The organism is Pseudoalteromonas sp. GW168-MNA-CIBAN-0100, from assembly GCF_040309225.1.
Lineage (GTDB): Bacteria > Pseudomonadota > Gammaproteobacteria > Enterobacterales > Alteromonadaceae > Pseudoalteromonas > Pseudoalteromonas arctica.
This window is the reverse complement of sequence record NZ_JBEOOL010000013.1, coordinates 1-57,671: the sequence shown is the minus strand read 5'-3', so window position 1 is coordinate 57,671 and position 57,671 is coordinate 1. Positions and strand designations below refer to the sequence as shown.

Below are 57,671 nucleotides of genomic sequence, written 5' to 3'. Positions count from 1 at the left end.
CTTGATCGCGTTCGTTATCCATGTAACGCAGTGTGCTACTTACAGAAAAATCATCACTAAAGTAATGACTTATCTCGGCTTGAAGTACCAAAGCTTCCATATTTTGATAATCAAACGACTCATTGGCGTTATAACTTGGGTCAACTAAAAAGTTACCGTTGTCATCTACCGGTACGCCACGTAGGCGGTTACCGCCTAGGTCTTGTTTTATGTAGTCAACACTTGTGGTTAGGGTTGTTGAATCACTTAAATCAAATAACAATCCACCCGTCAGCTCGATGTTTTTTGAGTCAGCATTGTTTCGAAAGCTATCTTGCTCCTCATAGTAACCACCCAATCTATAAGCCATTGTATCGCTTAAACCACCGGTCATATCGAGTGATGCACCTCGGGTATTGTAGTTACCCAGAGTAAGCTTTAGTTCGCGTTTTTGTGTGTAGCTTGGCTTTTTGGTTACGTAATTAATCATCCCACCAGGTTCGCCACCGCCATACAAAGCAGAGGCTGGCCCTTTTAATACTTCAACACGTTCAACATTAAATAACTGCGGTACACCAAAGCCCGAATATGGGTCGCCACGCACACCATCGTAAAATACATTTGCGTCATCTCTAAAACCACGAAAAGTTACGCCTGAGTAGCTATATTCACTCACTCCCGCAATAGATCGGTACAAATCGGTAATGTCACGCGCTGCTTGGTCAATAATAAGTTGCTCGGTTAATACCTGCGCAGATTGCGGAAGCTTAATAAGATCTAAATTAGTTTTAGTCCCAATTTTACTTTCGGTCTCTAAGTAAAATTGCTGGGCACGGCCAGTTACTTCAATAGTTTCAATGTCGTCGTTTTGTTGTGAAAAAGCTATATTAGAAAAAACAGATAAAGACGCAGCAATACTTAATGCCAAATAATTAGGGTTAAACATGATAATTCCTGGGAGAAGTGTAGATAGCCAACAAGCTAAATGATAACTCTTATCATTTTTATAATCAACACAGGAGCGGGTTTAATACATCTAAATATTAGAACTAATATTACTCAAAACAGAGCGCTAGCCCTTTTATTGCAGTTAAAATAAAACCCCTACTGTATTAAATACAGTAGGGGTTATTAAGTAATTCTTAAATTAGTTTTAGCGTGTAATTTACCCAGCAATATTGCTAATTTGAATTACTGGAGACACGTTAGTAAAGTTAACTAAATCAGCGGCTATTGCCTCTTGATGAGGTGCAAAGGCTTGCTGAAAAGATTCTACCGATTCAAACACTAAATGCCCCATAGCAATATAAGTTGGCGCTTCGCCCGGTGCGCCACCTGCTAAACCTGCATCTGCACTACTTGATATAAGCGCTTTACCAACTAACTCTGCAACTAAGGGTAAATGTGTTTTACAGTAGTAGTCCATATCGAAAGTAGCACTTTCATTATTTGGGTATAATACGCTTACTTTAATCATTACATTCTCTCTTTTATTTACTAAAAAATTTAAAGCGTCTTTTGAAACAGTATGAATCATACATAAGTAAAAAAACGCATAAGTGAGCAGTCGCTCAATTATGTAGTATTCATACTCATAGCGCCAGTAATTTGATTGCAGTGCTTATTTTAATTAAGGTGACACTTCGCTAATTTACTTAAGTGCGGGTCGTTTTTTAAAAGGTTTGGGCGGTAAAGACTCTACAAAGTTAACGCACGTATTTACCCAATATGCTAAATCAGAATCAGACTCAAAACCTTCAGGCAAAATATAAACCAAGCCCTTAACTGGTTTTACTGTAGGTCGCTCTTCTAATCCTCTATCAAACGCCATTTAGTACCTATATTTTTAATAAGCACATTACACACTTAATAACGGTAATAGCACTTAAACCTAAGTGAATAAAATAATAAAAGGTAGTTGGGAAAGGTATGCAAAGAGTAGGTATAAAATTATTTTGGACTTACAGTTTATACCAAACCGCACTAATCAAAGCTGATTGAGCTGACACTAGTGCGGTTCAAAAGTAAGTATAAAGCTAATTAATTCAATTTTAATAAACCAAAATGCTTATGCAGAAAGTTGCACTGGAGCATCTGTTACAGATACTTTTTTCATGCTGCCTTGTTGTTCAAGGCGAATATGCCAACTAAATGCTTCTTCAAGTAAATGAGGGGTATGCCCACCACGCTCACAAGCGCGATTGTAGTAATCTAACATATCGTCACGGTAATCTGGGTGCACACAATGCTTAATGACTTGTATCGCTCGCTCACGCGGCGCTAAACCGCGTAAATCAGCTAAGCCTTGCTCGGTTACTAAAATATCAACATCGTGTTCGTTATGATCAACATGACTGGCCATAGGCACTACGCTTGAAATAGCCCCATCTTTAGCAATCGACTTAGTCACAAATATAGCTAAATGAGCATTACGAGCAAAATCACCCGAGCCACCAATACCATTCATCATCCGTGTGCCACAAACATGTGTTGAATTTACGTTGCCATACATATCAAACTCAAGTGCAGTGTTTATTGCAATAATACCTAAACGGCGCACTATTTCAGGGTGGTTCGAAATTTCTTGAGGGCGTAACACTAGCTTGTCTTTGTATTTTTCTAAATTATTAAATACTTGCGCGTTACAACGCTCAGACAACACAATTGAACTGCCTGATGCAAAGCTCATCTTACCTGCATCAATTAAGTCAAACGTCGAATCTTGCAGTACCTCTGAATACATTGTTAAATCTTTAAAGTCAGAGTCGAGTAGCCCCATCATCACTGCATTAGCAATGTTACCAATGCCTGCTTGTAGCGGGCCTAAATTAGCTGGCAATTTATTTTGAGCCACTTCATCTTTAAAAAAGTTAACTAAATGGCGCGCAATAGCGGCGGTGTCTTCATCAGGGTCGGTAACGGTAGAAAACGAGTCGCTTTGGTTAGTAAAAACAATACCAACAATTTTTGCAGGATCGATAGGAATAGCAGTGCTACCAATTCTATCATCTACTTTAACTAACGGCATTGGTTGGCGAGTAGGACGATACGAAGGGATGTATATATCGTGCAAACCTTCAAGATTCGGGTTATGCAGCATATTAATTTCAACAATGACTTCTTTGGCAAAAATAGCAAAACTGGCTGAGTTACCAACCGATGTAGTTGGCACAATATGCCCTTCTTCGGTAATAGCGACTGCTTCAATAACAGCTACATCAGGCATGGTTAATTGATGATTTCGTAGATGCTCAACCGTTTCAGATAAATGCTGATCAATAAACATTACTTCACCGTTATTAATCGCTTTACGTAAAGTGCTATCTACTTGAAAAGGCATACGACGCGCTAAAATGCCCGCTTCTGTTAATAGCTTGTCGAGATCATTACCTAAAGATGCGCCAGTCATTAAATTTATTTTTATTGGATTTTTTTTGACTTGCTCAATTAACGCTCTGGGTACTGCTTTAGCTTCTCCGGCACGAGTGAAGCCACTCATCCCTACAGTCATTCCATCTTTAATAAATTGGCTTGCTTGTTCTGCCGGCATCACCTTGTCATGCAGGTTACTATTGCGAATACGTTCCAAGTGCATACTGAGCTCCTCTCTAAATTTGACATTATTCTAATCCTAACTTCGTACTACACAATCTAGACTTAAGTCGTATTTACGAATCGAGGATGAGCAACATGTTTAAAAGGGAGGTTAATTTACTTTTAATTAATACTATCATGTAGTTATTAGTAATATTTTTAACAAAAATGACATAACAATCTATAAAGTAATTTATAAAGTAATCTATAAATAAATAGTATTATTTAATAAGAGGAATTATTTTTGAGGAATTAAGTTTATTAGTTCAAACACCCAAATGAGGAATTTGGGTGGCAGTCTTACCAGCCACATCTCGGCACACACGTCACAAACTGTGGCTGCTCCCTTCCGGGCCTGACCAGGTTCGCCTGCTAGTGTTGCGAGAGGACCAATAAGACTACCATTGAGGGCCTTGGTTGGCGCGGGAGGGATTATCTCTACTTTTGCTCTGTTATTCAAGGGATAATCTAAAAAGAAAGTGCGATTGCATACTTCATATACAATCGCGGCGTATTTAGCTATTTTAGTGCGTATTAATTGTTCTCTAACTGCGCTTTTATATTACGTAATGCTGCTTTTACTTTTTTCATGTTTTCTGGACCCATACGTAAAAGCTGTTTTTGTGCATCTGGTAATTGCTCCCACTCCGAAAACGCATACTGGTACGTTACTGAATCACGAAGTAACGGCAAGTCACCTTCAGGCTCTGGCGTATCAAGTAATAAATCGATTGCATCGGTTAGCGTTTGATTAAACTCGTCATCGCCGTAACCAATTTCACTGTATGCATTATTAATAAGTGGCTTGTACTCTTCGTACATGCGAACGGCTTGCGCTGCACTCATACTGGTAAATATTTTCACATACGGTGTATAACGCTCGTAGCTGTTAGGGTTAATAGTTAAGATATCACCTTCATTCACGCTAAATTTTTCTTCTGGCTGTACAACAGGCATGTGCTTTTTAGCTATTTTTCCTTTTGCTAAGTTATCTACATATACCACACCGCGACGAATAACATCGTCGGTCACCATTAAGCTCATTACTGAGTCGCTTAGGTACTCGTCCATTTTAGCAACAACAACTGCATCACTTTCGTTAAGCGTTGGTAGTGGCTCTACTTCAGGCATAGGCTCACTTGGGCTTTGTGCTGGTACTTCAAGCTCGGCTGGTTTTTCTGGCTTTACAGATGGCGCACCTACCACTGGGTCGTTCTCGGGTTTAAGCTCCATCATAGGTTGTTCTTTAACTGTGGGCTCTACCTTAGTGCGTGTTGCTTGCTCGTCACTGGGTGTTAGCAATACGAAGGCGGCCGCACATGCTACGACTATTAAAATAATAACGGCGAAAAGAATATTGTTATTAGGTGGACGTTTTTGAACATCTGATGCTTCTGGTTTATCTGACATACGAACTCCATAAAAATTAAAATGCGATATCACTTAGAGTACGCTAAGTGGATTAAATTCATTCTTACACAAATACTATGACATTTTATAATACGACAATTATAGCAAAGTAAGTTACCTACTAAATTGGGTGATTAAATAATGTAATAAGTATTAGGGCAGTTATCCTTTGATTCTTCTAGCTTAAAGACTTACAGTTAATAAATAAAGTAAAGACGTAGAACAGTTTAACCACCAATATGAAAATCAAGCAAGTTGATCCACAAAAACCTAAAATTGCCTTATTACTCACAGGTGGTGGCGCACGTGCTGCTTATCAAGTGGGTGTCCTTAAAGCGCTAGCTCATAGTATGCCTCGTACCGCTCCATTGCCATTTAGAGTAATAAATGGCACCTCTGCTGGGGCTATTAACTCAGCTGCGTTAGCATGTTACGCCTCCTGTGCGCATTTGGCTGTACGAAAGCTTGAATCAGTTTGGAAAAACTTTTCAACCTCTATGGTCTATAAAAGTGATTTTTTAAGCGTATTTGGTCATATTGCGCGTAATATTTTAACGAGCTTTCAGTCAGAACATATTAACCATCCACCAGCGAGCTTGCTAAACAACCGCCCTCTGCGTGGTTTATTAAACGAAATTTTAGATTTACACCGCATTGAGCGCAATTTACATCGTAATTATTTAGATGCGCTGTCTATTACGGCCTCAAGTTATACAACGGGCGACTCTGTTGCATTTTTTCAATCTAATACGCAAACATCGTGGCAGCGTGCTAAACGCGAAGGCCGTGCAACTCGTATTAATGTTGAGCACTTAATGGCATCGAGTGCCATCCCTATGGTGTTTCCCAGTGTAAATATTTATAACCATTACTTTGGGGATGGCTCTATACATCAACTTTCTCCGCTGAGTCCGTCGATTCATTTAGGCGCTGAAAAAATATTTATTATTGGGGTCGACCAACCCAAAGAATTACACCCACCGGGTTACTCGCCACATTATCCGGGTCTATCTGCTGTTGCAGGGCATTTACTCGACAGTGTATTTACCGACACTATGCAATCGGATTTGGAGCGTTTAGCTCGTGTTAACCGAACATTAGGGCTATTACCCGCTCGCGACAAACATCAAGAACTTAAACAAATAGATACCTTTGTCATTAACCCTTCGCAAAACTTTAATGCCATTGCAGCTCAGTATTACGACGATATGCCATGGGCCATTAAAGTATTGCTACGTACCATAGGTGTTAAAAAGCATTCGCAATCGAGTTTAACCAGTTACCTATTGTTTGAAAAACGCTACACCCAGCATTTAATGCAAATTGGCTATGAAGACGGTATGGCGCAGTTGCCTAAGATGCGTGAATTTTTAGAGTTAGATTAATCTAAGTCACTATTCGATTCCGTCGAGCAGATAGTGCTCTACCCGCTCAACACGCCTTGGTTTACCTTGTAATACTAAAACGTCATTAGCCAATAATGTTGTTTGCGCTGATGGCGTATCTATTTCGGCTCCTTCTCTGCGCAGTGCTTTTACGAGTACTCGCCGCTTTTCTAAATTAAGATCTTCAATTGTTTTACCCACGGCATAAGCTTGCTGAGGTAGCGCTACAACATGTAAGTATTCTAATCGTTCACTTGAGGCATCTTCGCTATCTTTAAAATACCCTGCATAAAAGCTTTGCATTAACGGATAACGATTACGACGTTCTTTACTTACTCTACGCACAATACGCGTCATCGGTACGCCCGACATAGACAACACATGCGACACGAGCATTAAGCTCGCCTCTAACGACTCTGGCACTACTTCGGTTACGCCTAGCCCTTTTAAATAATCTAACTGGCTATCGTCACGAGTACGAATAAGTATTTTAACGTTGGGCGCTATTTGTTTTATGGCATCAATAACAACTTGTGCGTGATCAAGCTCTGTAAAAGTAATAATAACCAAGCGAGCTCGCTCTACTCCTGCGCACTTTAAAATATCTTTTTGTTTAACATAGCCAAATATAACAGGCTCACCTGCCGCTTTGCCTTCTTGTACTAAAATTGGGTTACTTTCAATGGCAACGTAGTCTATTGCTTCGGGCTTTAAAAAACGCGCTATAGTTTGCCCAACACGCGAAAAACCACAAATAACAACATGGTCACTATAAAGTGTACTACTTTGTGGCTCACTCTCCAGCGCTAAACTAGGGCGATCGAGTATACCCAAACGCTTTAAAATAAATGGCGTTTTATCAATCAAAAATGGTGTAAATGCCATTGATAAGACACCAAGGGCAATTAAAAATGAAGCTTGCTCTGAGTTTAATAACTGATGCTGGCCAGCAAGTGCGATAAGTACAAAACCAAACTCCCCCATTTGCCACAGCATAATGCCACAGGCGAGCGAGTCTTGGTTTCGCTCATGCATTAGCCGCGCACTAAGTGCTACTACTGTAATTTTTAATACGAGTAGCCCAAGCAATGCGCCAATAATTATTACTATATGCGCCAGTACAAATAAAATATCCAACTGCATACCCACAGTTACAAAAAACAGCCCCATTAAAATATCGCGAAATGGACGTATATCAGCCTCTAACTGATGCCTGTAATGGCTCTCACCTAACATCATTCCCGCTAAAAAAGCGCCCAATGCCATAGACAAGCCAAACATATACGTTAAAAAACCCGCAAATAAGGCGACTAATATAGTGGTAAGCACAAACAACTCATCGGTTCGTACTTGCGCTATTTCTTTAAACACAATGGGCAATACCCATTTACCAATTGCCCAAAGAAGCACGCATACAAATGCGCCCTTACTTAGGGCAAACGCTAAAGCCCAGCCAATACTTTGAGAGTCGCTTGATGCAAATAAAGGAAGTATTATTAATAGAGGAACAACAGCAATATCTTGAAAAAGCAGTACACCAACGGCCAATTGCCCACGGCGCTGATTAAGCTCACCCGTTTCTTTTAATAGCTTAACCACTACAGCCGTAGAAGAAAGCGCCATAATTGTACCAATGGTAAAACTGGTGAGTAGGGAGAAGTCTAAACAATATAAAATAATAATGAAGAGTAAGCTGGTTATACCTACTTGTAACGAGCCCAGCCCAAATACTAGGCTTCGCATTGCCATTAGCCGCGAAATAGAAAATTCTAACCCCAAACTAAATAACAAAAACACAATACCAAGCTCTGCTACAAACTCTATTTCATGAGATTGCGCAAGCCAGCCAATACCATGACTACCGGCTAAAACCCCCGTTGCTAGGTACGCCAAAATAGGCGGCAAGCCAATGCGTTTAAAAAACCACACAAAAAGAACTGCTGCCACTAGCAAGCCAAAAATTTGAACGTTAATACTCTGCAAATTCGGCCTCACGCGTCAATTAAACCAAGGGACTTACTTTAAATATAGCAACCTTCTGTTTTTCAGCAAGTTTTAAAATATGGCACAAAAATCGCTTAAGTAATTGCAAAGCAACACCCTCGGGGGAGAATTTAATGGAAAACGTCCATATTTTGACGCAGCGTGTGTCTGGTCGCGGTGATTTTTTGCCGTTTTCGGCTGAACATTCGCCAACAAATGAAATAACAGAAACACATAAACTCGTTACAGAGCTACAAACTAGCTTAGTGATTGAGGATGTTTTAGCTATATACGCAAAATTTACAAAACAATTGTTAAATTTCTCTGGTTTACAGTTTCAGTCAACACTGGGAACTACACAAACATCACAGAGTGACACAAATAGTACTCCTTATATTTTTGATTTGGCGATTGGTAAAGAACACTTAGGGCAGCTAATTTATTTTAGTAAATTCCCGCTTGGTCAAGCCATTGAGAAAAAGCTACATACTTTACATACTGCGCTGGTTTATCCACTTCGTAATGCGATGATGTATAGCCGTGTATTAAAGCTTGCCACAAAGGATGCATTAACCGGCTTAAATAACCGTAGTCAGTTTAATGACTTTTTACTGCAAAAGCTTGAAAACTGCCGTCGTTACCAGCGTCCATTTAGTTTAATGCTGCTTGATTTAGATAATTTTAAACAAGTTAACGACAACTTTGGCCATAAAATTGGTGACGATACACTTAAAGAGTTTTCAAAAGTACTGTGTAGCAGCATACGCGGCACTGATTCGGTATTTAGATTTGGTGGTGATGAGTTTGCTTTACTTATTGAAGACCCTGAGTTTACAACGAATAAAGTGATTGCTGAGCGGATAATGTGCTTAGTAAGAAAATCGCCCCTAATGTCTAAGTATAAAGTAACAACCAGTATTGGTTTTACTTTAGCTAACAGCCAAGACAGCGAAACTGAAATATTTGCTCGCGCCGATAAAGGTTTATACAAAGCAAAAGCATCTGGTAGAAACTGCGCAAAAGCATATTAGTCTTTACTTAACTGCATTAAATAAAAAGCCTAGCTTCCCCCGCTAGGCTTTGCACTTACCAATTTATAAATAAACAAAGCAGCACAAAAGCCAAAAAAGAATCCGCTAATTAAATTAAGTAATGCGGTAATAGTAGCAAGCGGTGTAAATAATACTAAAAGCAGTGGCAGGCTCACGCCTAAAATAAAAAACAATCCACCTTTACCTAACCAATAAGCTAATAAAAGCACTGCAGATACAATTCCACCCGCAACTGCATAACCTAGCGTAACTATATTTAGCTCAAGTAAAATATTAGCAATAATAGCTATAACGGCCGTTATTAGCATACCCACTGGCGCTTTAGTAACTAACGACAAACCAACATGCGGCTGTTTACTCATTTATTTACACTCCCAAAAAATACCATTTTCATCAATATGCTTAGCACTTATAAAATAACCAACCACTTGTACTAATTCATCATTATAAAAAATAAGCGGCACACTGGCGCGAAGCCAAGGCGCTATTTTTGCATCTTTAAACCAATGTTTAACTGTATTACTACCAGGCTTTTTAAGTGGTTTAATGCGTGCGCTATTGCAATTAAAGCGCACTATTACTTGCTCATTAGCGTGTGCAGGTCTTACTCCGCAACCGGTGCTTTTAACTAATAAGCGCCCGTCTGCCAGTTTTAGCTGTGAATAATTCAGCTCAATATCTGTTAATACTTCACTTGGTGTTACAAAATACAAATAACCTTGATGACGACGTATTTGCCCATCGAGCAAATCAATACGCATTTGTGCATCGTTTTTTGCGCACATTGCTTGATTAATAATTTGCTCGAGCTGCTTTTGCGATGGCATCACTTGTGTAAATAATGCAAGCCACGCACGTACTATATTTGCAATGCGCGCTGCGCTGTATTCGCTTACCTGGCCAATGCAAAGCGCTTGATGCTCGTTAATACACTTATTTAAATCGAGCTGAGTATATTCATCAAGTAATGTTTGTTGCTGCTGTAGTAGCTCAATACTTCGTGCAGTGCATTGTTCAAACCCATTAAAGCGCTCAGCTAACACAGGTACTATTTTTGAGCGTAAAAAGTTACGATCAAAGCTTTCATCTGTATTAGAGCCATCGGTTATGTAGCTAATACTAAACTGCGTTGCAAACGCTTCTATATCGCTGCGAGCTACATTTAGTAATGGTCTAAAACATATACGCCCACTTTGCAGCAAGCGCTCTTTATACATAGAACCAAGCCCTTTTAAACCTGAGCCACGCTTTAAGCGCAGTAAAAACGTTTCTACTTGGTCGTTTAAGTGTTGGCCCAGTAAAATAATGCTGCCTTGTGGGCTTAGCTCATCAAGTGCTTTATAACGGACGTCGCGTGCTTGGGCTTCAAGACTTGTGCGCGACTGCGGCTCAATAACAACTTTCGCAGCTTCAAAAGGCACATTAAGCTCAATGCATACGTTTTTGCAAAAGTGTTGCCAGTCATCAGCATACTGGCTCAAGCCATGGTGGACATAAATAGCCGATACATTAATTGCAGGGTTATCTACTTTTAAAGTGCGCATTAAATGCAACAACACCACAGAATCAACGCCACCAGAAAGCGCCACTGTAAAAGCGGTGTTACCTTGCTCAATATAGCTATTTAATGATTTTTTTAATTGCTGATAAATTGCTGATGTATGCATATGGGCGCACTTTTATATAAAAACTCTGAACATTTTAAAGCAAAAAAGCCGCATAAGCGGCTTTTTTTAACATTTAATGTGTTTAGCAATAACCAAACGACATTAAACGTTTATAACGTTGATCAAGCATTTCTTCAAGCGTAAGCGCTTGTAGGTCTGCTAAGTCACGTTTAAGGCGAACTTTTAAGTTACGTGCCATAGCATCGTAATTGCGGTGCGCGCCGCCTAGAGGTTCATCAATTAAGTTACTGATTAAATCTAGTTCTTTAACTCGCTCTGCGGTTACACCCATTGCTTCTGCTGCAAGTGGGGCTTTGTCGGCGCTTTTCCAAAGAATAGACGCACAACCTTCAGGCGAAATTACAGAGTAAGTGCTGTATTGCAACATGTTAACTCTGTCGCCAACACCAATCGCTAATGCACCACCTGAACCGCCTTCACCAATAACCGTACATATTGTCGGCACTTTAAGTGTCGCCATTACTTTTAAGTTACGCGCGATTGCTTCAGATTGACCACGTTCTTCAGCGCCAACACCTGGGTATGCACCCGGCGTGTCGATAAAGGTCATGATTGGCATTTTAAAACGCTCAGCCATTTCCATTAAGCGTAATGCTTTACGGTAACCTTCTGGCTTTGGCATACCAAAGTTGCGTTTAATTTTTTCAGCAGTGTCACGGCCTTTTTGTTGGCCAATAACCATGACTGGTTCGCCATCTAAACGCGCAACGCCTCCTAAAATAGCCGGATCGTTAGCAAAAGTACGATCGCCAGCAAACTCGTCAAATTCCGTGAAAATGCGCTCGATATAATCTCGAGTGTAAGGACGCAACGGATGACGTGCTAACTGTGATACTTGCCAAGCGCCTAAATTAGAAAAAATCTCCTGTTTTTGTTTGGCACTTTTTTCTTTTAATTTGCTGACTTCCTCTTCTAACTCAAGGTCTAATTCGCCAGCGCGGCTTATATTTTGTAATTCTTCAATTTTTGCTTCTAATTCTGCAATTGGAAGCTCAAAATCAAGATAATTGAGGCTCATGCTCTAAACTACCTAATCAGTTAAATTCTAGTTCTACATCTTGCGCAGCCATTAGTGATAACTTATGAATTAAGTCGTCACTTGGCGTAACACACCATTCGATCCCAAGAGTTAATTGCGCCAACGCATCTGGACGTTGGTAATAAACCTTGATCGGACACGTTCCCATTTTATAGGGTTCGAGTACTTTTTGTAATTTATCGAAGAAACCTGCCTCGACTTGCACCATGTTCAGCGTCATTTTAATCGCTTTGATACGCTTTTCACGCGCTTGAGCAATGGTGTTTATTTCTCTGGCGGTCATTGTAATACCACCGGAGAAGTTATCAAAGCTGACCTGTCCAGATATTACCAAGATATTGTTAACTTGGAGCATATCTTGGTACTTTTCAAACTCGTCTGAATACAAGCGTACATCAATCCGTGCACTCTTGTCATCTAAAGTTACTAAGGCCCAACGATTTCCTTTTTTGTTAATTAATACCCTAGAAGCAATCACCAAACCTGCGGCTGTTGCAAATACGTCGCGGTTCGTTGGCTGTAAATCAACTATTTTCCCGCTGGTATAATGCCTAAGCTCACGGCGGTACTGATTTATCGGATGCCCAGTTAAATAAAGGCCTAGGGTTTCTTTTTCACCATCTAACCATTCGTTATCAGTTAGGCCTGTGGCTTTAATAAAGGCTTGTTCTACTTCATCAGGCTCAGTGGCTAATAAACCAAACAAATCACTTTGCCCTAATAGCTCAGCTTTGTTGTGTTGGTCGGCTGCCCGCATTGCACTTTTTAAACTAGCTAGTAATGTAGCACGGCCAGCTTGGGTTTTTTCTGGCCCTAAATTATCGAGTGCGCCTGAATAAATTAATTTTTCGGTCACGCGTTTATTCAAGCGTTTTAAATCAACTCGGGCACAAAAATCAAATAAATCTTTAAATGGGCCCCCTTTTGCACGCGCTTCTAATATTGCATCAACCGGTGCTTCACCCACACCTTTTATCGCGCCAATGCCGTAAACAATCTCGCCTTGCAGGTTTACTGTAAACTTAAACTCACCTGCATTCACATCTGGCGGCAATAAGGTGAGCTTCATGTTTTCACATTCATCTACCAAAATAACTATTTTGTCGGTGTTATCCATATCAGCCGACATTACCGCAGCCATAAACTCTGCAGGATGATGCGTTTTCATCCACAGCGTTTGATACGAAACGAGTGCATACGCCGCTGAGTGAGATTTATTAAAGCCGTAACCTGCGAACTTTTCTACCAAGTCGAAGATTTTTATTGCGAGTTCGCCATCAATGCCGTTATTTCTTGCGCCATCTTCAAACGTTGAACGCTGCTTTGCCATTTCTTCGGGTTTTTTCTTACCCATTGCACGACGCAGCATGTCGGCGCCACCTAGCGTGTAACCTGCTAGTACTTGCGCAATTTGCATTACTTGTTCTTGATACAAGATAATGCCGTACGTTGGATCAAGTATTGGTTTTAAGCTTTCGTGCTGATACTGCGCATCTGGGTATGAGATTTCTTCGCGGCCCAGTTTTCGGTCGATAAAGTTATCTACCATGCCTGATTGCAGCGGACCTGGTCGAAACAAGGCCACGAGTGCAATCATATCTTCAAAGCAGTCGGGCTTAAGTCTGCGTACTAAGTCTTTCATACCGCGCGACTCTAGCTGGAATACAGCAGTCGTTTCAGCGCGAAGTAATAATTCAATACTTTTTTTATCATCCAGTGGGATGGTATTTATATCAACGAGGTCTTTACCTTGGCGCTCCATGCGCACGTTGGTCATTTCGACCGCCCACTGCAATATAGTCAGTGTACGTAAACCCAAGAAATCGAACTTAACTAAGCCTGCAGTTTCTACGTCGTTTTTATCAAATTGCGTGACCGGAAACTTACCTTCGTCATCGCAATAAAGCGCGGCAAAGTCGGTAATAGTGGTTGGCGATATTACTACGCCACCCGCATGTTTACCGGCGTTACGTGTACACCCTTCTAGGATGCGACACATGTCGATTAAGTCTTTTACTTCGTTATCGCCATCGTAGGCTTCTTGCAAGCGCGGTTCTATATCAAACGCTTTGGCAAGTGTCATCCCAGGATCGCCTGGAATCATTTTAGAAATACGATCAACAAACCCGTAAGGGTGCCCAAGCACTCGCCCTACATCGCGTATTACCGCTTTTGCAGCCATGGTGCCAAAGGTAATAATTTGCGATACCGCATTACGCCCATACAAAGCCGACACGTGATCAATTACTTCGTCTCGTCTATCCATACAAAAATCGACGTCGAAATCGGGCATTGATACACGTTCTGGATTCAAAAATCGCTCAAAAAGCAAGTCGAATTCGAGTGGGTCCAAATCGGTAATTTTAAGTGCGTATGCAACTAACGAACCTGCACCTGAACCACGACCAGGCCCAACCGGAATATTGTTATCTTTACTCCACTGAATAAACTCCATTACGATTAAGAAGTAACCTGGGAATCCCATTTGGTTAATTACGCCAAGCTCTATATCAAGTCGCTCATCGTATTCAACGCGTTTTACTTTTCGCTCTTCTTCGTCGGGGAATAAAAACTGTAATCGCTCTTCAAGACCGTCTTCTGATACTTTAACTAAAAACTCATCAATCTTAAGTGAGCCAGTTGGGTAATCAGGTAAAAAGTAAGTCCCTAGCTGAACCGTTACATTACAACGTTTAGCTATTTCTACGGTGTTTTGTAGCGCCTCTGGTATATCGCTAAACAGCTCAGCCATTTGCTCTGATGTTTTTAGGTATTGTTCTTCAGAGAACCGTTTAGGTCTGCGTTTATCGTCAAGCGTGTAGCCGTCAAAAATAGCAACGCGAATTTCGTGGGCTTCAAAGTTTTCAGGCTTTAAAAACACTACTTCGTTGGTCGCTACAACAGGTAACTGCTCTTTGGTAGCAAGCTCTACCGCCATGTGTAAGTAGTCTTCTTCAAGCGGTCGGTTAGTGCGAACAAGCTCAAGGTAGTAGTTATCGCTGAAATGCTGCTTATAAAAGCTAACTACCGACTCAATAACACTTGGATTATTTTTTAGTAACGCTTTACCTAAGTCACCGTCTTTAGCGCCCGAGAGAATAATTAAGCCCGTTTTATGCTCAACTAGCCATTCTCGGTCAATCACTGGGCGATGAAACACATGCCCACGTTGATACGCTTTTGATATTAATAAGGTAATATTTTTATAGCCGTCGTTGTCTTTGGCTAATATGGTTAAGCGGCTTGGCTCATCAGGAAATTCTGGGCTACGAACCCAAAAGTCAGCACCCACAATAGGCTTAATACCGGCGTTATGTGTTGCGCCGTAAAAACGCACTAAGCCACAAAAGTTCATTTGATCGGTAATCGCAATGGCTGGCATTTGCAGCTCTTGCGCTTTAGCAACTATTGGCTTTGTTTTAGCAAGGCCGTCAACCATCGAAAAATCTGAATGAACTCTTAAATGAACAAAATCAGGAGCAGCCATGCTTAACCCTCACCATTGGCTTGCGCCAATACACGCTGCACAGGTTTAAAGCTTTTACGATGCTCATCAATCGCGCCGTACTGCTCAAGCGCTGCAAAATGTGCTTTTGTTGGATACCCTTTGTGCCCTGCAAAGCCATATTCAGGGTGGCGTTTATCAAGCTCAATCATTTCGTCATCGCGTGCTACTTTAGCTAAAATAGACGCCGCTGAAATTTCTGCCACTAAGCTATCGCCTTTAACAATAGCTTGCGCTGGCATAGTGAGTTTTGGCAAACGATTACCATCTATAAATACAAATTCAGGTTGCGTACTTAATGCCTCTACTGCACGGGTCATGGCAAGCATAGTCGCGTGCAGAATATTTAACTCATCAATTTCTGTTGGATTGCAGCGCCCATAGGCATAACACAATGCTTTTTCTTTTATTTCAATCGCAAGCGCTTGGCGTTTTTTATCTGTTAATTTTTTAGAATCCGCTAAGCCAGCTATTGGTTTAGTCGGATCTAAAATGACGGCGGCAGTAACTACATCACCAACAAGCGGGCCGCGCCCTACTTCATCTACACCGGCAATTAAGGATACATTAGGTCTATCAATTTGCATTTATTAACTCCGCCACAGCGTTGGCTGCTTGTTCGCTGGCATTTAATCTAATTTTTTCGTGAATAGCTAAAAAGCGTGCTTTTAGCTCTTTGTTATCTGTATTAAGCATCGGGGTAAGCGCATTGGTTAAATTAGCCACATTACACTCGCTTTGTAAAAACTCAGGCACTAGCTCTTCGTCGGCTAATAAGTTAGGCAACGAAAAATACTTAATATTAAACGTAAATAAAGTTTTAAATATCCAATAGCTCAACGGCTTTATTTTATAACCGACTACCATTGGCTTTTTATAAAGCATACCTTCAAGTGTTGCAGTGCCCGACGCTAATAAAATAGCATCAGCAGCTTGCATCGCTAATTTTGATTGTCCATCCAGCAGGTTAACATTAAGGTTTGGCGCGGTAGCGTTTAATATATCAGTAAACTGCGCTTTGCGTTTTTCGTTAACCAATGGCACCACAACTTTAAGATTGGGGTTTTTAGCTTGCAGCTCTGCGGCTGTTTTAATGTAAGTTTCGCTTAGTAAACCAACTTCTGAGCCTCGGCTACCAGGAAGTAACGCCAGTACTTTGTCATCAAGGCTTAAGCCGAGTTCTGCACGTGCTTTAGTATCGTCGTGCTCAAGCGCTATATCGTCAGCCAAGGTATGTCCTACAAATGTACATGGCACTTGGTGTTTATCGTAAAACTCTTTTTCAAATGGCAGTAACGCAAGCACTAAGTTAGTGGCTGCACTTATTGTATGTATACGCTTTTCGCGCCACGCCCAAACAGATGGACTTACATACTGTACTGTTTTAATGCCCGCATCTTTAAGTGGCTTTTCAACGCGTAAGTTAAAATCGGGTGCATCAATACCAATAAATACATCAGGTGGGTTATCTACGAAATGCTGCACGAGTTGTTTACGTATTTTAAGCAAACGCGGTAGACGCCCTAGCACCTCAACAAGCCCCATTACCGAAAGCTCATCCATGTCGTAAAGTGTTTTACAGCCCTGCGCTTGCATTTTAGGTCCTGCTATTCCTTCAAAAATAGCGTCCGGAAAATGTTTTTTAAGGGCTTTAATTAAACCTTCACCTAAAATATCGCCCGACAGTTCACCTGCCACAATACCAATTCGTAGTTGTTTTTTATCTTTATTCATTTGATTTTATTTCACAAGTAAACCAGGCGTTCATGCTTGTTAGTTTACCGTGTTTTACTGTTTGGTTAAACGCTTTAAATAACTGGTTTTTTATCACGTAAGTTAAGGCTTTATGTTGTTTGTTTTTAATACTGATGTAGCATAGGAAATATATATTAAGTTTTACTAATATGTATGTTGACAAAAATTGCACAAAAGTAAATACTATTACAAACTTTCAGTAATTACTGAAAGTTCATCAAACCTTAACTTTGCCAATTAAATGTTGCCCTGTTAATCCGTCACTCTCAAGGAGCCAATAATGATAGATGAAACCTTTGTGGATCTATCGCGATTACAGTTTGCTGTTACCGCTCTCTTTCATTTCTTATTCGTACCGTTAACGATAGGTATGACCTGGATTTTAGTTATTATGGAATCGGTTTATGTTATGACCGGTCGCGAAATTTATCGTGATATGACTAAGTTTTGGGGAAAATTGTTTGGTATTAACTTTGCAATTGGTGTGGCGACAGGCCTTACCATGGAATTTGAGTTTGGTACTAACTGGTCTTATTACTCCCATTACGTAGGTGATGTTTTTGGGGCTCCCCTGGCTATTGAAGGTTTAATGGCATTCTTTTTAGAATCGACCTTTGTAGGTATGTTCTTTTTAGGCTGGGACAGACTCTCTAAACGCCAACATTTAGGTGCAACCTTTTTAATGGCCATTGGTACTAACATGTCGGCGCTGTGGATTTTGATTGCCAACGGTTGGATGCAAAACCCAGTAGGTGCTGAATTTAATTATCAAACCATGCGCATGGAAATGACCAGCTTTGCTGAGCTTGTGTTTAACCCTGTAGCACAAGTTAAGTTTATTCATACCGTATCGGCAGGTTATGTAGCTGCATCTATGTTTGTACTGGGCATAAGCAGTTGGTACATCTTGAAAGGCCGTGATTTAGCGTTTGCTAAACGCTCTTTTTCGGTCGCATCGGGCTTTGGTTTAGCATCAATTTTATGTGTAATTTTACTTGGTGACGAATCAGGCTACGAGGTAGGTGAAGTTCAAAAAGTAAAACTTGCCACGATTGAAGCTGAATGGCATACAGAAGAGGCTCCGGCTGCGTTTACCGCATTTGGTTTTCCTGATTCAGAAGAGCAAGTAACACATGCTGCGGTTAAAATACCTTACGCACTTGGGTTAATTGCTACGCGTTCACTTGATGAGCAAGTAACGGGTATTAACGACCTAGAAAAACAACACGAAGTACGTATTCGCAACGGTATGATTGCTTATGAATACCTTACAAAACTCAGAAACGGTGAAGATACGCCAGAAAATATTGCTAAGTTTAATACCCTAAAAGATGATTTAGGTTATGGCTTGCTACTTAAGCGCTACACACCTGATGTTGTAGATGCTACCGAAGAGCACATTCAAAAAGCGGTTAAAGACTCTTTCCCTAAAGTAGGCCCTATGTTTTGGTCATTTAGGATTATGGTTGCCTGTGGTGTAGCCATGCTAGGTGTATTTATATTGGCATTTTACTACAACGCACATCGCGTTATTGAGCAAAAGCGCTGGTTGTTATGGGCCGCCGTATTGAGCATTCCACTACCTTGGATAGCGATTGAATTTGGCTGGATAGTTGCTGAGTATGGACGTCAACCTTGGGCTATATCTGAAATACTGCCGACCTTTTTAGCCACGTCGTCATTAACAGTGAACGATATTTTAATTAGCTTAACTGGATTTATTGTTTTCTATACTGGTTTAGCCATTGTTGAAGGTTGGTTGATGATCCGCTTTGTTAAGCAAGGACCAAGCTCGCTACATACTGGTAAATATCATTTTGAATTGCCAAATAAAACTGATCAAACTGAAGGAGAGCAATCATGATTTTTGATTATGAAACATTAAAAATGCTTTGGTGGTTGATCATTGGTGTGCTGCTTATTGGCTTTGCTATTACCGATGGCATGGATATGGGCGTTGCTATGTTGCTTCGCCTAGTTGGTAAAACAGATTCAGAGCGCCGTACGGTAATTAATACCATTGGCCCGCATTGGGATGGTAACCAAGTATGGTTTATAACTGCAGGCGGCGCGTTATTTGCAGCGTGGCCTATGGTTTATGCAGCTGCATTTTCGGGCTTTTACTTTGCCATGATGCTAGTACTCTTTGCTCTATTTTTTAGACCACTAGGGTTTGATTACCGCAGTAAAGTAGACTCAAAACGCTGGCGTAATAACTGGGATTGGGGCTTGCTTGCAGGCAGCGCGATTCCAGCATTAGTTTTTGGTGTTGCTTTTGGTAACTTATTTTTAGGCGTACCATTTAATATTGATAACTTAATGCGTGTTAGCTACCAAGGTTCATTTTTTGGTTTACTTAACCCGTTTGGTTTGCTTGCTGGTTTAGTGAGTATCACTATGCTAATTGCTCATGCGGGGATGTGGTTACAGCTTCGTACAGCTGATGCAGTAGCAGAACGCTCAGGGCAATATGGTCGTTATTCACTGATTGTGTTTATTATACTGTTTGCAGGCGCTGGTTTTTGGGTTGCTAATTTAACGGGTTACCAAATTGTATCTATGCCTGATACACAAAGCCATGCAGATCCATTAGCTAAAGTAGTAACAACAGCCCAAGGCGCGTGGCTTAGCAATTACAGTGAACGCCCATGGACTATGACCTTTCCTATTTTAGCGTTTGCAATGGCACTAAGTGCGCTATTGTTTTCTAAATTGAACAAACCAGCACTTGGACTTATTTCAACAAGCTTAATGTTAATTGGCGTGATTATGACGGCCGGTGTTTCACTGTTCCCATTTATTATGCCATCAAGCAACAATCCAAATATTAGCTTAACAATTTGGGATGCGGTATCGAGCCATAAAACGCTCAATGTAATGTTTGTTGCAGTGTGTATTTTTGTTCCACTTATTTTAACTTACACCACCTGGTGTTATGTAAAAATGTGGCGCAGAGTAACGGTTGAAGAAATTGAAAACAACACTCACGGTAGCTACTAAGGAGACTAAACTATGTGGTATTTCGCTTGGATTTTAGGTGTACTTTTGGCCTGTACCTTAGGTGTAATAAATGTAATGTGGTACGAATTTCATCAAAATAAAAACAGCATTGCTGATGATGAACAAGCCATGCACGATTTATTAAACGATGCTAACAACACAAAAGATGACGACTAACCCCCGACCAGATCGCGCGCAGCAGCAATCACTGCGCGCTTTTTTAAAGCGTCAAAGTAAACCCGCTGCAGTGTGGTTAAAGTTAAGCATAGCACTGGGTACCTTTAACGCATTACTGATGATTGCAGGTGCTTATTTACTTGCGCAAACTATTCACAACGTTATGTTTGAAGGTAATAATTTAGCCCAAGTTACTCATTTATTATGGCCCTTAGCAGGCATTATTTTATTGCGCGCGGTGTTTTTAGCGTTAAGCGAACGCTTGAGTGCATATGCTGCACTTAAAATAAAATCGGCTATGCGCCAAACACTTCTAAATAAGCTCAGCTTACTTGGCCCAAGCTATATAGAACAACACGGCCAAGGCGCTACATTAAATACCCTACATAATGGCGTAGAAGCACTCCACGACTATTATGCTAAATACCTACCCGGTGCTGCTTACAGCGCGCTTATTCCGCTGGCAATATTGGTTGTTATTTTTCCGACAGATTATAAAGCTGGGTTGATATTTTTATTAACCGCGCCGCTCATTCCTTTTTTCATGATTTTGGTAGGCTCAAAAGCCGAAGCTTTAAACCAAAAACGCTGGAAGCAACTTGCTGTACTGGGCAATTACTTTTTTGACCGCGTACAAGGTTTAACTCAACTCAAGCTATTTAATGCAACACGTACCGAGCTTAAACAAATAGCTAAAATTTCAGATGATTTTAGACACGCTACACTCGATGTTTTAAAGATCGCGTTTTTATCATCATTTGCACTTGAGTTTTTAGCCACCATTAGCGTGGCATTAGTCGCAGTAATTATTGGTTTTAGACTGTTTTTTGGCACTCTTGATTTTGCTACTGGCTTTGTGGTGCTACTTTTAGCGCCTGAATTTTATTTACCACTGCGCCAGCTAGGTAGCCATTACCATGCACGCTTACAAGGCATTAGTGCCGCTGCCGATATGGTTGCGATTTTAAATGCACCACTGCCAAGTGACGAAAATGCGTCAGCGACTACAAACACGCCTGAAAACAATTTAACTTTAAATACAATTAACTCCATAAGTATTACCGACCTTAATTTTATATACCCAGATAGTAACGAAGGGATTAAAAATATAAATTTAACACTGCCAAATAAAGGCTTAATTGCAGTTGTGGGCAGTAGTGGCTCAGGTAAAAGTACGTTGTTTGATTGCTTATTAGGGTTTCACCCTGAGGTGATAAACCACCTATCTATTAATGATCAGAGTTTAAGCACAACCGATATTACTTACCTGCAAAATAACATTGCATGGATACCACAAAAAGCGACGCTGTTTTACGACACCATTGCTGCCAACATTAAATTGGCCAAACCAACTGCCACACAGCAAGAGCTTGAACATGCAGCAAAGCAAGCTGGTGTGCTTGAATTTATAAATACCCTACCCGATGGTTTTAACACACTGATAGGTGAGCAAGGGGAAGGACTTTCTGGCGGGCAAAAGCAACGTATCGCACTCGCACGTGCATTCATAAAACAAGCACCAGTTTTAGTGCTTGATGAGCCTACAGCGCACCTTGATAGCCAAACAGAGCAGCTTATTCAAGATGCTATTAATGAATATGCTAAAAATAACTTAGTATTAGTCATTGCTCATCGACTAAATACCGTTAAACATGCCAGCAATATCATTGTTATGCACGATGGGAAAATAGCTGAGCAAGGTCACTTTGAAACACTTGCAGCGCAAAATGGTGCATTTGCTGATTTATTAAAAACGGCCAAACAAGGGGTTGCGCATGCATAATTTTATTCGCTTATTAAAGCTTTGTGCTCCTCATTATAAAGCGATGCTATTGGGTACATTTTTAGCAACGATTACGGTATTAGCTAATGTGGGCTTGTTGGCTATTTCTGGCTGGTTTTTAGCATCAATGGCAGCTGCAGGTCTTGCGGGCGTGCAAATGAACTACTTTACTCCAGCAGGAACGATTCGGTTTTTAGCAATTGTACGAACTGCATCGCGCTATGGCGAACGCCTAGTTACTCATAACGCCACGTTTTTATTACTAAGTGAAATACGTACCAATGTCTTTGCAACGTTAAGTAAGCTTAACAATGTTGATTTAGCAATGAGCCGCAGCGCTGATCTAGTTAACCGATTACAAAACAATGTAGACGCACTCGACAAGTTTTATTTAAACGTTTTGCTTCCTATGCTGGTCGCTCTTTTAAGTGTGCCAATCATCATGCTGTTTATGTCGGCCTATAATGGCAACGTCGCCCTTATTTGCTTTACTGGCATTATACTTATTGGTGTGGTTATACCTGCCCTACTCAGCGCAAAGCTCACTAAAAACAGCCATAAAGAAACACAACTTAGTGCACAACTTCGCTCTGAGCTTTCAGATACACTCACAGGACTTAGAGAGCTTAGTATTTATCAAGCCCGTTCGCAGCAACTTAATAAGTGCGACGAATTAAGCGAGCAGTACAATCAGCAATTATTTATTCGCCACAAAGCACTGGCAAACTCAGATGGGTTAAGCTTGTTGGTTGTTCAATTAGCGATGCTTGCTAGCATAGTAACCATAGTTCCATTGGTTTACACCAACAGTATGGTAAATGTAGAACTTGCTATGTTAAGTTTATTTGTACTGGCAAGCTTTGAAAGCGTATTGCTACTACCCAATGCGTTTATAGAGCTTCCTAGTGTATTAAAAGCAGCAGAGCGGTTGTTTACACTTGAAGATAAAGCCGCTAACTCACAAGCTAAAGATGCACATGTAGACGTTGATGAAAACTTTAGCGCGCAAAACCACACGTTAGCACTTAACAATATTAGCTACCAATATGGTGAGCAAACAGCGCTTACTAATATCAGTTTTGAGCTAATGCCCCAGCAAAAAGTAGCGATTGTAGGTAGAAGCGGCAGCGGTAAAACAACGCTTGTAAATCTACTTACTGGTTTATGGCCTTTACAACAAGGCAGCATAACGCTAAACAATCAAAATAGCGTTGTTGACTTACATTCGTTAAATAATGATATACGCGCAAGTGTGATAAATATATTAGCCCAGCAACACCATATTTTTGATGGCACACTGAGTGAAAATTTACGTTATGCCGCGCCAAATGCAACTAAAGAGCAAATGATTGAAGCCCTCTCGTTAGCGCAATTAAGCCCGTGGTTTAATGAGCTAAAAGAAGGTTTAAAAACACGATTAGGCACTGGCGGGCGTAATGTGTCGCAAGGTCAGTCTAGACGTATAGCCATTGCACAAGCATTACTTAAAAGCCCAGCTATTTTAGTTCTTGATGAACCAACAGAAGGTCTTGATAATCAGTCTAAGCAAGGGGTAATGCAAGCAATAATGCATGTTATGAATAACGCGAGCGTGCTCACAATTACGCACGATCCCGCTCTACTTGCTCAAATGGATAATGTTGTATGGTTGGAAGGCGGTAAAGTAGTCGCACAAGGCTCTCATAAAGAGCTCAGTGGGGCTTATCCTGGTTATGTTGCGCTAACTACCCGGTTTTAAAACCTTTACTGATACATCAATAACGCCGACCTTAGGGTCGGCTATCTTTTTAAACATACTTTTTGATAAATCAATAATACGACCTCGCACATACGGGCCTCTATCGTTAATTCTTACCGTGACTGATTTGTTATTGGCTAGATTAGTAACAACCACCGTAGTACCAAAATCGAATTCTAAATGGGCTGCCGTGGCGGCTTGTTGACTAAAGCGCTCTCCGTTGGCGGTTGTTCTTCCGTGGTATTTATCAGCATAAAAAGATGCTTTCCCAACTTGAGTGATTTCTCCAGCAGATGATTTAACAATAGGCTGGCTACTACAAGCGGCTAAAACTGAAGTAATAAAAAGAGTGACAACTAACTTAGGTAAACGCATAGGACGGCTTTTATTATATAAATTACCCGCATACTAACTCAATTACCCTGAGTATTAACTGAATTAGCTTAAAGCAGGGCAATAAAAAACCACCTTCGATTTATCATCTAGGGTGGTTTTTTAATGCTTAAAGCAAACCCGCGAATTATCTTACGATGCCGCGCTCTGAGTTTTTAACAAAGTCGACCATCAATTTCACAGCAGGATACTTTGCGGCATCTTCACTAAGCGACTCAATAGCTTCTTCAGCACCTAAGCTTTTACGATAAAATGCTTTGTATGCACGGCGTACAGCCATAATTTCATCACTTTCGAAACCACGACGCTTCATGCCTTCTTTATTGATAGCTGCAGGACCTGCTGGCATACCAATGGTAGTAACAAATGGTGGTACATCTTTGTTAACACCTGAATACATACCAATAAAGGCATGTGCACCAATTTTACAAAACTGATGAACACCCGAATTACCACCAAGGATAACCCAATCGCCTACATGTACATGGCCGGCCACACTTGCGTTGTTAGCAAAAATTACGTTATCGCCAATTACCGCGTCATGTGCAACGTGTGTATAAGCCATAAACAAATTATTACTACCAATTTTAGTAACACCTTGGTCTTGAATCGTACCACGGTGAATAGTGGCACATTCACGGATAACGTTGTTATCACCCATGATTAAAGTGGTTGGCTCGTTGTTGTATTTTTTGTCTTGGCAGGCTTCACCCACAGACGCAAACTGAAAAATATGATTGCCAGAGCCAATAGTTGACGGCCCTTTAACAACAACGTGAGACTCAATAATACAGTTATCACCGATAACAACATCATTGCCAATATAACTATACGGACCAACTGAGACATTGTTGCCTAGTTTAGCGCCAGGTTCGATTATTGCTGTAGAATGGATCACTATTAAAACTCTCTTCTCGCACACATAATTTCGGCACTACACACTATTTTGCCGTCGACTCTAGCTTCTGCAGCAAACTTCCAAATGTTGCGACGTTCTTTTAAAAACTCAACATGAAGATGCATTGTATCACCAGGAATTACAGGTTGTTTAAAACGTGCGTTATCAACAGCAGCAAACAAATACAATTCGTTTTCGCTACGGTTTTCTACTGTTTTAAAACCTAATAAACCCGTTGCTTGCGCCATTGATTCTAATATTAGCACACCAGGAAAAATTGGCTGATTTGGAAAGTGCCCAGTAAAAATTGGTTCATTTATAGAAACATTTTTAATAGCATGTAAAGACTTGCCAGGTGTAAAATCAATAACACGATCAATTAATAGCATCGGGTAACGGTGCGGTAATAAACTTAAAATTTCTTGAATATCAAGGCTATTTAATTCGTTTGCCAAAATAGCATCCTTATTAGTGTTCAACGTTATGACTTAGCCAATGCTTCAAGCGCTTTAAGACGAGATTTCATGTCTGAAAGGTTACGCAAGTGAGCTATTGATTTACGCCATTCTTTGTTTGTTGTATGGGGCATACCAGATGAGTAAATACCTGGTTCGGTGATTGATTTTGTCACCATACTCATGCCGGTAATTATAACACCATCACATACAGACATGTGACCATTAATTGCAACCATGCCACCAATTTGACAGTTCTTGCCAATGGTAACGCTTCCTGCAAGTACAGTGCAGCCCGCTATTGCGGTGCCTGAATTAACTTCAACGTTGTGCGCTATTTGACACTGATTATCGATAATAACATTGCTATGAATGATGGTATTGTCCAGTGCACCACGATCAATTGTCGTACTTGCACCAATTTCAACTTTGTTGCCTATGATCACTGAACCAAGCTGAGGTATCTTAACCCACTGCCCGCGCTCATTTGCATAGCCAAACCCATCACTACCTACAACACTATTTGCTTGAAACAAACAATCTGAACCAATTTCAACATCGTGATAAATAGTCACACTAGGCCAAAGCTTAGTGCCAGAACCTATTTTAACACGTTCCCCGATAAAACTGTTCGGACCAATTTGTGCGTTGTCACCTATCACTGCATGAGCTTCAATGACTGCGTTAGCACCAATAGCGGCGCTATCACTAACAATCGCTGTTGAATGAACAGTTGCACTTGGATGAATACCCGTCGAGGCTGAGCGTGGTGTTGTATCCATAAATTGCGCTAATTTTGCGTAACTTACATACGGATTAGCAACAATAATTTTGCTGCCACTAAAGTACTCTGCATCGGCTTGGCTTACTATTACAGCACTAGCTTGAGTAGTTTCAAGTTGCGATCGATATTTTGAGTTCGCTAAAAATGCAATATGCCCAGAATGGGCATTTGCAAGTGTCGCTATTTTTTTTATTTCTAAAGCGCCATCACCCTGAAGTTCGGCGCCTAGAAGTTCCGCAATTTGCGAAAGCGTATAATTTTGCATAGAGTGATTATTTCTTACTAACAGCGGCTACAACTTTAGATGAAAGATCAGTCACTTCTTTAGGGTTAAAGTAAATAGTAGTGTCTTTTACTTTAACTTCGTCGAAGTCGCCGTCTTTAGCAATCTCTTCAATTGTTTTGATGATTACACCTTGAACTTTAGCAAGCTCTTGGTTTTGACGCGCTTTAATTTCTTGCTCTAAAGGGCGACCTTGTTCAGCAAGATTTTTTTGCATGCCTTGAATTTTTTCACGCAGAGTATCTTTTTGAGCTTGGCTCATCGTTGTACTTTCACGTTTAAACTTTTCAGCTTCAAAACGAATATCGCCTTGTAACTTTTCAAGCTCTTGACGACGTTCAGCAAACTCAGTTTGTAAAGACTGTTCAATTTTAGCCATTTGAGGAATTTGCTTGTAGATTTCCTGCATATCAACAATACCTACTTTGTGTGCAAATGCATTCACAGAAGTACCCATCATTAACGTTGCTAAAACTGCTACAGCTGTTGATTTAAATAATTTTTTCACAAAAAACTCCTTTAGAAAGTGTTACTAATGTTAAAGCTGATGGTTTTCGTATCGTCATCTTCTTCTTTTTGCAATGGATACGCAAAACTGATCAGCATTGGACCCATTGGAGAGATCCATTGTAATGAAAGACCGGTTGAAACCCTAAAACGCATTGGGTCTGAATAGTCATCTAATTTAGCACGTTCATCAACGCCTAAGTTTTGATAGCGGTCTACGTTAAACTCAGTGTCCCATACGTTTGCAGCATCAACAAAGAAGCTAGTACGTACAGAGCTGGTATTTTCTTCATCTAAGAATGGTGTAGGAACAATTAGCTCCATACCTGCCACTGCTTTAGCATTACCACCAATACGACCTTGTGGCACTAGAATATCAAATTCTGATGCACCACCAATGCTACCGGTTGTAGTACCGTCTGCACCTGGCGTACCCGGAATAGACTGCGGTATACGCGACACAGCACGTGGTAATATTGTATTACGGTCAAAGCCACGTAGTTCCATTTCCGTTATACGGAAGTACTCTTGGAATGGAAGTGTTTGCTCATACCCGTTTGTAGAACCATAACCATTACCATAACCAAGTGCTGCACGCGTTGAGAATACCCAACGGTGGTCATTTGATATAGGCCAGTAAAAACGCGAATCGTAATTCAGTTTAAAGTACTGAAGATCTGAGTTAGGCGTTGTTGCTGTTAAGTTTAGAGTTTGACGCGAACCCGCTGTTGGGAATAAACCACGGTTAACGGTGATACGCGACCAACCAACACTCAGCTCATACTTAGTAAAGTCAAAGCCTGCATCTGGGTTATCTGGATCTAAGAATGTTTCACGAAGTACACGCGTTTGCTCGTACTCTGCAATATCCGAAAGCTCTTCTTTAATCCAACGGGCGCCAAAGTTAACACGATTTACAGCATCAATTGGAAAACCAATATTTGTGCCTAAACCATAACTTTTCGATTTATATTCAACAAGACTGAATTTACTTGCATCGTAGTTTCTGTAAAAGATGCTACTGCCTTGCGATACACCATCTGGCGTAAAGTATGGGTCTGTGTACGATAAGCTTAAGCTTTCAGAACCTGTAGACGTATTAAGGTTTAAACCAATTTGGTTACCTGTGCCTAAAAAGTTAGATTCTGTTACACCAATATTAAACTGCAGACCTAAGTAAGAACCATAAGCAAGACCAGCATTAAAGCTACCTGCAGATTGCTCTTTTACAGTAAAGTCTACATCTACTTGGTCATCCACTCCGGGTACAGGCACTACGTTAAAATCAACAGTTTCCATGTAAGGTAGGCGTTGAATTTGCAGTTTTGAACGCTCAAGGTTTTGATTAGATAACCATGCACCTTCAAGTTGTGTCATTTCACGACGAAGTACTTCATCTGCCGTATTTTGGTTACCACCAACAATAATACGACGAACGTATACACGCTTACCTGGATTAACCGATAGTGTTAATTGTACTTCTTGCTTTTCGTCGTCAATTTCTGGAATTGTACGCACTTCAGCATTAGCGTAACCAAAACGTGCTAAGTAGCTTTTAATAAACTCTTCAGATGAAGTAACTACAGAACCGTTATAAAGCTCACCCGCTCTAAGTGGGATAACACTTTTAATTAAGTCTTCACGGCCAAGCAAGTCACCAATAAAGTCAAAACCTTTAACTTTATATTTTACGCCTTCAGTTAAGTTAGCTGTAACGTAAACTGATTCACGTTCAGGGCTCACTGAAACTTGCGTTGAGTCGATATTAAAACGTAGGTAACCACGGTCTAAATAATAACTACGAATTTTTTCTAAATCGCCTTCAATGGTTTGCTTTTGGTAACGGTCGCTACCCATAAACTGCCACCAAGGTAAATCTTGCTGCGATTCAGCAAGTTTAAGAAGCTCTTCATTAGAAAAAAGTTCATTACCCACTAAGTTAATTTGGCGGATAGAAGCAGCATCACCTTCATCAAACTCTAACTTAAGTTTAACGCGGTTACGTGGCAGCTTAGTAATACTGATGTCTACTTTAGCGTTGTATTTACCAATGCTGTGGAAAAACTCAACTAAGCCTTTTTCGATACTATCGATAACGGTTTTATCAAGTGGTTCACCTTGGCGAATATCTTGCTGATCAAGAGACTCATTAAGCTGCTCGTCTTTAATGTCTTTATTGCCTTCAAACTCAATAAAGCTGATGGTAGGACGTTCCGTTACTTTAAAAATAACGTTGTTGCCATCACGAAGTGCTTTTATGTTATCAAAGTGCCCAGAACGATAAAGTGACTTTATTGTTTTTGAAATCGTATAGTCATCAACATTATCGCCTACGTTAATAGGAATATGTGTTAGCGCTGCACCAAGTGCTACGCGCTGCAAACCTTCAACTTTCAGGTCTTCAACAATAAAGGAGTTTTGGCCTAGGGCTGCAAAACTTGCACCCAATAAACTTGTTATTGCCAAATGTTTTTTTATAGCCATTTTATTATCTTTATCCTTTACAACTGTATTACCGCATAACACCTTACTAGTGGTGCTTTACAATCGTGTTCTAATTAGTAATTTGCCACGCTGTAACTACAAACGCGATACATCATTGAACAAAGCGAAACATGTTAGAAAAATGAGCAACAAGGCACCCACTTTAAAACCAAACTCTTGTGTCTTTTCAGAGACCGGCTTTTTACGAAAAAGTTCAATTATGTAATACATTAAGTGTCCGCCATCAAGCACTGGTAAGGGTAATAAATTAAATACACCCAAGTTAACGCTTATTAAGGCTAAAAAGCTTAAAAAGGCCACTAACCCATAGCTTACGCTAGTTCCAGCGCCTACTGCAATGCCCACAGGGCCACTTAAATTTTTAACCGAAACCTGGCCTGTAATTAAATTACCAATCATGTCAAAACTGAGTGTAATTAAGCGCCACGTTTCTTTTGTGCCTCGCACAATACTATCGAGCGGGCCGTAATGTCTTGTCTCTACATAGCCATCAGGCCATTGCTGTACAACAGGAGCAACACCTAAAAAGCCTTGCTCAATACCGTTATTATCAATGCGCCCTTTAGGGGTAACTGTAATGGCTTGTATAGTATCTTGTCTTTTTACACTAAATTGTAAAGATTTGTTAGCTGATTGCGTAATAAGATTAACTAATTGCTGCCAATTGCTTATTGTTTCACCGTTTACAGCCAAAATTGTGTCGTTAACTTGTAAATTAGCGTGTTCTGCGGCTGAGTCTTTAGTTACGGCGGCAATTGTTAAAGTTGCTTGAGGTCTAAATGGCACAATACCTAACGAACTTAATGGTGGTACGTCTCGCTGGTCAAGCTTCCACCCCTCTAAATTAAGCGTTTTAACGCGTGGTTGAAGGTTTTTATCACGAACAATAACTTCAACGCTTTCTTCGCCTAAGTTAGACATAAGCGCAAACGTGGCATCTTGCCATGTCGTTATGTCATCATCACCAATTTTTATAATATGTTGAGAAGGCATAATGCCCGCCTGCTCTGCGCGACTGCCTTCGGTTATGCTGCCAACAACTGGCTTAACCGATTGCACACCTACCATGTACATCACCGCAAGAGCAAAAATGGCAAACAAAAAGTTAGCCATAGGACCTGCTGCAACAATAGCAATACGTGCTTGTACAGATTTAGAGTTAAACGATAAGTGACGTTGATTTGCTGGTACTTCATCAACACGTTCATCAAGCATTTTTACATAACCGCCTAATGGAATAGCGGCGATCACGTATTCGGTATTATATTTGTCATGCCATTTTAACAGTGGCTTACCAAAACCAATTGAAAAACGCAGCACTTTAACGCCCATTTTTCGTGCAACCCAAAAATGGCCATATTCATGTATGGCCACTAAAATACCAAGCGCTAAAATAAATGAGCCAAGATTCCAAAAAAAATCAAACATATTAATGCGCCACTTTTGTTATAAATTCTGAAGCGCTAATACGCGCTAATTTATCACACTCTAAAATTTCATCTAGGCTTTGCACATTGGTGTAAGTTGCAGCTTCTAGCGTCTGTGCATTTATTTTGTATATATCGGTAAAACCAATTTTACCGTTTAAGAATGCGCCCACAGCTATTTCATTTGCTGCGTTAACCGTTGTTGTCGCGCCCTGCCCTGCACTACACGCATCAATCGCTAATTGTAAATTTGGATAACGAGAAAAATCAGGTTTAGTAAACGAAAAATCACAAATGTCAGAGAAGTTTAACGGTTTAACACCCGCATTAATTCGCTCAGGATACGCAAGTGCATGGGCAATTGGCGTGCGCATATCGGGGTTACCCATTTGCGCTAAAATAGAACCATCGTGATACTGCACCATTGAATGAATAATACTTTGAGGATGAATAACTACATCAATATCACTAGCATCACAATTGAATAACCACTTAGCTTCAATAAACTCTAAGCCTTTGTTCATCATAGTTGCGGAATCTACTGATATTTTTTGACCCATCGACCAGTTAGGGTGTGCAACGGCTTCACTTACGGTTACATCTTTTAACGTATTTATATCACGCGTTAAAAACGGGCCACCAGAGCCGGTAAGCAAAATTTTACTTACGCCATGTTGCTGTAGTTTTTGATCGCCTTTGGCATTTTGTAACGAAGAAGGTAGGCATTGAAAAATTGCATTATGTTCACTATCTATTGGCAGCAAAGTGGCTTTATGTTGTTTAACTTTATCAATAAACAACTGACCTGACATAACTAAAGATTCTTTATTAGCTAGTAGTACTTTTTTACCCGCTTCAACAGCACTTAATGTGGGTAGTAAACCAGCTGCACCTACAATTGCCGACATCACAATGTCAACATCAGGATGAGCACATAAGTCACTCATTGCTTGCTCACCGTGCATAACAAGAGTTTGGCACTGAGTATTAGCTAAATACGCAGATAATTGCTCTGCGGCCTGCTGGTTAGCCATAATCGCATAAAGCGGTTCATGTTCAATACACAACTCCGCCATTTTCTTTGCATTTTGTCCTGCAGCCAAAACAAAAACATCAAATAACTCTTTATTGCGCGACACAACATCAAGTGTACTTAAACCAATTGAGCCCGTTGCGCCTAAAATAACCAGCAATTGCTTTTGGCTCATAAACTAAGAGTCCACGCATAGCACATAACAAACATTGGAGCAGCAGCCGTTAAGCTGTCAATTCTATCTAAAATACCGCCGTGTCCTGGTAAACATCGACCGCTATCTTTTAAACCAGCTTCACGTTTAAACATGCTTTCCAGTAAATCACCTACCGCAGAAAACAACGCAATAAATGCTGTCATTATCGCGTACACAGGCCATACAACTAAATCAACATCGGTAAAGTGACAAAATGCTAATACAAAAATAATAGAAGCGACTACACCGCCTGCTAACCCTTCAATTGTTTTATTAGGGCTTACTTTAGGCATTAACTTATGTTTACCAAAACTTTTACCCGTAAAGTAAGCACCCACATCTGCGCTCCATACAATACCGAGTACCACTAAAATTAGCACCGAACCAAAATGAGTTGATTCAGCATATTGCGCGCTACGTAGTGTATTTAGTGCAAGCCATAGCGGTACAAGCGTTAATAATCCTGCAATGCCGCGCATAACTAGGCCTTCATTCCACGCTTTAGCCATCTCTGGGTAGCGCCAAATTAAATAGCTAGCAACAATCCACCAAGCAAACGAAAGCGTAAATACGTAATTTGCATCACCGACTAGCTTGCCATTTTCCCATAATGATTCAATAGGCCAATGTAAATTAAGCAAGGCAAGTAAAGCGCCAATAAACACAACAAAGGCAGCACGTTTAAGCTTGTCGCAAAGGCCCATAAATGCAGACCATTCCCATGCGCCTAATAATACAATTGCACCGGCAAAGTAACTAAATAACGTAAGCGGTGTATAAAAAACCAAAGCTAATGCCGATGGTGCAAGCACAAGTGAGGTTAAAATTCGTTGTTTTAACAAAATGTGACCCTTATTCTATTTAGGTTTGAGCGAGTAATTGTTTTATTTGTTCGCCCGTACAACCAAAACGTCGCTCTCTGGCAACGTAACACGCAATGGCCTCAGCAAATGCTGCTTCATTAAAATCTGGCCAAAGTGTCTCGGTAAAGTAAAGTTCTGCATAAGCAACTTGCCATAGTAAAAAATTACTAATACGAACATCGCCACCAGTGCGAATAAGTAAATCAGGTTCAGCCTGATCTGCCATGCTCATATGCTGTGCTAAGCGCTCTTCTGTAATATCTTCTGCGTTTAGTGTGCCCTGCGCAACTTGCAAAGCAAGTTGTTTTGCCGCATTGGCAACATCCCAACGACCACCGTAATTAGCTGCAACATTTAAACGCAACCCGGTGTTATTTTCAGTCAGCTTATGCGCAGCGTCTACCTTGCTACGTAATCCTTCAGAAAATCGTGATAAGTCTCCAATAATGGTCAGTTTTACATTGTTTTTATGAAGCTTTTTAACTTCCTTTGTTAAAACAAATAAGAAAAGCTCCATTAAAGTGTTTACTTCGTCTTCAGGGCGGCGCCAGTTTTCACTACTAAAAGCAAATAAGGTTAACGATTGTATCCCTAATTTAGTACAAAACTGAACAGATTGACGAACTGCGTCTACGCCTTTTTTATGCCCATACACACGAGGTCTATTTCTAGCTTGCGCCCAACGTCCGTTCCCATCCATGATGATAGCAACATGTTTGGGTAAACATTGCTGTGAAATTGTGTCAGCATCTAGAACCATAAATATCGAGTATTCCATAAAAAAACGCCGCCTAGTATACCCTAGACGGCGTTTCAAAACTAATAATTTTAGTTGCTTAGATTTCCATCAATTCTGTTTCTTTGGCAGCTAATAAAGTATCCATTTCTTTAATAAACTTATCAGTAAGCTTTTGAATCGCATCATCCGATTGACGCGCTTCATCTTCAGATATGTCTTTATCTTTTAATAAACCCTTTACATCGCCATTAGCATCACGACGAATGTTACGAATAGCAACACGACCGCCTTCAACTTCGCCACGTACAATTTTGATTAGGTCTTTACGACGCTCTTCTGTAAGTGGAGGAAGTGGTACGCGAATAACAGTACCTGCCGACATAGGGTTTAAACCTAAATCAGATGCCATAATTGCTTTTTCAACAGCTTGCGCTAAAGACTTATCAAATACACCAATAGCAAGTGTACGAGAATCTTCAATTGTTACGTTAGCAACTTGGTTTAAAGGCGTTGGTGCACCGTAGTACGACACCATAATGCCATCTAGGATTGCAGGATGTGCACGGCCAGTACGAATTTTAGATAATTGGCTACCTAGTGCAGTTACACTTTTTTGCATGCGCGCTTGCGCGTCTTTTTGAATATCGTTAATCACGGTTTAATCCTAATTATTTGATTATTTCATCTGAGGCTTGTGAAGAAATAAGTGTACCTTCTTCTTCACCCATAATTACGCGTTTTAGCGCGCCTGATTTATTCATGTTAAATACGCTCAATGGCATATTGTGATCGCGGGCTAGAGTAAATGCCGCTAAATCCATAACTTTTAATTCTTTTTCAATGATTTCATTGTAGCTTAAGTGGGTATAAAGCGTCGCATCTGGGTTTTTAACAGGGTCATCACTGTATACGCCATCAACCTTAGTCGCTTTAATTACCGTATCCGCTTCAATTTCGATACCGCGTAAACATGCTGCAGAATCGGTAGTAAAAAATGGGTTACCAGTACCCGCTGCAAAAATGACTACGCGACCAGTTTTCAATAAACTAATTGCTTCAGCCCAATTATAAGCGTCACATACACCATTAAGCGGAATAGCCGACATAAGACGACAGTTTACAAATGCACGGTGTAGCGCATCACGCATTGCAAGGCCGTTCATAACAGTTGCAAGCATACCCATGTGATCGCCTACTACGCGATTCATACCTGCTTCTGCAAGTGATCCACCGCGTAAAAAGTTACCTCCACCAATAACTAAACCCACTTCTACGTCGAGCTCTACTAGCTCTTTAATTTCTTGTGCCATACGGTCTAAAACTTTAGGATCGATGCCGAAGCCTTCGTCTCCCATTAAAGCTTCACCACTTAATTTGAGAAGAACACGTCTAAAAATAGGTTTGCGATTGATAGTCATAGTATTGGGGCCAACTTTTATTGAATTATGGATAAAAAATAACCGCGCTTATGTTAAACATAAAAGCGCGGTTATTTTAAAGAATTTCTAGCTGCGAAGCAAAACCAAATAGTACTTTAATTGCATCTAATTTCATTATCCTTCACAAATAGTAATCTTACTTAGCTTTAGCAGCAGCAATTTGAGCAGCAACTTCAGCAGCAAAATCTTCTTCTTTCTTCTCGATACCTTCACCAACTTCTACACGTACGAAGCTAGTAACTGTTGCGTTTTTCTCTTTAAGAATATCGCCAACAGTTTTCTTAGGCTCCATGATGAAAGCTTGACCAGTAAGAGAAACCTCACCAGTGAATTTTTTCATGCGGCCAACAACCATCTTCTCAGCGATTTCAGCAGGCTTGCCTTCATTCATCGCGATTTCGATTTGTACTTGCTTTTCTTTAGCAACAACATCGGCTGGTACATCTGAAGGTGTTAAGTATTCAGGGCTAGATGCAGCAACGTGCATTGCAACGTGCTTAAGTGTTTCTTCATCAGCAACACCCGCAACAACTACACCGATACGATCGCCATGACGGTACTCAACTAGGTTTTCACCAGTTACGTACTGCAGACGACGTACATTGATGTTTTCGCCAATTTTAGTAACTAGCTCAACACGGTCTTCTTCAAACTTAGCTTGTAAGTCTTCGATAGAGATAGTGTCAGCAATTGCAGCGTCAGCAACTTTGTTAGCAAATGCTAAGAAGCTTACGTCTTTTGCAACGAAATCTGTTTGACAGTTAACTTCTACTAGTACTGCAACACCCGCGTTTTGCTTGATGATGATAGTACCTTCAGCAGCAATGTTACCTGCTTTTTTAGCAGCTTTAGCAGCGCCACTTTTACGCATGTTTTCAATCGCTAACTCGATGTCGCCATCAGTCTCAGTTAACGCTTTTTTACAATCCATCATGCCAGCGCCTGTGCGCTCGCGTAATTCTTTAACTAGGGCAGTAGTTACAGCCATTAGTAAATCCTCAAATCTGAAATCAGGTTAGATAAGCGGGTTACCCGCTCGACAAGAATAGCAAGTCTTCACCTTAAAAAGATGAAGACTTGATGACAGCTAATTACTCAGCTTCAACGAAATCGTCTTTCTCAGCTTGAGCAACGATGTTATTCTCGCGACCTTCAGTAATAGCAGCTGCAACAGCGCTAGTGTAAAGGCTTACAGCACGGATAGCATCATCGTTACCAGGTACGATGTAATCAACACCGTCTGGGTTAGAGTTAGTATCTACGATTGCAACAACTGGAATACCTAGGTTGTTTGCTTCACGGATAGCAATGTGCTCGTGGTCAGCATCGATAACGAAAAGCGCGTCTGGAAGACCGCCCATGTTTTTGATACCACCAAGGCTCTTTTCAAGCTTTTCCATTTCGCGGTTAAGCGTTAACGTTTCTTTCTTAGTTAATTTCTCGAAAGTTCCGTCTTGGCTTTGTGCTTCAAGGTCTTTAAGACGCTTGATTGATTGACGTACAGTTTTCCAGTTAGTCAACATACCACCTAACCAACGGTGATTTACGAAGAACTGGTCGCTTTCTAAAGCAGCTGATTTAACTGCGTCGCTTGCTGCGCGCTTAGTACCAACGAAAAGAACTTTACCTTTGTTTGCTGCAGCACTTGATAAAAACTTAAGTGCGTCGTTGAACATTGGTACAGTTTGCTCAAGGTTGATGATATGTACACGGTTACGTGTGCCGAAGATGAAAGGCTTCATCTTAGGGTTCCAGTAACGTGCTTGGTGACCAAAGTGAACACCAGCTTGAAGCATATCGCGCATTGAAACGTTTGCCATTTTATAGATCCTCTATAGTTGTTTAGGGTTAGGCCTCCACATATCCCATAGCACCAACACCGAAGTAATTAAACTTCAAATGCACCCAAGTGTATGTGACGATACGTGTGTGTGTTAAAATAAAATTGTGTTTGCCTTAAATACAAAAAATCATTTAAGAATTTATTTGTAAAAAGACGGCGCGCTTTATACCATATTAAAATTAAATACTCAACGTCGCGTGCAAAATTTGTTCGACGATAAATGTTAAAAACTCAACTTTGGAGCCTCAATGAGCGCTATTATCAAGACCCCTGAAGAAATAGAGAAAATGCGCGTAGCTGGGCGCTTAGCGGCCGATGTACTTGAAATGATCGGCCCTCATGTAGTGCCAGGTGTTACCACCGATGAGCTAAATACACTTTGTCATGATTATATTGTTAATGTGCAACAAGCAATCCCTGCTCCGTTAAATTATCATGGCTTTCCAAAATCAGTTTGTACGTCAGTTAATCATGTTATTTGTCACGGAATTCCAAATGACAAAGCATTAAAAGAAGGCGACAGTGTAAATATCGACGTAACTGTCATTAAAGATGGTTACCACGGCGACACATCTAAAATGTTCCACGTTGGTACACCAAACATTCAAGCTAAGCGTCTTGCAGAAGTAACACAAGAAAGCTTATACCTTGCTATTAAAATGGTAAAACCAGGTGTGCGCTTGGGTGATATTGGCTCAGCAATTCAAAAATATGCAGAGAGCTTTAACTACTCAATTGTACGTGAATATTGCGGCCACGGTATCGGCGCAGGATTTCATGAAGAACCACAAATAATGCATTACGGTAAAGCCGGTACCGGCGAGGCCTTAAAAGCAGGTATGTGTTTAACTATTGAACCTATGATTAATGCGGGTAAACGCCAATGTAAGCTTCTTAAAGATGATTGGACAGTAGTAACACGCGACCGTAGTTTGTCTGCACAGTGGGAACATACTTTATTAGTGACTGAAAATGGTGTTGAAATTTTAACGCTACGATCAGATGATACTATCGAGCGGATCATAGAACACTAATAAAACCGAAACACTTGATAAGAAAATTCTTATCCGTGTGAAAGGTTCAACAAGGAGCCAGCCCACGTGGCATTACCCAACAAAGTAAAAAAGTTGCTTAGCGATGCAGAGCAACTTAGTGATTATCGCGATTGTTCTAGCTATTTTTATAAATGGTTACATAACGAATTCTCTAAACAACCGGTTGGGAATTTAATTAATGCCCGGGCTGAGTTTATTGACCGTCTACTCATTAAGCTTTTTCATGTTTACGACTTAGCGCGCGAACCTGATTTAGCATTAATAGCGGTAGGCGGATACGGACGTGGTGAGCTACATCCCTACTCCGACATCGACTTTTTATTGCTTGTAACTAAACCGCCAAGCGAAGAAATATGCGAAAAAATAGGCCAGTTTGTCACCATGCTATGGGATCTCAACTTAGAGATTGGTCACAGCGTGCGTACAATAGAACAAGCCATTGAGCAAAAACGTGAAGACGTTACTTTTGCCACCAGCTTGCTCGAAAGCCGCCTTATTTTTGGTAACCACATTGAGTTTGAAAAACTCAAAATGCATATTCTTGAAACGCCAGTATGGCGCTCAGGTGAATTTTTTACTGCCAAAGTTCAAGAACAAAACTTACGCCACAGAAAGTGCCACGGCACAGCGTATAATCTTGAGCCAAACATTAAAGAAAACCCCGGTGGTCTGCGCGACTTACAAACGATTATTTGGGTGGCGAAAAAGCACTTTAGAACCGAAACCCTGCAAGAGTTAATAAGCCACGGATACTTAACTCACGAAGAGTTTCAAGAGCTTTCTGAGTGCCTAGAAAACCTATGGAACATTCGCTTTGCACTGCATTTAGCTGCAGGTCGAGCTGAAAACCGCTTATTGTTTGATCATCAACCGCAAGCCGCCGAAATTTTAGGTTTTGGTAGCGACGGTAAAGCCTCTGTTGAGCGTATGATGAAACGCTTATTTAGAATAATGAGCCGCGTGCGCGAACTTAACCAAATGCTACTTTCATACTTTGAACAAAGCATAATGCCCGAAAGTAGTGCTGTGGCAGCAATAGAACTTGACAGAAACTTTGAGCAAGTGGGTCATCAAATACGCGTAAAAGATCCATCCGTATTTTTTAGACGTGACCAACTTTTTGTATTGTTTGAGCACATAGCAGACAACCCTGCAATAACGCATATTTACCCAAGCACTATTCGTACAATTCGCCAAGTACGCCGTCGTTTATTGGGGGATTTACAAGATTATGCAGCCTGTCGTGAAGCCTTTTTACGCTTAGTTAAACACCCTAATGGTATGGGCCGCGCATTTACGCTTATGCACAAGCACGGCATGCTTGCCGCCTACTTACCGCAGTGGCGTAATATATTTGGGCAAATGCAGTTCGATTTGTTTCACGCCTACACCGTAGATGAGCATACTCACAAATTAATCAAAAATATTTACGAATACTTTGATAAAACAGGCATTAGCGAGTTTCCTATTTGTAGTGAGATAGTCACTCGAATGGACAAACCAGAGCTACTTTATTTAGCCGGTATATTTCACGACATTGCTAAAGGCCGAGGTGGCGACCACTCAGAACTTGGCGCTGTTGACGCAATAGCATTTGCTAAATTACATGGTTTTTCATCGGTGGATGCAAAACTCGTTGCATGGCTTGTAAGTAACCATTTACTTATGTCGGTTACCGCACAGCGTAAAGACATTAACGACCCTGCTGTAATAAAAGACTTCGCTACACGCGTTAAAACAGAGCGCCAACTCGACTACTTATATTGTTTAACCGTTGCCGACATACGTGCAACCAACGACAACTTATGGAACGATTGGAAAAACACCCTGCTGCGTGAGCTCTACTTACACACGCAGCGCGCTTTGCGCCTAGGGCTCGAAAACCCAATGGATCAACGCGACCAAATTCGCGACAAAAAGCACCAAGCTAAACAACGCTTAATAAATCTGGGTTATCAAGAGGAAAAAATTGATTTAATTTGGAGCCGCTTTAAAGCCAACTACTTTACCGCCTTTAGCGAACAGCAAATATCATGGCAAAGTGAACATTTATTAAGTAGCACAGACTTAAGCCAGCCAAGTGTTGTTGTTTCTAACAAAGCTATGCATGGTGGCACACAAGTATTTGTATACAGCCCCTACTCTGGCCCACTGTTTGCCCGATTAGTAAGTGTGATTGGCTCTAAAAAAGCGCAAATACAACACGCGCAAGTACTGACCACAAAAGACGGCTACGTCTTGTTTAGCTTTGTAATACTTGAAGTAAGTGGCGACCCTATTGCAAGTGGTCGAGCGCAATCAATTAAACGTGGGCTTGAGCAAGCACTGAGCGATCCGCGTAAAAAGATTCGCTTTAAAAAGAGCCGCTCTCAACGCTTTAAAGATTTTAATATTAAACCTAAAATTGTGTTGCGCCCACATGCACGCAAAGACCGTAGCTTAATAGAAATTCAAGCCGTCGATATACAAGGTTTACTAACCAAAATAGCCGAAGTTTTCCAAGCGCATTTACTACACATTCACGCTGCCCGTATTACAACGGTAGGTGAACGTGCCGAGGATTTCTTTGTCGTATCTAATAACGAATACCAAGCGCTGACTGATGAAGAGCAAGCAAAAATTCATCAGGCATTACGTAAAAAATTCAACGCCGAAACAGAATAGAGGACACACATGTCAGATTTAAAAACGATGATCGAAAACGCATGGGACAACCGCGATAGCATTAGCCCAAGCACAGTATCAAGCGACGTAAAACAAGCCATTATCGACGCACTTGATTTACTTGATAGCGGCGCAGCACGCGTTGCTGAAAAAATATCAGGTGAATGGGTTGTACACCAGTGGCTTAAAAAAGCAGTTTTACTGTCGTTTCGTATTCGCGACAACCAACCAATGAACGACGGCGTAAACCAGTTTTACGACAAAGTACCACTTAAATTTAGCGACTACACGCCAGAGCAATTTCAGCAAGGCGGTATGCGCGTAGTGCCAAACGCAGTAGCGCGTAAAGGCAGCTTTGTAGGTAAAAACGTCATACTTATGCCATCGTACGTAAACATTGGCGCATATGTTGACGACGGCACCATGGTTGATACATGGGCGACTGTAGGCTCATGTGCACAAATTGGTAAGAACGTACATTTATCAGGTGGCGTAGGCATAGGCGGCGTTTTAGAGCCTCTACAAGCTAACCCAACTATCATTGAAGACAACTGCTTTATTGGCGCACGTTCTGAAATTGTTGAAGGCGTAATTGTTGAAGAAGGCGCGGTAATTTCAATGGGCGTTTACATAAGCCAAAGCACCCGTATTTATGACCGCGAAACTGGCGAAATTCACTACGGCCGCGTACCAGCAGGCGCAGTAGTTGTACCAGGCGCACTACCGTCAAAAGATGGCACCCACAGCCTATACGCTGCAATCATCGTGAAAAAAGTAGATAAACAAACACGTGAAAAAGTAGGCATAAACGCCCTACTACGCTCAATTGATGAGTAATAGTAAATTGGGTTGAGTGAAACGAAACCCAACAATACGTTGAAGTGAAGTGTTTTAGCTGAACTTTAATTGTATATAGAAAGCTCTAAGCCCTTTGGGTTTAGAGCTTTTTTGCTATTAATAATAAGCTGATAAGCAATAAATATAATTCACAGTTCCTAATTCGTTAAACTTTTACATAACCAGATTATTACGTTAAATTATTAAAAACTTAAATAGATAAAATAATATGCATAATCAAGAACAAGGTAGTTTTTTTGATCTTTTTAAAGATAGGCCTCTCATTTTTACTTTTGTCTGGGCATTCTGCTTATTAAATTGGAAGAGTATTTGGTGGTTTTTAGCTGAACCTTTAAAATTCAGCATAAAACTAAACACATATGAAGAACTAGGCTTTGGCTTCTACATTTGCTCCCCTATCGTATTAACAATTTTAGCTACTATTTTCTATCCTCTTGCAGTACATATACCTAATTTTTTCAAAGAGTATTGGCAAAAAAAGTATGACTCTTTCAAAGCAAATCGGGAGCCTGCTAAATTTATTCCCATTGAGAAATACGAAAAATTAGATAAACAATTTCAGGATGAGAGCCAGAAAGCCACAAGTGCTATAAAGGAAACTCTAGAGTACCGAGAAGACTCATCTAAAAAGCAAAGTCAAATTGATAAACTGAAAATTACAGAAAAACAGCAACTTGATGAAATCAACAAGCTAACAGAGCAAAACCAGAAAATTAAAGACGACTTATTACATAGCAACCAACAGTTCGAGGAGATGTCGGAGAAATTTTCCAGCTCAGCTGAAGAACACCTAACACTCACCAAAACACTTCAACAATATAAAGAGCAAGCTGAAAAAATAGAAGATAAATACCAAACCTTATTAGATAGGAATTATAAATTAAAACAAAAACATCTCTCTCTAAGGCATGAAGTGTCAATGCGAACACACAAAGAAAATACAAAATTTGAACTTGATATTAATAGAAAAAATGAGATTTCAAGTAAATTCCCTAATGAAAAACCCAAATATTTTGTCGAAAATTTTAACCAAATAATGGGCACTCCTTTTATTGGTATTACTATAGACGATTGTCTTTACCTGGCAGGGAAAGTAATTTACATACCGCAAACGTATAAAGAAAAGGGTATTTTCTTTAGCATAATAAAAGAAGAAGGTAATGAAAAATTAAAGTATGGAATAAGGTACCCAAGTTCTGTAAGGATTATAGAAGTTCCAGAAGATGGTATGTTAATTGATTATCAAAATCTCGATGACAATAATAACGAATTTTTAGAATTAGTGACATTCTGGACTGAAAATCCAAATTCAGCTACAGATGTATATAAAATCGAATACAGTAATGAGATTAATAAATACCTTATAAAACTATAAGTAAAATTAACAATGAGCTCGTCACTGATAGCTGACAACTAAACACTTCCATTAAACGAATAAAAAAGCACTTATAAAATAAGTGCTTTTGTTGGTTTGCTCAATTAGTGTGGTTTACAGCGCGTTAAATACGTCGTCTGTTTTAGCTGCGCAAATAAAATCGTTTTTGTGTAGGCCTTTAATTGAATGGCTCCACCATGTAACGGTTACTTTGCCCCACTCAGTTAATAAACCTGGGTGATGGCCTTCGTCTTCTGCCATGTCGCCTACTTTGTTAGTAAACGCGATAGCCTGTTGAAAGTTTTTAAATTTATAAACACGCTCAAGCTGCATAATGCCGTCACGTACTTCTGGTACCCAGTCTGGGATTTTAGTAATTAATTGCGCTAACTCTTCGTCAGATACTTTTGGCGCATCTACATGACAGGCTTCGCATTTTTGTGCACTTAATGAAGACATTCTAAATCCTTACTTTTAGCTTTTTTAGCATTAATATTTAACTGGCTAATTTTTCTTTTGGTGGAAATTTTGGGTCGTGCAAACCAAGCTCTTTAGCTCGCTCAACCAAAGTCATAATATCCATTTGCGATATATCAAACAGATCATGAATCGAATTTATGGTGTAGTACTGTGGTTGCATAATATCAATACGGTACGGCGTACGCAGTACATCAAGCACATTCATTGGGCTGATTTCTGGCGTATTTGAGTATACGTACTGAGTTTCACCTGGGCTTGATAAAATACCACCGCCGTAAATACGCAGACCGTCTTCGGTTTGCATTAAACCAAATTCAACCGTAAACCAGTATATACGCGCAAGGTATACACGGTCCTTTTTCTGCGCTGCGTAACCTAATTGCCCGTACTTGTGCGTAAACTCGGCAAAGTCAGGGTTAGTTAGCATGGCGCAGTGGCCAAATATTTCATGAAAAATATCTGGCTCTTGTAGGTAGTCAAATTCTTCGCGGCTACGAATAAATGTAGCTACCGGAAACTGCTTGTTTGCCAGTAATCTAAAAAACTCATCAAAGTCGATAAGCGCAGGTACTGGTGCAACTTGCCAACCGGTAGTGGCTAGTAACACTTCATTTAGTTCGCTTAACTGCGGAATACGATCGTGCGGCAGGTTAATCTTTTTTAACCCTTGCATGTACTCGTTGCAGGCTTTGCCTTCAATGCATGCAAGTTGGCGCGCTACAAGCTCAGACCAAATTTTATTTTCTTCATCACTCCAGTGTATAACACCATTTTCGTCTGGTGTTTTGGATGTGTATTTACTTGCTTTAGCCATAAGTACCTTCTTGGGTGTGAGCCCTAAATCGGTGTCAGTGTGATACTCAAGTCTATTGAATATCGAATGACCCCATACTATGCAAAAGTGAAGAAAAGTTTAATAGATAGGCTAACATCAGTATTTGGCGCGATCACCCCAATTGTAAAGTTAAAACTACACCTATGGAACATAAAAAATACAGGCCTTTAAATAAAGGCCTACAGCTTATATTTACGTGTACACAATTAAATACAACTAACCAATTTTAGTAAAAGCTTGGTTTAAATCACTAATAATGTCGTTAACATCTTCAAGCCCAACCGAGAGCCTGATCAGCCCATCACTTATTCCAGCGGCAGCTCGCTCCTCTGGCGTATAAGGCGAGTGAGTCATAGATGCAGGATGCTGAATCAGTGTTTCAGCGTCGCCAAGGCTTACTGCAAGTGTACAAAGTTTCATACTATCAATAAATTGTGCGCCATCTTGTAGCGTGCCTTTTATTTCAAACGCAATAACACCACCAGCGGCTTTCATTTGATTACCAATAAACTTATAACCTGGGTGCGATTTAAGCCCCGGGTAATATACGGTGCTTACTTGTGGGTGCGCTTCTAGATATTCGGCTATTGTTTGTGCGCTTTGACAATCGCGCTCTATTCTAATAGCGAGTGTTTTTAGGCCTCGATTAATTAGCCATGCATCGTGCGGGCTTATAGTTGCACCAATGTCTTTTAGTACGGTCATTTTAATGTGTGTTATGTGCTCAAGCGATCCACATACAATACCGGCGACTACGTCTCCGTGGCCGTTTAAGTACTTGGTCGCACTGTGCATTATTATGTCGATACCGTATTTTTTGGGCGATTGCAGTAGCGGCGTTAAAAAGGTGTTGTCGACCACACTAATTAAGTTGTGCTCTTTAGCAACTGCGCCAATGAGTGCCAAATCAATCACCGCCATAGTGGGGTTGATTGGCGTTTCTACAAATATCATTTTTGAATTAGGTTTGATGGCAGCGCGTAGTTCGTCCTCGTTGGTCATATCAACAAAAGTGACTTCGATTCCCCAGCGCGGCAACATATGCGAGAAAAACGCAAAGGTACAACCATACAAAGCACTTGAAGCAACAAGGTGATCTCCTTGCGATAAAAAGCTCAGTACTGAGGCAGATACAGCCCCCATACCCGTTGCGGTTGCAGCTGCTGCTTCACAACTCTCGAGTTGAGCAACTTTTTGTTCAAGTTCTGTGGTTGTAGGGTTTCCTAAACGCGTATAAATATAGCCAGGTTCGTCGCCTGCAAAACGCGCAGCACCTTGTGCGGCATTTTCAAAATGAAAGGTAGAGGTTTGATACAAAGGAGAAGTGAGTGCGCCGTGCGGGTCGTTTGCTTTTTGTGGTCCGTGAATACACTGGGTGTTTATATGATGCTTGCTCATTGTAGGCTCATTTTTTGATTATTATGTTTTTGCGATTCAACAATCAAAACGTATGCGCTTACAAACAGCAAGCATGCCGGATGCTCAGATGGCTATTTGTGTAAAAACCGTGCAGCGCACGTTTGTACACAAATATTGCCACTGCTAATCTAGGGTCTGTTGATCTTTGCGGATTAAAATTTGTTCAAACTAGGGGCTATTTAATCGCGGCGCGAGGTTTGTAACCTAGTGGGCTAAGTAAAAGCCGAGCAACAAAGAGTAAATAGCCCCTAGGAAGAACCCTTTGGGCAGCGCATGTTTGGCATTAATGCTACGTTATCACCCATTTATGGGGAATAACCACACTACATAGGCTCTGCCTTGCCTAAATACCAAACAGACTGCTGCAAATTTAACCTAGAAAGTTCAACAGACCCTAGTGTGTTGGTTCCGCCTTTTTACGGCTCATAATTTTACCTGCGATGCTTTGCACAGTGCCTTTTAACAAGCTGCGTTTGTTTTCAAGCCTTGGTAATGGGCGACTAAGCTCCATTGCTTTGTAACCAATACGCGCTGTAAAAATACCGGCACTGACACCTTGCGCAGCCCGCCCCGAAAGCTTACCTAAAAGCTCAGCACTTAGTGCAGTTGCAGTAAGGTCAGATACAAGCTCAGCACTGCCTACAAACATCACTTGTTTTATCAGCATACGGTATAACTTTATACGGCTCGCGTAGCCAAAACCAATGCCGTAAATTTTACCAATTTGTTCTATTAACTTAGTACCGCGCCAAAGCACAGCCATCATATCCACCAGCGCAAGTGGGCTTAGGGCAACTAGCAGTGCAGATTCAGTCGCAAAACGATTTATAAGCTTTTTAGCTTTGGTGTCTTGGGTTATTAATAAACTATTGGCGTACAGCGTCATTATTTCTTTGTCGCTGTGATGCATCGCTACTTGGTTTTTAAAGGTTTCAAAATTATCAAGCTCCTGGTGTTTATTGAGCTTTTCAAGCCAAGGTAATGCACCGCCTACTTGCTCGCTGTTTAAAAGCCTGTCGGCTTCAACTCGGTGCAATTGGTTACGCTTTAAACTGCGCAGCATTCGGTACTCTCGCCACAATAAGCGCCCTATTAGCAGCACGCCACTTACAACCGCGGTTAAATAAACGCTGCCTAAAATAATTGACTGCTCGAAAGCAAATACTAACGAGTACGCAAACTCTAAAAGCACCAGTACTATAAAACTAATAGCAAAAACACCTTTAAGCGTTTGCCACTTTGACTTTTTGTACACAGGTTCTAGATCTATTTCTGGCTCTAGTGCTTCATCTTCAAGTTCTTCGTAATCACTTTGTCCGTGCTGAATAATTTTTGCAGGTGCTAAAACGGGTTCGTTTTGCTCAATGCTTTGCGTATCTATGCGACGCCCTGCTTGAAATGGTTGGTTTGACTCACTCATGTTAATTTGTCTCCTAGCAGGTACTGCATGACATGATCTAATCGAATATGTTTTAGTTGTTTATCGGGGCTCGGCATTGGAGAGAACGATAAAAACTCAAATCCCTGTGCTGGCCACTCACTTTTATTAAGCATCCGCGAGGGAGGTTGCGGCGGTAAATACGTAAGCCAATCAGGCTCGTGTAATGGTTTACCGTAAATGCAGTCAAGCGTTTGGCCTTTGTCGGCAATTTGGCGCGGCTGCGTTGCTGTAATTGACGACATAGCCATGGTTTCTATTTTTACACCATCAAACTTTAAATGATTGCTTTGCTCATGCACGAGCGAATCAAGTAGCAGTGCTAAATCTTTATGGTGCTTAGCACTTATGTGATCTGACTTATTAGCTGCAAATAATATTTTGTCTATGTTGGGCTTAAATAAACGTTTAAAAAAGCCCGACTCGCCATAGTTAAAGTGTGCGAGTAATTGGTTTATTACACTGCTTTGCTCTTGGAGTGTTTCGTGCCCTTCGTTTAGCGCACTAAGTACATCTACAAGTACGATTTGGCGATCGAAGTGTCTAAAATGCTCATTATAAAATGGTTTTACAACTTCTTTTATATAGGCGTTAAAGCGCTTAATTAAATGCGCTAAATTAGAACCCGCAACGACATCGTCACTATTTACTTTACCCGATACCGGAAAAAACAATAACAATGGCGCGCCTTGTAAGTCGCCAGGCATTAGCATGCGCCCAGGTTGTAACATGGCAAGTTTGGTGTCTTTTTTAAGCCCGACTAACATGCTTTGATAAAGCTGAGCAATATGAGCAAGTGCGTTTTCATCAACGGGAGCGTTTAAGTCAAGTTGCTTAACGGCCATTAAAAAATCACTTGATGTCTTTACGCGCGAAGGCTGAGTTAATAACGGGTATTGCTGCTCGCACCATTGAGCATAGCTTTGCTCAAGCATAGGTAAATCAAGGAGCCATTCACCCGGGTAGTCAATAATATCTAAATAAAGCGTTGATTGCGGCGAAAAGTGGCCGCGCAACCCTGCGTTACTTTGATACTTTATTGCCAAGCGCAGCGTATTAATCCGCTCGGTTGATGCAGGCCATGTAGGCATCCCATCGCTGGGTAATAATGAATTTAGCGCGCGCGTATAATTAAACGTAGGAACTTTTAACGCCTCTTGCGGCACAACTTTAGTGGCCACATGGCGGTGCTCGCGCATTACATCAAAAAAAGGTAAGTTTTTATCGTCCGCTTGGGTTGTTAAGTGTTTAACAAGCGCGGTAATAAAGGCTGTTTTACCACTACCACTTAGGCCAGTTACGGCAAGTTTTACGTGTTGGTCTAAACTGCGATGAAGGGCTTTTTGTGCTTTGCCTTTAATACTTTTAAAGGTCTTTTTTGCAAATGATTGGCTCATAAAGTGTCTTGCACCTAATTTGCCGTAATTTATCACGCTGCAAATAAGGTGCTATTAAATCCTTTAAAGTTTGTTAATTTCACGGCTCACCGTAAACTCGCTTGAAGTTACATGGCGCTCCATATCTTGAAGGCGAGTATCTACACGCGTTAAACGCTCTTTTAAATCTTGCAATGCGCGGCGCGGTGGCTCGCCTTTTTGCCATACTTTAAATTTTACTTCTAGCGGATCGTCATGTTTAGTTGAGCTTTTAGTTTGCACTGTTGCGGGCTCTTTTTTATCTAAAATGAACCAGGCTGCAATATACGCTACCACAAATAATGGGCCACCCGTTAGCAGTACCGCACTAACAAATATAATGCGAACTAACCATAACTCCATATTAAAGTAGTCACTTAATCCCGCACATACTCCGGCTATTTTACCGCGTTGTGGGTCTCTTAATAATTCGCGTTTGGCACTCATACTTTGCGTCTCCATTGTGGTGACTCTTGATCAAGCAATGCTTCAAGTGTTTCAACCCTGTCTGCCATTTTTTCGGCTTTATGTGCAAGCTCAAGTAACTGGCGATGTTCGTGTTCACTTAAACCTTGGCTTACTTGTTTTTTGCTACGGTAGTGCAAAATTAGCCACAGCGGGGCAACAAAAATCATAAACATAACAAATGGAACAATTATTACATCTGAATCAAACATAATTCTCTCCTGACAATCCGTTTTGATGTTTTTAAGCAGTGGGGCACTTTAAGTGCCCCTTTATAAATTATTTATCAGCTAGCTTCTTTTTAAGTTCGGCTAGCTCATCATCTATCTTTTCATTTTTTTGTAGATTAGCAATTTCGTCCGCTAACGTCTTTTTACCTAAATCGTAAGACTCAATTTGAGATTCTAGTCCATCAATTTTAGTTTCGTAACGTTCAAAGCGATTAAGTGCGTCTTCTACTTTTGAGCTATCAAGTGTCTTTTTCACTTCAAGGCGCGACTCAGCCGAACGTTGGCGAAGTATAATTGCTTTTTGACGAGATTTCGCATCTGCTAGCTTTTCTTGTAGTGTCGTTACTTCTTGCTGTAATTTCTCAATATGAGACTCTACATGTTCAAGTTCACTAGCGACTGAAGCAACGGCATCTGCCGACTTTTGCTTTTCAAGCAGGGCTGAGCGCGCTAAATCGTCGCGGTCTTTACTTAAAGCCAGTTCGGCTTTATCTTGCCAATCGCTTACCTGTGCCTTAAGCGTATCTAAGCGGCGTACAATTTCTTTTTTCTCAGCCAATGTTTTAGCTGATGTAGAACGTACTTCAACAAGCGTATCTTCCATTTCTTGAATAATCAGACGAACCATTTTTTCTGGGTCTTCTGCTTTATCTAAAATGGCGTTGATATTAGAATTAACAATATCTGCAAAACGTGAAAAAATTCCCATAACATTTACCTCTGTAATTAAAACTTAGTTAGTCTGCTATAACTAGTATCAATATGCTTGCCAACTTTTTAAAAGTTAAAATACACTTTATTTTCATTACGTTAAACTAAATATACAAATTTCTTTAGTTATCCCTATTTATGAAATACACTAACTGTTAGTAAAAATGACCAAGAGTTAGGAAATATGAGCCAATATCGCCAACAGGATAATTTACTCGGCCAATCAGATAGCTTTCTGTCTGTATTAGATCAGGTATCGCAACTGGCTAATTTAGATAAACCGGTACTTATTATTGGTGAACGCGGCACAGGTAAAGAGCTAATAGCAGCACGCTTACACTTTTTATCAAAGCGTTGGGATCAAAACTACGTAAAACTTAACTGTGCAGCGCTTAACGAAAACTTACTCGAAAGTGAATTGTTTGGCCACGAAAGCGGTGCTTTTACGGGGGCAAGCAAACGCCACGAAGGTCGTTTTGAACGCGCTAACAGCGGCACACTGTTTTTAGATGAATTAGCTAATACCTCAGCTATGGTACAAGAAAAACTGCTGCGCGTTATAGAATACGGTGAGTTTGAACGTGTTGGCGGCAAACAAACTGTAAAAGTAGATACACGCTTAGTGTGTGCTACAAACGAAGATCTTCCTTATTTAGCTGAGCAAGGTGAATTTAGAAGTGACTTACTCGATCGCCTTGCCTTTGATGTAATTACCCTGCCGCCACTGCGCGAACGCCAAGACGATATTATGCTTCTTGCTGAGCAGTTTGCGATGAATATGGCGCGCGATTTAGAGTGGGAACTGTTTAGCGGTTTTACCCGAAGCGCAACAGAAACACTGCTTAGTTATGATTGGCCTGGTAATATTCGTGAACTTAAAAATGTGGTTGAACGCAGTTTGTATCGCCACGGTAGTGAACATATCCCCGTTCACCAGATTATTTTAGACCCATTCGATAGCCCATTTAGACCAAAAGCGCGCATTAAAGCACCTATAGCGGCTCAAACTGTTAATGCCGAGCCTATTGTTGTTGCGCCGCCGATTGCTCAAACAAGCAGTAATATAGCCGTCGATATTCAATTTCCGTGCAGCTTAAAAGAGCGTTCTAACGACTTTGAAATAAACATGATTAATAAAGCGCTCGAACATAGCCAATTTAATCAAAAGAAAACTGCAGAAGTACTTGGTTTAACGTATCATCAATTACGTGGTTATCTTAAAAAATACAACTTGTTGGATCAACAATAGTCAGAGGTTATGCGGGTGCATAAATTATTACTTGTTTTGCTTGCCACCACTTTAGTTGGTTGCCTTGATAGCAAAGAAGAAATCATAGAAGAAAAAAACCAAGGCTTAGTTTATTGCGCTGAAGCTAACCCTGTGTCGTTTAATCCGCAAGTCACGACCACCGGTTCAACTATTGATATAATTGCTAACCAATTATACGACCGTTTAATTAGCATTGACCCTGTTACGGCAGAGTTTCAAAGTGAGCTGGCGACCGATTGGAAAATTAGTAAAGATGGTAAATCGGTTACCTTTACCTTGCGTAAAGATGTAAAGTTTCATACAACTTCTTATTTTACCCCATCGCGGGATTTTAACGCCGACGACGTTATATTCACCTTTAGCCGATTATTCGATGTATACAATCCATATCACTTTGTGGGCGATGCCAATTACCCGTATTTTCAAAGTGTGGGGATTGATCAACTTATTCGTAAAATTGTGCGTGTGTCTGACTACCAAGTGCGTTTTGAATTGTTTAATCCTGAAAGCAGCTTTTTAGCTAATATGGCCACCGACTTTGCCGTGGTACTTTCAGAAGAATACGCCATGGAACTTAAGAAAAAAAACCAAGAAAACTTATTTGATCAGTACCCTATTGGCACCGGCCCGTATATTTACAAAGAATACCGCCGAGATCACCTTGTACGCTTTTACCGTAATCCACTTTATTGGAAGCACGACGTTGCACTTGAACAATTGGTTTACGACATAACCCCTAACGGCACTACGCGTATAGCAAAAATGCTGACTAAAGAGTGCGATGTAACGGCTCATCCAAGTAGTGCGCAATTAAGTATTTTAGCGCAACGTGATGATATAAACGTTGAAAAAGAAACGAACTTAAACATAGGTTATTGGGCGTTTAATACAGAACGTGCCCCGTTTGACGACTTACGCGTACGCCAAGCACTCGCACATGCAATAGATGTAGATAAAATAATGCAGGCGGTTTATTACGGTAACGGTACTCGCGCACAATCTATTTTGCCGCCAACCTCTTGGGCGTTTGAGCCACAAGAAGATATACCTACGTTTGATCCAGAACTTGCTAAAAAGTTACTAATTGAAGCTGGCTTACCTGATGGCTTTGATATGACGATATGGGCTATGCCTGTGAGTCGTATTTATAACCCTAACGCGCGAAAAATGGCTGAGCTTATGCAAAGTGATTTACGCAAAGTGGGCGTTAATGTAAGCATTGTAGAATATGAGTGGAACACGTTTATTCAACGTATTGGCGAGCATAGGCACGACAGTGTATTACTTGGTTGGGCCGCAGATACACCCGATCCTGATAACTTTTTTAGCCCACTGCTGAGTTGTACCGCTACTTTTAGTGGTAAAAACCCAGCAAACTGGTGTAATCCCCAATTTGATTTATTGCTAACTCAAGCACTAGACACCACTGATTTAAACAAACGTAAAAAATACTACGAAGACGCACAAAGCTTAATTATTCAAGAGCTGCCGTTATTACCTATTGCTCATGGCCTGCGCTTTCAAGCGAGTAGCGCTGATGTGGAAGGCATAACACTTGGCCCGTTTGGCGCTATTTCGCTTGCCAATGCGAGGAAGAAATAATGATCTTAGATTATATTTTACGTCGCCTTGGTTTGTTCTTTTTTATGATACTGATGCTCAGCGTATTTACGTTTTCACTGGCGTATTTATTTCCCGGTGATCCGCTAAGTAATTTAAGCGGCATACCAAGTAGTAACTTTGCACAGCATAGTGAGCTTGAAGACAAATATTTATATAACAGCAATTACTTTATGCAATACATTGCCTTTTTAGGGCGAATATTTCAGGGTGATTGGGGGCTTTCGTTTGCCTCTGGTAATAGTGTGTTTAGCCATATTGTTGATTTGCTACCGGCTACTTTAGAGCTAAGCGTATACGCATTAATTGTATCGGTTGTTATTGGTGTACCAACTGGCATTTTAGGCTCTGGATATCATAAACGTTGGCCCGACAAGCTTATAAACTCTACCACTATGGTGGGTTATTCAATGCCTGTATTTTGGCTCGCATTGTTATTAATAATGGTTTTTTCATTAAAGCTTGGCTGGTTTCCTATGTCGGGCAGAATGGGGCTCCTTTACGAAATACCCGCCAGTACTGGATTTATTTTAATTGATATTGCACTGGCTGGCTTTCCATATAAAGGAATGGCCTTTGTTGATGCGCTGCGCCATTTAACACTTCCGACTATTGTACTGGCTATGTATCCAACCACTGTATTAGTGCGCTTTACTCGCGAGTCTATGCTTAAAGTAATGGATCAAAACTTTATTAAAACAGCTAGGGCAAAAGGCCTTAACCGCCGCCAACTTATCATGCACCATGCACTGCGTAATGCATTACTGCCGGTAATTAAGCAAATTGGTTTGCAATTTAGTACGCTAATAACGCTTGCGATGATTACCGAAGTTATTTTTTCGTGGCCGGGTATTGGCCGATGGTTAATCGATAGTATTTATCAGCGTGACTTTCCTGCAATTCAAGGCGGGTTAATGGCAGTGTCTTTATTTGTTATTTTAGCTTCTATTACAGCTGAGCTTACTTACACTTTATTCGATCCACTCTCGCGGAATCAGGCCCATGGCAAAGTTTAATTTATTTTCTGAAGAGTCGAATAAATCGCCACTGGCGCGATTTTGGCGAAAGTTTAAAAATAACCACCCTGCTTTGGTTGGTTTATGGATATTTATGGCGTTTGCACTATTAGCCGCCACCGCTCCTTTTTTAGCCCCGTATGGTGTAAACCAACAACACACTGATGCACTGCTTATTCCGCCATCGTGGCGAGAAATGGGCGATGTACGCTTTCTTTTAGGTACCGATGATTTAGGCCGTGATGTACTCTCGCGCTTAATGAATGGTGCTACGTATACGTTTGGCCTCTCTGTTGTAGCCGCCCTGATCACAACTATTTTTGGTGTGTTAGTGGGTACTTTTGCAGGGATTAGTAAAGGGCTGCGTTCAAGCTTTTTAAATCACTTGCTTGATATAACGCTTTCTATTCCTTCTTTGTTACTGGCAATAATAATAATCGCCATACTCGGCCCGGGTTTAATGAATACCGTATGGGCAATTATTTTAGCATTACTGCCGCAGTTTATTCACTCAGTGCGTAACCTGATTGTTGATGAATTAAGTAAAGACTACATTACTGCGTTTAGACTCGATGGTGCGTCTAATTGGCATATTATATCGCGTGGTATTTTTCCTAATATTTATGAGCATATTGTGGTTATATTCACGATGGCGCTTTCTACCGCTATATTAGATATTTCAGCACTGGGATTTTTAAAATTAGGGGCTCAGCCACCGACGACCGAATGGGGCGCAATATTAGCCGAAAACCTAGGCCTCATTTATTTAGCACCGTGGACTGTAGCGCTACCTGGTATACTGTTATTTTTAGCCGTGTTATCTACTAATTTAGTAGGTGATGGCCTGCGACAAGTGCTAAAAGCACGTAAGGCTGATTAAATGCAATTACTCGATGTTCGTAACTTAACAATTGAACTACGTACCTCTGAAACTGTAATTAGAGCCGTAGACAGAGTGAGTTTTAGCTTAAAAGAAGGCGAAGTGCATGCGCTTGTGGGCGAGTCTGGCTCTGGTAAAAGCCTAATAGCAAAAGCGATTATTGGTGTATTGAACGAACGCTGGGATATTACTGCCGACCGTATTCATTGGCGCGGCGTAGACTTAATGCGTTTAAGTCCAGAGAAACGCCGTAAAATAGTAAGCCAAGATATAGCGATGATCTATCAAGATCCAAGTCGCTGCCTTGACCCAACCGCTAAAATATTTGACCAAATTGCCGAAACATTGCCAGAGATCGCAACTAAAGGTTTCTTTTTAAAGCGCAACCGCGAGAGAAAAGACAGAGTAAAAGCGCTTATTCATAAAGTGGGCATTAAAAACCACGAAGCAGTACTAAGTAGTTACCCTCATGAGCTCTCAGAAGGCGTATGTCAAAAAGTAATGATTGCAATGGCCATTGCCCGCACTCCAAAGCTATTGATAGCAGATGAGCCAACTACAGCGCTTGAGAGCACAACTCGCGCACAAGTATTTAGATTACTAAAAAGCTTAAACCAACTTAAAAATATGTCTATTTTGATGATCTCTCATGAACTTGAAGAGATTGCACATTGGTCGCATGGCATTCATGTTTTATATTGCGGGCAAATGGTTGAAGCAGGCCCAACCCATGAAATATTCAAACAGCCTCGCCATCCATACACGCAAGCATTACTAAAAAGCTTGCCAGACTACGAACAAGGTTTAGCGCATAAAGAACCTTTTTATGCACTTAAAGGGACTATCCCTACCCTGCAACATTTGCCCATTGGCTGCCGCCTCGGGCCGCGTTGTCCGCAAGCACAAAAAGCCTGCGTGGTAACTCCCACCCTTACTAAGCATCATGGTCATAGTTATGCGTGCCATTTTCCGTTAATTAAGGACATGAAATAATGCAGCCACTGTTAAAAGTACAAGCGCTATCAAAAACATTCAATGTGCGAGCAGGGCTTTTTTCACGTAAAAAGTTTGAAGTACTTAAAAATATTTCGTTTTGTGTCGGTAAAGGCGAAAGTATTGCCATAATTGGTGAAACAGGTGCAGGTAAAAGTACATTAGCAAAACTACTTTCAGGAGCTGATACTGCTGATAGCGGGCAAATTTTGCTCGAGAATAATATTATCGAAGATAATGGCGTACGCGATAATCAATGCCGGGATATTCGTATGATTTTTCAAGATTCAGCTGCATCGCTCAACCCGGGGTTGACCATTGGCGAAATGCTTGATGATTGCCTGCAATATAATACTGAGCTTGATGCTAGTGAACGCACTGAAAAGATCGATGCAACGCTTTCAAAGGTGGGTTTGTTAATCGATCATAAATACTACTACCCGCATATGTTTAGTGTGGGGCAACTACAGCGTGTTGCGTTTTCTCGTGCATTAATTTTAGATCCTAAGGTGATTGTGCTTGATGAAGCCGTTTCGTCTTTAGACCCTTCTATACGCGCGCAAATAGTGAATTTATTACTTAAGCTGCAGCGCGACACAGGCCTTACGTATGTGATGATCACCCATCATTTAAGTCTAGTGCGCCACATCAGTGATTATGTGGTTGTACTCGATAAAGGCGAAGTAGTTGAATACGGCCCTACTGAAGATGTTTTTCAAAACCCCCAATCAAAAGTAACGCAGCGATTACTTAGCTGCTAAACGCAGCCTAGCGTGTAATGTAATCTCCTTTATGAAGGTCTTTGTTAAATGCGCAATTTAACAACTAAAACCATAAAGAGGATCTATGCTAAAAAAAACATTACTCACAGGCATTTCATCATTAGCGTTACTACTGCTATCAACAACCTCAATAGCTGACGAAAACTCTAGCTCTAAAAGTTGGGTTGGTGGCGTTGATCATTTAGGTTTAACCGTATCAAACTTAAATGCATCCAAAGCATTTTTTACTGATGTACTTGGTTTTAAAACGCTAGGAAGTGATCCAACCTACCCCGCTTATTTTTTATCAAACAATAAAATAACCATTACATTATGGCGCGTAAAAAATGATGAAAAACGTGTGGAGTTTAATCGGGCAGAAAATGTGGGCTTACACCATTTAGCACTCAGTGTAGAAAGTATCAAAAAGTTAAGCGAGCTACATACACACTTAAAAATGCAAAATAATATTATTATAGAATTTGCACCAGAAAACTTAGGTAAAGGTCCAACCCAACATATGATGATAAGAGAGCCTAGCGGCAATCGAATTGAGTTTATTGCCAGAGGTAATTAATACCAATCCGCAATAATACTTAATTAAGCGAATTGGTAATGTACCAACTTTATTTAAGACAATAAAAAAGGCGCTTTAAAAGCTGTCTCTTGATCACAAGTCTGACTCAAGAGATTTTGCTAAATCGTAGCCTTCCAGGATGGCTTGTAACTTAAG

At 40.7% G+C, this 57,671-nt stretch carries 52 protein-coding genes and 1 other RNA gene (1 of these 53 running past the window's edge); 18 read left to right on the top strand and 35 right to left on the bottom strand.

Features of this window, described 5'->3' with window-relative positions; all coding sequences use genetic code 11:
* From AAEY62_RS09910 to AAEY62_RS09885, 6 genes are all read right to left on the bottom strand, one after another.
* Positions 1-925, bottom strand: partial view of a TonB-dependent siderophore receptor gene (locus AAEY62_RS09910; RefSeq protein ID WP_350634883.1) — the start only. Its footprint begins 1,211 nt before the window's first position; the window shows 925 of its 2,136 coding nt (coding positions 1-925); it begins with the start codon at positions 923-925; its stop codon lies off the left edge, out of view.
* A gap of 219 nt (positions 926-1,144) precedes the next feature.
* Positions 1,145-1,456, bottom strand: coding sequence for an EthD family reductase (locus AAEY62_RS09905; protein ID WP_007584064.1), 312 nt, complete (start codon positions 1,454-1,456; stop codon positions 1,145-1,147).
* 174 nt (positions 1,457-1,630) lie between these two features.
* A complete protein-coding gene (locus AAEY62_RS09900; RefSeq protein WP_350634882.1) occupies positions 1,631-1,810 on the bottom strand; it encodes a hypothetical protein in 180 nt (59 codons plus the stop codon).
* Between the two features lie 237 nt (positions 1,811-2,047).
* Positions 2,048-3,574 (bottom strand): succinyl-CoA:acetate CoA-transferase ScpC, encoded by a 1,527-nt coding sequence (scpC, locus tag AAEY62_RS09895; RefSeq protein ID WP_350634881.1) that lies wholly within the window; start codon positions 3,572-3,574, stop codon positions 2,048-2,050.
* A gap of 297 nt (positions 3,575-3,871) precedes the next feature.
* Positions 3,872-3,968, bottom strand: an RNA gene (gene ffs / locus AAEY62_RS09890) — signal recognition particle sRNA small type.
* A 139-nt stretch (positions 3,969-4,107) separates the two neighbouring features.
* Complete coding sequence (locus tag AAEY62_RS09885; RefSeq protein WP_350634880.1) at positions 4,108-4,983, bottom strand: DUF3014 domain-containing protein; 876 nt, start codon at positions 4,981-4,983, stop codon at positions 4,108-4,110.
* Between the two features lie 239 nt (positions 4,984-5,222).
* Here AAEY62_RS09885 and AAEY62_RS09880 point away from each other — a divergent pair, with 239 nt between their 5' ends.
* Positions 5,223-6,368 (top strand): patatin-like phospholipase family protein, encoded by a 1,146-nt coding sequence (locus AAEY62_RS09880; protein ID WP_007584072.1) that lies wholly within the window; start codon positions 5,223-5,225, stop codon positions 6,366-6,368.
* A gap of 9 nt (positions 6,369-6,377) precedes the next feature.
* On the opposite strand, the gene AAEY62_RS09875 is transcribed toward AAEY62_RS09880, so the two are convergent.
* Positions 6,378-8,351, bottom strand: a complete 1,974-nt coding sequence (locus AAEY62_RS09875) for a monovalent cation:proton antiporter family protein (RefSeq protein ID WP_007584073.1) — start codon at positions 8,349-8,351, stop codon at positions 6,378-6,380.
* A 134-nt stretch (positions 8,352-8,485) separates the two neighbouring features.
* On the opposite strand from AAEY62_RS09875, the gene AAEY62_RS09870 reads away from it, so the two are divergent.
* On the top strand, positions 8,486-9,382 hold the full coding sequence (locus AAEY62_RS09870) for a GGDEF domain-containing protein (protein ID WP_024590733.1): 897 nt from the start codon (positions 8,486-8,488) through the stop codon (positions 9,380-9,382).
* 29 nt (positions 9,383-9,411) lie between these two features.
* Here AAEY62_RS09870 and AAEY62_RS09865 read toward each other — a convergent pair whose 3' ends face one another.
* The 6 genes from AAEY62_RS09865 to lpxB form a co-directional block, all read right to left on the bottom strand.
* Positions 9,412-9,765 (bottom strand): hypothetical protein, encoded by a 354-nt coding sequence (locus AAEY62_RS09865; protein WP_010553734.1) that lies wholly within the window; start codon positions 9,763-9,765, stop codon positions 9,412-9,414.
* Positions 9,766-11,070, bottom strand: a complete 1,305-nt coding sequence (gene tilS / locus AAEY62_RS09860) for a tRNA lysidine(34) synthetase TilS (RefSeq protein ID WP_350634879.1) — start codon at positions 11,068-11,070, stop codon at positions 9,766-9,768.
* An 82-nt stretch (positions 11,071-11,152) separates the two neighbouring features.
* Entirely contained in the window at positions 11,153-12,109 is a 957-nt protein-coding gene (gene accA, locus AAEY62_RS09855; RefSeq protein WP_007581016.1) for an acetyl-CoA carboxylase carboxyl transferase subunit alpha, read from the bottom strand.
* A gap of 16 nt (positions 12,110-12,125) precedes the next feature.
* The gene (gene dnaE / locus AAEY62_RS09850) at positions 12,126-15,617 is read right to left on the bottom strand and encodes a DNA polymerase III subunit alpha (protein WP_010553736.1); all 3,492 of its coding nucleotides are present in this window, start codon (positions 15,615-15,617) and stop codon (positions 12,126-12,128) included.
* 2 nt (positions 15,618-15,619) lie between these two features.
* Positions 15,620-16,222 (bottom strand): ribonuclease HII, encoded by a 603-nt coding sequence (gene rnhB, locus AAEY62_RS09845; RefSeq protein ID WP_010553737.1) that lies wholly within the window; start codon positions 16,220-16,222, stop codon positions 15,620-15,622.
* On the bottom strand, positions 16,212-17,369 hold the full coding sequence (lpxB, locus tag AAEY62_RS09840; RefSeq protein ID WP_024608696.1) for a lipid-A-disaccharide synthase: 1,158 nt from the start codon (positions 17,367-17,369) through the stop codon (positions 16,212-16,214). The genes rnhB and lpxB overlap by 11 nt, the downstream gene beginning before the upstream one ends.
* A 301-nt stretch (positions 17,370-17,670) precedes the next feature.
* Here lpxB and AAEY62_RS09835 point away from each other — a divergent pair, with 301 nt between their 5' ends.
* From AAEY62_RS09835 to cydC, 5 genes are read left to right on the top strand one after another with little or no spacing between them, the layout of a single operon-like run.
* The gene (locus tag AAEY62_RS09835; protein ID WP_024608695.1) at positions 17,671-19,254 is read left to right on the top strand and encodes a cytochrome ubiquinol oxidase subunit I; all 1,584 of its coding nucleotides are present in this window, start codon (positions 17,671-17,673) and stop codon (positions 19,252-19,254) included.
* Positions 19,251-20,390, top strand: a complete 1,140-nt coding sequence (cydB, locus tag AAEY62_RS09830; RefSeq protein ID WP_231620495.1) for a cytochrome d ubiquinol oxidase subunit II — start codon at positions 19,251-19,253, stop codon at positions 20,388-20,390. The genes AAEY62_RS09835 and cydB overlap by 4 nt, the downstream gene beginning before the upstream one ends.
* A gap of 12 nt (positions 20,391-20,402) precedes the next feature.
* Positions 20,403-20,567, top strand: a complete 165-nt coding sequence (gene cydX / locus AAEY62_RS09825) for a cytochrome bd-I oxidase subunit CydX (RefSeq protein WP_002958303.1) — start codon at positions 20,403-20,405, stop codon at positions 20,565-20,567.
* On the top strand, positions 20,557-22,350 hold the full coding sequence (gene cydD, locus AAEY62_RS09820) for a thiol reductant ABC exporter subunit CydD (RefSeq protein ID WP_007581004.1): 1,794 nt from the start codon (positions 20,557-20,559) through the stop codon (positions 22,348-22,350). The genes cydX and cydD overlap by 11 nt, the downstream gene beginning before the upstream one ends.
* Positions 22,343-24,088 carry a thiol reductant ABC exporter subunit CydC gene (gene cydC / locus AAEY62_RS09815; RefSeq protein WP_350634878.1) on the top strand — a complete coding sequence of 582 codons (1,746 nt, stop codon included), beginning with the start codon at positions 22,343-22,345 and terminating at the stop codon, positions 24,086-24,088. The genes cydD and cydC overlap by 8 nt, the downstream gene beginning before the upstream one ends.
* Here cydC and AAEY62_RS09810 read toward each other — a convergent pair.
* The 14 genes from AAEY62_RS09810 to rpsB form a co-directional block, all read right to left on the bottom strand.
* Entirely contained in the window at positions 24,071-24,463 is a 393-nt protein-coding gene (locus AAEY62_RS09810; protein ID WP_010553743.1) for a septal ring lytic transglycosylase RlpA family protein, read from the bottom strand. The two genes, cydC and AAEY62_RS09810, sit on opposite strands and share 18 nt — an antisense overlap.
* A 145-nt stretch (positions 24,464-24,608) precedes the next feature.
* A complete protein-coding gene (gene lpxA / locus AAEY62_RS09805; RefSeq protein ID WP_007580998.1) occupies positions 24,609-25,379 on the bottom strand; it encodes an acyl-ACP--UDP-N-acetylglucosamine O-acyltransferase in 771 nt (256 codons plus the stop codon).
* A 2-nt stretch (positions 25,380-25,381) separates the two neighbouring features.
* On the bottom strand, positions 25,382-25,834 hold the full coding sequence (gene fabZ / locus AAEY62_RS09800; RefSeq protein WP_007580997.1) for a 3-hydroxyacyl-ACP dehydratase FabZ: 453 nt from the start codon (positions 25,832-25,834) through the stop codon (positions 25,382-25,384).
* 26 nt (positions 25,835-25,860) lie between these two features.
* Entirely contained in the window at positions 25,861-26,883 is a 1,023-nt protein-coding gene (gene lpxD / locus AAEY62_RS09795) for a UDP-3-O-(3-hydroxymyristoyl)glucosamine N-acyltransferase (protein WP_007580995.1), read from the bottom strand.
* Positions 26,884-26,890: 7 nt separating this feature from the next.
* The gene (locus AAEY62_RS09790) at positions 26,891-27,409 is read right to left on the bottom strand and encodes an OmpH/Skp family outer membrane protein (RefSeq protein ID WP_007580993.1); all 519 of its coding nucleotides are present in this window, start codon (positions 27,407-27,409) and stop codon (positions 26,891-26,893) included.
* Between the two features lie 11 nt (positions 27,410-27,420).
* Positions 27,421-29,892 carry an outer membrane protein assembly factor BamA gene (gene bamA, locus AAEY62_RS09785; protein WP_007580991.1) on the bottom strand — a complete coding sequence of 824 codons (2,472 nt, stop codon included), beginning with the start codon at positions 29,890-29,892 and terminating at the stop codon, positions 27,421-27,423.
* 96 nt (positions 29,893-29,988) lie between these two features.
* A complete protein-coding gene (gene rseP / locus AAEY62_RS09780) occupies positions 29,989-31,341 on the bottom strand; it encodes a sigma E protease regulator RseP (RefSeq protein ID WP_350634877.1) in 1,353 nt (450 codons plus the stop codon).
* Between the two features lies 1 nt (position 31,342).
* Positions 31,343-32,548 (bottom strand): 1-deoxy-D-xylulose-5-phosphate reductoisomerase, encoded by a 1,206-nt coding sequence (gene ispC / locus AAEY62_RS09775; RefSeq protein ID WP_024590724.1) that lies wholly within the window; start codon positions 32,546-32,548, stop codon positions 31,343-31,345.
* A complete protein-coding gene (locus tag AAEY62_RS09770; protein ID WP_350634876.1) occupies positions 32,545-33,411 on the bottom strand; it encodes a phosphatidate cytidylyltransferase in 867 nt (288 codons plus the stop codon). Before AAEY62_RS09770 ends, ispC begins: the two co-directional genes overlap by 4 nt.
* Before the next feature lie 19 nt (positions 33,412-33,430).
* Complete coding sequence (gene uppS / locus AAEY62_RS09765; RefSeq protein WP_007580985.1) at positions 33,431-34,210, bottom strand: undecaprenyl pyrophosphate synthase; 780 nt, start codon at positions 34,208-34,210, stop codon at positions 33,431-33,433.
* Positions 34,211-34,268: 58 nt separating this feature from the next.
* Positions 34,269-34,790: a ribosome recycling factor gene (gene frr, locus AAEY62_RS09760; protein ID WP_206008562.1), complete on the bottom strand. Its 522-nt coding sequence runs from the start codon at positions 34,788-34,790 to the stop codon at positions 34,269-34,271.
* Positions 34,791-34,839: 49 nt separating this feature from the next.
* Entirely contained in the window at positions 34,840-35,589 is a 750-nt protein-coding gene (gene pyrH, locus AAEY62_RS09755) for a UMP kinase (RefSeq protein WP_007580982.1), read from the bottom strand.
* A 157-nt stretch (positions 35,590-35,746) separates the two neighbouring features.
* Entirely contained in the window at positions 35,747-36,598 is an 852-nt protein-coding gene (gene tsf / locus AAEY62_RS09750; RefSeq protein WP_007580981.1) for a translation elongation factor Ts, read from the bottom strand.
* A gap of 103 nt (positions 36,599-36,701) precedes the next feature.
* Positions 36,702-37,430: a 30S ribosomal protein S2 gene (rpsB, locus tag AAEY62_RS09745; RefSeq protein WP_007580978.1), complete on the bottom strand. Its 729-nt coding sequence runs from the start codon at positions 37,428-37,430 to the stop codon at positions 36,702-36,704.
* 271 nt (positions 37,431-37,701) lie between these two features.
* Between rpsB and map the strand changes: the two genes are divergently transcribed.
* From map to AAEY62_RS09725, 4 genes are all read left to right on the top strand, one after another.
* On the top strand, positions 37,702-38,487 hold the full coding sequence (gene map / locus AAEY62_RS09740; protein ID WP_350634875.1) for a type I methionyl aminopeptidase: 786 nt from the start codon (positions 37,702-37,704) through the stop codon (positions 38,485-38,487).
* 66 nt (positions 38,488-38,553) lie between these two features.
* Positions 38,554-41,172 (top strand): [protein-PII] uridylyltransferase, encoded by a 2,619-nt coding sequence (gene glnD / locus AAEY62_RS09735; RefSeq protein ID WP_007580974.1) that lies wholly within the window; start codon positions 38,554-38,556, stop codon positions 41,170-41,172.
* 9 nt (positions 41,173-41,181) lie between these two features.
* The gene (gene dapD, locus AAEY62_RS09730) at positions 41,182-42,009 is read left to right on the top strand and encodes a 2,3,4,5-tetrahydropyridine-2,6-dicarboxylate N-succinyltransferase (RefSeq protein ID WP_101164356.1); all 828 of its coding nucleotides are present in this window, start codon (positions 41,182-41,184) and stop codon (positions 42,007-42,009) included.
* Between the two features lie 229 nt (positions 42,010-42,238).
* Positions 42,239-43,405, top strand: a complete 1,167-nt coding sequence (locus AAEY62_RS09725) for a Trk family cation transporter (RefSeq protein ID WP_350634874.1) — start codon at positions 42,239-42,241, stop codon at positions 43,403-43,405.
* A gap of 114 nt (positions 43,406-43,519) precedes the next feature.
* On the opposite strand, the gene AAEY62_RS09720 is transcribed toward AAEY62_RS09725, so the two are convergent.
* The 8 genes from AAEY62_RS09720 to pspA all read right to left on the bottom strand — a co-directional run bounded on the left by AAEY62_RS09720 (position 43,520) and on the right by pspA (position 50,396).
* Positions 43,520-43,864, bottom strand: coding sequence for a 4a-hydroxytetrahydrobiopterin dehydratase (locus tag AAEY62_RS09720; RefSeq protein WP_350634873.1), 345 nt, complete (start codon positions 43,862-43,864; stop codon positions 43,520-43,522).
* Positions 43,865-43,901: 37 nt separating this feature from the next.
* Complete coding sequence (gene phhA, locus AAEY62_RS09715) at positions 43,902-44,699, bottom strand: phenylalanine 4-monooxygenase (RefSeq protein ID WP_002958327.1); 798 nt, start codon at positions 44,697-44,699, stop codon at positions 43,902-43,904.
* A 237-nt stretch (positions 44,700-44,936) separates the two neighbouring features.
* Positions 44,937-46,118, bottom strand: coding sequence for a methionine gamma-lyase (megL, locus tag AAEY62_RS09710; RefSeq protein ID WP_350634872.1), 1,182 nt, complete (start codon positions 46,116-46,118; stop codon positions 44,937-44,939).
* 415 nt (positions 46,119-46,533) lie between these two features.
* The gene (locus AAEY62_RS09705) at positions 46,534-47,559 is read right to left on the bottom strand and encodes a TIGR01620 family protein (RefSeq protein WP_350634871.1); all 1,026 of its coding nucleotides are present in this window, start codon (positions 47,557-47,559) and stop codon (positions 46,534-46,536) included.
* Positions 47,556-48,974: a YcjX family GTP-binding protein gene (locus AAEY62_RS09700; RefSeq protein WP_350634870.1), complete on the bottom strand. Its 1,419-nt coding sequence runs from the start codon at positions 48,972-48,974 to the stop codon at positions 47,556-47,558. Before AAEY62_RS09700 ends, AAEY62_RS09705 begins: the two co-directional genes overlap by 4 nt.
* A gap of 63 nt (positions 48,975-49,037) precedes the next feature.
* Positions 49,038-49,439, bottom strand: a complete 402-nt coding sequence (pspC, locus tag AAEY62_RS09695) for an envelope stress response membrane protein PspC (protein ID WP_197237153.1) — start codon at positions 49,437-49,439, stop codon at positions 49,038-49,040.
* Positions 49,436-49,669, bottom strand: a complete 234-nt coding sequence (gene pspB, locus AAEY62_RS09690) for an envelope stress response membrane protein PspB (protein WP_008168589.1) — start codon at positions 49,667-49,669, stop codon at positions 49,436-49,438. Before pspB ends, pspC begins: the two co-directional genes overlap by 4 nt.
* 67 nt (positions 49,670-49,736) lie before the next feature.
* The gene (gene pspA, locus AAEY62_RS09685) at positions 49,737-50,396 is read right to left on the bottom strand and encodes a phage shock protein PspA (protein WP_002958333.1); all 660 of its coding nucleotides are present in this window, start codon (positions 50,394-50,396) and stop codon (positions 49,737-49,739) included.
* A gap of 186 nt (positions 50,397-50,582) precedes the next feature.
* Between pspA and pspF the strand changes: the two genes are divergently transcribed.
* The 7 genes from pspF to AAEY62_RS09650 all read left to right on the top strand — a co-directional run bounded on the left by pspF (position 50,583) and on the right by AAEY62_RS09650 (position 57,515).
* On the top strand, positions 50,583-51,647 hold the full coding sequence (gene pspF / locus AAEY62_RS09680; protein ID WP_350634869.1) for a phage shock protein operon transcriptional activator: 1,065 nt from the start codon (positions 50,583-50,585) through the stop codon (positions 51,645-51,647).
* A gap of 15 nt (positions 51,648-51,662) precedes the next feature.
* Positions 51,663-53,270 carry an ABC transporter substrate-binding protein gene (locus AAEY62_RS09675; RefSeq protein WP_024607851.1) on the top strand — a complete coding sequence of 536 codons (1,608 nt, stop codon included), beginning with the start codon at positions 51,663-51,665 and terminating at the stop codon, positions 53,268-53,270.
* Complete coding sequence (locus tag AAEY62_RS09670; RefSeq protein ID WP_007580956.1) at positions 53,270-54,304, top strand: ABC transporter permease; 1,035 nt, start codon at positions 53,270-53,272, stop codon at positions 54,302-54,304. The genes AAEY62_RS09675 and AAEY62_RS09670 overlap by 1 nt, the downstream gene beginning before the upstream one ends.
* Positions 54,291-55,184, top strand: coding sequence for an ABC transporter permease subunit (locus AAEY62_RS09665; RefSeq protein ID WP_007580954.1), 894 nt, complete (start codon positions 54,291-54,293; stop codon positions 55,182-55,184). The genes AAEY62_RS09670 and AAEY62_RS09665 overlap by 14 nt, the downstream gene beginning before the upstream one ends.
* Entirely contained in the window at positions 55,185-56,177 is a 993-nt protein-coding gene (locus AAEY62_RS09660; RefSeq protein ID WP_007580952.1) for a peptide ABC transporter ATP-binding protein, read from the top strand. It begins immediately after the preceding gene.
* Positions 56,177-56,938 carry an ATP-binding cassette domain-containing protein gene (locus AAEY62_RS09655; protein ID WP_024608618.1) on the top strand — a complete coding sequence of 254 codons (762 nt, stop codon included), beginning with the start codon at positions 56,177-56,179 and terminating at the stop codon, positions 56,936-56,938. Before AAEY62_RS09660 ends, AAEY62_RS09655 begins: the two co-directional genes overlap by 1 nt.
* 85 nt (positions 56,939-57,023) lie before the next feature.
* Positions 57,024-57,515 (top strand): VOC family protein, encoded by a 492-nt coding sequence (locus tag AAEY62_RS09650; protein ID WP_024608617.1) that lies wholly within the window; start codon positions 57,024-57,026, stop codon positions 57,513-57,515.
* The last annotated feature ends 156 nt before the right edge of the window (positions 57,516-57,671 follow it).

Coding starts and splice junctions, on each gene's coding strand:
- ispC (WP_024590724.1), bottom strand. CDS start 32,548: ATGAGCCAAAAGCAATTGCTGGTTATTTTAGGCGCAACGGGCTCAATT.
- uppS (WP_007580985.1), bottom strand. CDS start 34,210: ATGGAATACTCGATATTTATGGTTCTAGATGCTGACACAATTTCACAG.
- pspF (WP_350634869.1), top strand. CDS start 50,583: ATGAGCCAATATCGCCAACAGGATAATTTACTCGGCCAATCAGATAGC.
- AAEY62_RS09665 (WP_007580954.1), top strand. CDS start 54,291: ATGGCAAAGTTTAATTTATTTTCTGAAGAGTCGAATAAATCGCCACTG.
- rnhB (WP_010553737.1), bottom strand. CDS start 16,222: ATGCAAATTGATAGACCTAATGTATCCTTAATTGCCGGTGTAGATGAA.
- AAEY62_RS09720 (WP_350634873.1), bottom strand. CDS start 43,864: ATGTCTTCATTAAGTGCACAAAAATGCGAAGCCTGTCATGTAGATGCG.
- tsf (WP_007580981.1), bottom strand. CDS start 36,598: ATGGCTGTAACTACTGCCCTAGTTAAAGAATTACGCGAGCGCACAGGC.
- lpxB (WP_024608696.1), bottom strand. CDS start 17,369: ATGAATAAAGATAAAAAACAACTACGAATTGGTATTGTGGCAGGTGAA.
- AAEY62_RS09670 (WP_007580956.1), top strand. CDS start 53,270: ATGATCTTAGATTATATTTTACGTCGCCTTGGTTTGTTCTTTTTTATG.
- pyrH (WP_007580982.1), bottom strand. CDS start 35,589: ATGACTATCAATCGCAAACCTATTTTTAGACGTGTTCTTCTCAAATTA.
- cydD (WP_007581004.1), top strand. CDS start 20,557: ATGACGACTAACCCCCGACCAGATCGCGCGCAGCAGCAATCACTGCGC.
- AAEY62_RS09905 (WP_007584064.1), bottom strand. CDS start 1,456: ATGATTAAAGTAAGCGTATTATACCCAAATAATGAAAGTGCTACTTTC.
- tilS (WP_350634879.1), bottom strand. CDS start 11,070: ATGCATACATCAGCAATTTATCAGCAATTAAAAAAATCATTAAATAGC.
- dnaE (WP_010553736.1), bottom strand. CDS start 15,617: ATGGCTGCTCCTGATTTTGTTCATTTAAGAGTTCATTCAGATTTTTCG.
- cydC (WP_350634878.1), top strand. CDS start 22,343: ATGCATAATTTTATTCGCTTATTAAAGCTTTGTGCTCCTCATTATAAA.
- AAEY62_RS09900 (WP_350634882.1), bottom strand. CDS start 1,810: ATGGCGTTTGATAGAGGATTAGAAGAGCGACCTACAGTAAAACCAGTT.
- AAEY62_RS09700 (WP_350634870.1), bottom strand. CDS start 48,974: ATGAGCCAATCATTTGCAAAAAAGACCTTTAAAAGTATTAAAGGCAAA.
- rpsB (WP_007580978.1), bottom strand. CDS start 37,430: ATGGCAAACGTTTCAATGCGCGATATGCTTCAAGCTGGTGTTCACTTT.
- AAEY62_RS09725 (WP_350634874.1), top strand. CDS start 42,239: ATGCATAATCAAGAACAAGGTAGTTTTTTTGATCTTTTTAAAGATAGG.
- AAEY62_RS09660 (WP_007580952.1), top strand. CDS start 55,185: ATGCAATTACTCGATGTTCGTAACTTAACAATTGAACTACGTACCTCT.
- AAEY62_RS09655 (WP_024608618.1), top strand. CDS start 56,177: ATGCAGCCACTGTTAAAAGTACAAGCGCTATCAAAAACATTCAATGTG.
- frr (WP_206008562.1), bottom strand. CDS start 34,790: ATGCAAAAAAGTGTAACTGCACTAGGTAGCCAATTATCTAAAATTCGT.
- bamA (WP_007580991.1), bottom strand. CDS start 29,892: ATGGCTATAAAAAAACATTTGGCAATAACAAGTTTATTGGGTGCAAGT.
- map (WP_350634875.1), top strand. CDS start 37,702: ATGAGCGCTATTATCAAGACCCCTGAAGAAATAGAGAAAATGCGCGTA.
- megL (WP_350634872.1), bottom strand. CDS start 46,118: ATGAGCAAGCATCATATAAACACCCAGTGTATTCACGGACCACAAAAA.
- AAEY62_RS09835 (WP_024608695.1), top strand. CDS start 17,671: ATGATAGATGAAACCTTTGTGGATCTATCGCGATTACAGTTTGCTGTT.
- AAEY62_RS09650 (WP_024608617.1), top strand. CDS start 57,024: ATGCTAAAAAAAACATTACTCACAGGCATTTCATCATTAGCGTTACTA.
- cydB (WP_231620495.1), top strand. CDS start 19,251: ATGATTTTTGATTATGAAACATTAAAAATGCTTTGGTGGTTGATCATT.
- pspA (WP_002958333.1), bottom strand. CDS start 50,396: ATGGGAATTTTTTCACGTTTTGCAGATATTGTTAATTCTAATATCAAC.
- AAEY62_RS09865 (WP_010553734.1), bottom strand. CDS start 9,765: ATGAGTAAACAGCCGCATGTTGGTTTGTCGTTAGTTACTAAAGCGCCA.
- phhA (WP_002958327.1), bottom strand. CDS start 44,699: ATGGCTAAAGCAAGTAAATACACATCCAAAACACCAGACGAAAATGGT.
- pspC (WP_197237153.1), bottom strand. CDS start 49,439: ATGAGTGCCAAACGCGAATTATTAAGAGACCCACAACGCGGTAAAATA.
- rseP (WP_350634877.1), bottom strand. CDS start 31,341: ATGTTTGATTTTTTTTGGAATCTTGGCTCATTTATTTTAGCGCTTGGT.
- cydX (WP_002958303.1), top strand. CDS start 20,403: ATGTGGTATTTCGCTTGGATTTTAGGTGTACTTTTGGCCTGTACCTTA.
- dapD (WP_101164356.1), top strand. CDS start 41,182: ATGTCAGATTTAAAAACGATGATCGAAAACGCATGGGACAACCGCGAT.
- AAEY62_RS09870 (WP_024590733.1), top strand. CDS start 8,486: ATGGAAAACGTCCATATTTTGACGCAGCGTGTGTCTGGTCGCGGTGAT.
- lpxD (WP_007580995.1), bottom strand. CDS start 26,883: ATGCAAAATTATACGCTTTCGCAAATTGCGGAACTTCTAGGCGCCGAA.
- AAEY62_RS09880 (WP_007584072.1), top strand. CDS start 5,223: ATGAAAATCAAGCAAGTTGATCCACAAAAACCTAAAATTGCCTTATTA.
- accA (WP_007581016.1), bottom strand. CDS start 12,109: ATGAGCCTCAATTATCTTGATTTTGAGCTTCCAATTGCAGAATTAGAA.
- AAEY62_RS09885 (WP_350634880.1), bottom strand. CDS start 4,983: ATGTCAGATAAACCAGAAGCATCAGATGTTCAAAAACGTCCACCTAAT.
- AAEY62_RS09705 (WP_350634871.1), bottom strand. CDS start 47,559: ATGAGTGAGTCAAACCAACCATTTCAAGCAGGGCGTCGCATAGATACG.
- AAEY62_RS09810 (WP_010553743.1), bottom strand. CDS start 24,463: ATGCGTTTACCTAAGTTAGTTGTCACTCTTTTTATTACTTCAGTTTTA.
- pspB (WP_008168589.1), bottom strand. CDS start 49,669: ATGTTTGATTCAGATGTAATAATTGTTCCATTTGTTATGTTTATGATT.
- scpC (WP_350634881.1), bottom strand. CDS start 3,574: ATGCACTTGGAACGTATTCGCAATAGTAACCTGCATGACAAGGTGATG.